The organism is Agromyces humi (assembly GCF_009720255.1).
Taxonomy (GTDB): domain Bacteria; phylum Actinomycetota; class Actinomycetes; order Actinomycetales; family Microbacteriaceae; genus Agromyces; species Agromyces humi.
In genome coordinates this window covers 1-53,818 of record NZ_WJSP02000002.1, presented here as the reverse complement: position 1 = coordinate 53,818, position 53,818 = coordinate 1, and the positions used below count along the sequence as shown (strand labels likewise).

At 67.0% G+C, this 53,818-nt stretch carries 61 protein-coding genes and 2 pseudogenes; 39 read left to right on the top strand and 24 right to left on the bottom strand.

Features of this window, described 5'->3' with window-relative positions; all coding sequences use genetic code 11:
• Nucleotides 1-314: hypothetical protein (locus GH736_RS00520; RefSeq protein WP_159599217.1), on the top strand; the 314-nt coding region annotated here is incomplete at its 5' end.
• A 250-nt stretch (nucleotides 315-564) separates the two neighbouring features.
• On the opposite strand, the gene GH736_RS00515 is transcribed toward GH736_RS00520, so the two are convergent.
• From GH736_RS00515 to GH736_RS00505, 3 genes are read right to left on the bottom strand one after another with little or no spacing between them, the layout of a single operon-like run.
• A complete protein-coding gene (locus GH736_RS00515; protein WP_159599215.1) occupies nucleotides 565-1,494 on the bottom strand; it encodes a Mom family adenine methylcarbamoylation protein in 930 nt (309 codons plus the stop codon).
• A gap of 29 nt (nucleotides 1,495-1,523) precedes the next feature.
• The gene (locus tag GH736_RS00510; protein ID WP_159599213.1) at nucleotides 1,524-3,038 is read right to left on the bottom strand and encodes an esterase/lipase family protein; all 1,515 of its coding nucleotides are present in this window, start codon (nucleotides 3,036-3,038) and stop codon (nucleotides 1,524-1,526) included.
• The gene (locus tag GH736_RS00505) at nucleotides 3,035-3,493 is read right to left on the bottom strand and encodes a hypothetical protein (RefSeq protein ID WP_159599211.1); all 459 of its coding nucleotides are present in this window, start codon (nucleotides 3,491-3,493) and stop codon (nucleotides 3,035-3,037) included. Before GH736_RS00505 ends, GH736_RS00510 begins: the two co-directional genes overlap by 4 nt.
• 128 nt (nucleotides 3,494-3,621) lie before the next feature.
• Here GH736_RS00505 and GH736_RS00500 point away from each other — a divergent pair, with 128 nt between their 5' ends.
• Nucleotides 3,622-4,044, top strand: coding sequence for a hypothetical protein (locus GH736_RS00500; protein WP_159599209.1), 423 nt, complete (start codon nucleotides 3,622-3,624; stop codon nucleotides 4,042-4,044).
• Between the two features lie 28 nt (nucleotides 4,045-4,072).
• Here GH736_RS00500 and GH736_RS00495 read toward each other — a convergent pair whose 3' ends face one another.
• Nucleotides 4,073-4,684, bottom strand: a complete 612-nt coding sequence (locus GH736_RS00495) for a hypothetical protein (RefSeq protein WP_159599207.1) — start codon at nucleotides 4,682-4,684, stop codon at nucleotides 4,073-4,075.
• A gap of 190 nt (nucleotides 4,685-4,874) precedes the next feature.
• Between GH736_RS00495 and GH736_RS00490 the strand changes: the two genes are divergently transcribed.
• From GH736_RS00490 to GH736_RS00480, 3 genes are all read left to right on the top strand, one after another.
• Entirely contained in the window at nucleotides 4,875-5,504 is a 630-nt protein-coding gene (locus tag GH736_RS00490) for a hypothetical protein (RefSeq protein ID WP_159599205.1), read from the top strand.
• Between the two features lie 1,489 nt (nucleotides 5,505-6,993).
• Nucleotides 6,994-9,408, top strand: coding sequence for a type IV secretory system conjugative DNA transfer family protein (locus GH736_RS00485; protein WP_159599203.1), 2,415 nt, complete (start codon nucleotides 6,994-6,996; stop codon nucleotides 9,406-9,408).
• On the top strand, nucleotides 9,405-10,895 hold the full coding sequence (locus GH736_RS00480; RefSeq protein ID WP_159599201.1) for a hypothetical protein: 1,491 nt from the start codon (nucleotides 9,405-9,407) through the stop codon (nucleotides 10,893-10,895). The genes GH736_RS00485 and GH736_RS00480 overlap by 4 nt, the downstream gene beginning before the upstream one ends.
• A 25-nt stretch (nucleotides 10,896-10,920) precedes the next feature.
• On the opposite strand, the gene GH736_RS00475 is transcribed toward GH736_RS00480, so the two are convergent.
• Nucleotides 10,921-11,565 carry a tetratricopeptide repeat protein gene (locus tag GH736_RS00475; RefSeq protein WP_159599199.1) on the bottom strand — a complete coding sequence of 215 codons (645 nt, stop codon included), beginning with the start codon at nucleotides 11,563-11,565 and terminating at the stop codon, nucleotides 10,921-10,923.
• Between the two features lie 106 nt (nucleotides 11,566-11,671).
• On the opposite strand from GH736_RS00475, the gene GH736_RS00470 reads away from it, so the two are divergent.
• From GH736_RS00470 to GH736_RS00455, 4 genes are read left to right on the top strand one after another with little or no spacing between them, the layout of a single operon-like run.
• Nucleotides 11,672-12,310, top strand: a complete 639-nt coding sequence (locus tag GH736_RS00470) for a hypothetical protein (RefSeq protein ID WP_159599197.1) — start codon at nucleotides 11,672-11,674, stop codon at nucleotides 12,308-12,310.
• Nucleotides 12,307-12,627 (top strand): cyclic-phosphate processing receiver domain-containing protein, encoded by a 321-nt coding sequence (locus GH736_RS00465; protein ID WP_159599195.1) that lies wholly within the window; start codon nucleotides 12,307-12,309, stop codon nucleotides 12,625-12,627. Before GH736_RS00470 ends, GH736_RS00465 begins: the two co-directional genes overlap by 4 nt.
• Nucleotides 12,628-12,677: 50 nt before the next feature.
• Nucleotides 12,678-13,145 carry a DUF2510 domain-containing protein gene (locus GH736_RS24810; protein ID WP_235933777.1) on the top strand — a complete coding sequence of 156 codons (468 nt, stop codon included), beginning with the start codon at nucleotides 12,678-12,680 and terminating at the stop codon, nucleotides 13,143-13,145.
• A gap of 26 nt (nucleotides 13,146-13,171) precedes the next feature.
• Nucleotides 13,172-13,948 (top strand): LEM-3-like GIY-YIG domain-containing protein, encoded by a 777-nt coding sequence (locus GH736_RS00455; protein WP_159599193.1) that lies wholly within the window; start codon nucleotides 13,172-13,174, stop codon nucleotides 13,946-13,948.
• Nucleotides 13,949-13,972: 24 nt separating this feature from the next.
• Here the strand turns inward: GH736_RS00455 and GH736_RS00450 are convergent, their stop codons facing one another.
• Nucleotides 13,973-14,368 carry a hypothetical protein gene (locus GH736_RS00450; protein ID WP_159599191.1) on the bottom strand — a complete coding sequence of 132 codons (396 nt, stop codon included), beginning with the start codon at nucleotides 14,366-14,368 and terminating at the stop codon, nucleotides 13,973-13,975.
• 327 nt (nucleotides 14,369-14,695) lie between these two features.
• The gene (locus GH736_RS00445; protein ID WP_159599189.1) at nucleotides 14,696-14,833 is read right to left on the bottom strand and encodes a hypothetical protein; all 138 of its coding nucleotides are present in this window, start codon (nucleotides 14,831-14,833) and stop codon (nucleotides 14,696-14,698) included.
• An 81-nt stretch (nucleotides 14,834-14,914) separates the two neighbouring features.
• Between GH736_RS00445 and GH736_RS00440 the strand changes: the two genes are divergently transcribed.
• The 3 genes from GH736_RS00440 (at nucleotide 14,915) to GH736_RS00430 (ending at nucleotide 17,096) form a co-directional block, all read left to right on the top strand.
• Nucleotides 14,915-16,024: a hypothetical protein gene (locus GH736_RS00440; protein ID WP_159599187.1), complete on the top strand. Its 1,110-nt coding sequence runs from the start codon at nucleotides 14,915-14,917 to the stop codon at nucleotides 16,022-16,024.
• Nucleotides 16,025-16,049: 25 nt separating this feature from the next.
• The gene (locus GH736_RS00435; protein WP_159599185.1) at nucleotides 16,050-16,787 is read left to right on the top strand and encodes a P-loop NTPase family protein; all 738 of its coding nucleotides are present in this window, start codon (nucleotides 16,050-16,052) and stop codon (nucleotides 16,785-16,787) included.
• A gap of 99 nt (nucleotides 16,788-16,886) precedes the next feature.
• On the top strand, nucleotides 16,887-17,096 hold the full coding sequence (locus tag GH736_RS00430) for a hypothetical protein (protein ID WP_159599183.1): 210 nt from the start codon (nucleotides 16,887-16,889) through the stop codon (nucleotides 17,094-17,096).
• A 22-nt stretch (nucleotides 17,097-17,118) separates the two neighbouring features.
• Here GH736_RS00430 and GH736_RS00425 read toward each other — a convergent pair whose 3' ends face one another.
• Together GH736_RS00425 and GH736_RS00420 are read right to left on the bottom strand one after the other, a co-directional pair.
• Nucleotides 17,119-17,493, bottom strand: a complete 375-nt coding sequence (locus GH736_RS00425) for a hypothetical protein (protein WP_159599181.1) — start codon at nucleotides 17,491-17,493, stop codon at nucleotides 17,119-17,121.
• Between the two features lie 44 nt (nucleotides 17,494-17,537).
• Nucleotides 17,538-18,272, bottom strand: a complete 735-nt coding sequence (locus GH736_RS00420) for a hypothetical protein (protein ID WP_159599179.1) — start codon at nucleotides 18,270-18,272, stop codon at nucleotides 17,538-17,540.
• Between the two features lie 94 nt (nucleotides 18,273-18,366).
• Here GH736_RS00420 and GH736_RS00415 point away from each other — a divergent pair, with 94 nt between their 5' ends.
• The gene (locus GH736_RS00415; protein ID WP_159599177.1) at nucleotides 18,367-19,005 is read left to right on the top strand and encodes a hypothetical protein; all 639 of its coding nucleotides are present in this window, start codon (nucleotides 18,367-18,369) and stop codon (nucleotides 19,003-19,005) included.
• Between the two features lie 114 nt (nucleotides 19,006-19,119).
• Here GH736_RS00415 and GH736_RS00410 read toward each other — a convergent pair whose 3' ends face one another.
• Nucleotides 19,120-19,740 (bottom strand): hypothetical protein, encoded by a 621-nt coding sequence (locus GH736_RS00410; protein ID WP_159599175.1) that lies wholly within the window; start codon nucleotides 19,738-19,740, stop codon nucleotides 19,120-19,122.
• A gap of 74 nt (nucleotides 19,741-19,814) precedes the next feature.
• Between GH736_RS00410 and GH736_RS00405 the strand changes: the two genes are divergently transcribed.
• Genes GH736_RS00405 through cobB form a run of 6 tightly spaced genes read left to right on the top strand, consistent with a single transcriptional unit; the run spans nucleotide 19,815 to nucleotide 23,302 of the window.
• Entirely contained in the window at nucleotides 19,815-20,324 is a 510-nt protein-coding gene (locus tag GH736_RS00405) for a hypothetical protein (protein WP_159599173.1), read from the top strand.
• A gap of 36 nt (nucleotides 20,325-20,360) precedes the next feature.
• The gene (locus tag GH736_RS00400) at nucleotides 20,361-21,251 is read left to right on the top strand and encodes a metallophosphoesterase (RefSeq protein ID WP_159599171.1); all 891 of its coding nucleotides are present in this window, start codon (nucleotides 20,361-20,363) and stop codon (nucleotides 21,249-21,251) included.
• Entirely contained in the window at nucleotides 21,199-21,834 is a 636-nt protein-coding gene (locus GH736_RS00395) for a hypothetical protein (protein WP_159599169.1), read from the top strand. Before GH736_RS00400 ends, GH736_RS00395 begins: the two co-directional genes overlap by 53 nt.
• A gap of 36 nt (nucleotides 21,835-21,870) precedes the next feature.
• Complete coding sequence (locus GH736_RS00390; protein WP_159599167.1) at nucleotides 21,871-22,020, top strand: hypothetical protein; 150 nt, start codon at nucleotides 21,871-21,873, stop codon at nucleotides 22,018-22,020.
• A complete protein-coding gene (locus GH736_RS00385; RefSeq protein ID WP_159599165.1) occupies nucleotides 22,017-22,610 on the top strand; it encodes a nuclease-related domain-containing protein in 594 nt (197 codons plus the stop codon). The genes GH736_RS00390 and GH736_RS00385 overlap by 4 nt, the downstream gene beginning before the upstream one ends.
• Nucleotides 22,607-23,302, top strand: coding sequence for a Sir2 family NAD+-dependent deacetylase (cobB, locus tag GH736_RS00380; protein ID WP_159599163.1), 696 nt, complete (start codon nucleotides 22,607-22,609; stop codon nucleotides 23,300-23,302). Before GH736_RS00385 ends, cobB begins: the two co-directional genes overlap by 4 nt.
• A gap of 824 nt (nucleotides 23,303-24,126) precedes the next feature.
• On the opposite strand, the gene GH736_RS00375 is transcribed toward cobB, so the two are convergent.
• Nucleotides 24,127-24,549, bottom strand: a complete 423-nt coding sequence (locus tag GH736_RS00375) for a hypothetical protein (protein WP_159599161.1) — start codon at nucleotides 24,547-24,549, stop codon at nucleotides 24,127-24,129.
• A gap of 144 nt (nucleotides 24,550-24,693) precedes the next feature.
• Between GH736_RS00375 and GH736_RS00370 the strand changes: the two genes are divergently transcribed.
• A complete protein-coding gene (locus GH736_RS00370; protein ID WP_159599159.1) occupies nucleotides 24,694-29,547 on the top strand; it encodes an FtsK/SpoIIIE domain-containing protein in 4,854 nt (1,617 codons plus the stop codon).
• A 15-nt stretch (nucleotides 29,548-29,562) separates the two neighbouring features.
• On the opposite strand, the gene GH736_RS00365 is transcribed toward GH736_RS00370, so the two are convergent.
• From GH736_RS00365 to GH736_RS00355, 3 genes are all read right to left on the bottom strand, one after another.
• The gene (locus GH736_RS00365; protein ID WP_159599157.1) at nucleotides 29,563-30,111 is read right to left on the bottom strand and encodes an SHOCT domain-containing protein; all 549 of its coding nucleotides are present in this window, start codon (nucleotides 30,109-30,111) and stop codon (nucleotides 29,563-29,565) included.
• 75 nt (nucleotides 30,112-30,186) lie between these two features.
• Nucleotides 30,187-30,765, bottom strand: coding sequence for a hypothetical protein (locus GH736_RS00360; RefSeq protein ID WP_159599155.1), 579 nt, complete (start codon nucleotides 30,763-30,765; stop codon nucleotides 30,187-30,189).
• 62 nt (nucleotides 30,766-30,827) lie between these two features.
• Nucleotides 30,828-32,546 carry a RecB family exonuclease gene (locus GH736_RS00355; RefSeq protein WP_159599153.1) on the bottom strand — a complete coding sequence of 573 codons (1,719 nt, stop codon included), beginning with the start codon at nucleotides 32,544-32,546 and terminating at the stop codon, nucleotides 30,828-30,830.
• A gap of 124 nt (nucleotides 32,547-32,670) precedes the next feature.
• Between GH736_RS00355 and GH736_RS00350 the strand changes: the two genes are divergently transcribed.
• Nucleotides 32,671-33,567 carry a hypothetical protein gene (locus GH736_RS00350; RefSeq protein ID WP_159599151.1) on the top strand — a complete coding sequence of 299 codons (897 nt, stop codon included), beginning with the start codon at nucleotides 32,671-32,673 and terminating at the stop codon, nucleotides 33,565-33,567.
• Between the two features lie 53 nt (nucleotides 33,568-33,620).
• Nucleotides 33,621-34,205: a hypothetical protein gene (locus tag GH736_RS00345; protein WP_159599149.1), complete on the top strand. Its 585-nt coding sequence runs from the start codon at nucleotides 33,621-33,623 to the stop codon at nucleotides 34,203-34,205.
• A 4-nt stretch (nucleotides 34,206-34,209) separates the two neighbouring features.
• On the opposite strand, the gene GH736_RS00340 is transcribed toward GH736_RS00345, so the two are convergent.
• A complete protein-coding gene (locus tag GH736_RS00340) occupies nucleotides 34,210-34,827 on the bottom strand; it encodes a hypothetical protein (protein WP_159599147.1) in 618 nt (205 codons plus the stop codon).
• A 103-nt stretch (nucleotides 34,828-34,930) separates the two neighbouring features.
• On the opposite strand from GH736_RS00340, the gene GH736_RS00335 reads away from it, so the two are divergent.
• Both GH736_RS00335 and GH736_RS00330 read left to right on the top strand, forming a co-directional pair.
• Nucleotides 34,931-36,622, top strand: coding sequence for an FtsK/SpoIIIE domain-containing protein (locus tag GH736_RS00335; protein WP_159599145.1), 1,692 nt, complete (start codon nucleotides 34,931-34,933; stop codon nucleotides 36,620-36,622).
• Nucleotides 36,619-37,521: a phosphodiesterase gene (locus GH736_RS00330; protein ID WP_159599143.1), complete on the top strand. Its 903-nt coding sequence runs from the start codon at nucleotides 36,619-36,621 to the stop codon at nucleotides 37,519-37,521. The genes GH736_RS00335 and GH736_RS00330 overlap by 4 nt, the downstream gene beginning before the upstream one ends.
• On the opposite strand, the gene GH736_RS00325 is transcribed toward GH736_RS00330, so the two are convergent.
• The 3 genes from GH736_RS00325 to GH736_RS00315 are packed head-to-tail and all read right to left on the bottom strand — an operon-like array spanning nucleotide 37,518 to nucleotide 38,363.
• Nucleotides 37,518-37,727, bottom strand: a complete 210-nt coding sequence (locus GH736_RS00325) for a hypothetical protein (RefSeq protein WP_159599141.1) — start codon at nucleotides 37,725-37,727, stop codon at nucleotides 37,518-37,520. The genes GH736_RS00330 and GH736_RS00325 overlap by 4 nt on opposite strands.
• Nucleotides 37,724-38,149: a hypothetical protein gene (locus tag GH736_RS00320; RefSeq protein WP_159599139.1), complete on the bottom strand. Its 426-nt coding sequence runs from the start codon at nucleotides 38,147-38,149 to the stop codon at nucleotides 37,724-37,726. Before GH736_RS00320 ends, GH736_RS00325 begins: the two co-directional genes overlap by 4 nt.
• A 22-nt stretch (nucleotides 38,150-38,171) precedes the next feature.
• Complete coding sequence (locus GH736_RS00315) at nucleotides 38,172-38,363, bottom strand: hypothetical protein (protein WP_159599137.1); 192 nt, start codon at nucleotides 38,361-38,363, stop codon at nucleotides 38,172-38,174.
• Nucleotides 38,364-38,475: 112 nt separating this feature from the next.
• Here GH736_RS00315 and GH736_RS00310 point away from each other — a divergent pair, with 112 nt between their 5' ends.
• Together GH736_RS00310 and GH736_RS00305 are read left to right on the top strand one after the other, a co-directional pair.
• Nucleotides 38,476-38,985: a hypothetical protein gene (locus GH736_RS00310; RefSeq protein WP_159599135.1), complete on the top strand. Its 510-nt coding sequence runs from the start codon at nucleotides 38,476-38,478 to the stop codon at nucleotides 38,983-38,985.
• A gap of 7 nt (nucleotides 38,986-38,992) precedes the next feature.
• Nucleotides 38,993-39,238, top strand: a complete 246-nt coding sequence (locus GH736_RS00305) for a hypothetical protein (RefSeq protein WP_159599133.1) — start codon at nucleotides 38,993-38,995, stop codon at nucleotides 39,236-39,238.
• Between the two features lie 24 nt (nucleotides 39,239-39,262).
• On the opposite strand, the gene GH736_RS00300 is transcribed toward GH736_RS00305, so the two are convergent.
• Nucleotides 39,263-39,586 carry a hypothetical protein gene (locus tag GH736_RS00300; protein WP_159599131.1) on the bottom strand — a complete coding sequence of 108 codons (324 nt, stop codon included), beginning with the start codon at nucleotides 39,584-39,586 and terminating at the stop codon, nucleotides 39,263-39,265.
• A gap of 41 nt (nucleotides 39,587-39,627) precedes the next feature.
• Between GH736_RS00300 and GH736_RS00295 the strand changes: the two genes are divergently transcribed.
• Both GH736_RS00295 and GH736_RS00290 read left to right on the top strand, forming a co-directional pair.
• On the top strand, nucleotides 39,628-40,104 hold the full coding sequence (locus GH736_RS00295) for a hypothetical protein (RefSeq protein ID WP_159599129.1): 477 nt from the start codon (nucleotides 39,628-39,630) through the stop codon (nucleotides 40,102-40,104).
• Between the two features lie 58 nt (nucleotides 40,105-40,162).
• Nucleotides 40,163-40,882 (top strand): amidase domain-containing protein, encoded by a 720-nt coding sequence (locus GH736_RS00290; RefSeq protein ID WP_159599127.1) that lies wholly within the window; start codon nucleotides 40,163-40,165, stop codon nucleotides 40,880-40,882.
• A 25-nt stretch (nucleotides 40,883-40,907) separates the two neighbouring features.
• Here GH736_RS00290 and GH736_RS00285 read toward each other — a convergent pair whose 3' ends face one another.
• From GH736_RS00285 to GH736_RS25700, 5 genes and pseudogenes are all read right to left on the bottom strand, one after another.
• Nucleotides 40,908-41,135, bottom strand: a complete 228-nt coding sequence (locus GH736_RS00285) for a hypothetical protein (protein WP_159599125.1) — start codon at nucleotides 41,133-41,135, stop codon at nucleotides 40,908-40,910.
• A gap of 47 nt (nucleotides 41,136-41,182) precedes the next feature.
• On the bottom strand, nucleotides 41,183-41,446 hold the full coding sequence (locus GH736_RS00280) for a hypothetical protein (RefSeq protein WP_235933778.1): 264 nt from the start codon (nucleotides 41,444-41,446) through the stop codon (nucleotides 41,183-41,185).
• Between the two features lie 39 nt (nucleotides 41,447-41,485).
• Nucleotides 41,486-41,587, bottom strand: a pseudogene (locus tag GH736_RS24805) (DUF2510 domain-containing protein); the annotation flags it as partial.
• A gap of 3 nt (nucleotides 41,588-41,590) precedes the next feature.
• The gene (locus GH736_RS00275) at nucleotides 41,591-41,959 is read right to left on the bottom strand and encodes a hypothetical protein (RefSeq protein WP_235933776.1); all 369 of its coding nucleotides are present in this window, start codon (nucleotides 41,957-41,959) and stop codon (nucleotides 41,591-41,593) included.
• 6 nt (nucleotides 41,960-41,965) lie between these two features.
• A pseudogene (locus tag GH736_RS25700) lies at nucleotides 41,966-42,070 on the bottom strand (DUF2510 domain-containing protein); the annotation flags it as partial.
• 64 nt (nucleotides 42,071-42,134) lie between these two features.
• Here GH736_RS25700 and GH736_RS00270 point away from each other — a divergent pair.
• The 11 genes from GH736_RS00270 to GH736_RS00220 all read left to right on the top strand — a co-directional run.
• On the top strand, nucleotides 42,135-43,058 hold the full coding sequence (locus tag GH736_RS00270) for a hypothetical protein (RefSeq protein ID WP_159599119.1): 924 nt from the start codon (nucleotides 42,135-42,137) through the stop codon (nucleotides 43,056-43,058).
• Between the two features lie 244 nt (nucleotides 43,059-43,302).
• The gene (locus GH736_RS00265; protein ID WP_159599117.1) at nucleotides 43,303-43,809 is read left to right on the top strand and encodes a hypothetical protein; all 507 of its coding nucleotides are present in this window, start codon (nucleotides 43,303-43,305) and stop codon (nucleotides 43,807-43,809) included.
• A gap of 436 nt (nucleotides 43,810-44,245) precedes the next feature.
• Nucleotides 44,246-44,494 (top strand): glutaredoxin-like protein NrdH, encoded by a 249-nt coding sequence (nrdH, locus tag GH736_RS00260; RefSeq protein ID WP_159599115.1) that lies wholly within the window; start codon nucleotides 44,246-44,248, stop codon nucleotides 44,492-44,494.
• A gap of 157 nt (nucleotides 44,495-44,651) precedes the next feature.
• A complete protein-coding gene (locus GH736_RS00255) occupies nucleotides 44,652-45,716 on the top strand; it encodes a hypothetical protein (RefSeq protein WP_159599113.1) in 1,065 nt (354 codons plus the stop codon).
• A gap of 26 nt (nucleotides 45,717-45,742) precedes the next feature.
• Complete coding sequence (locus GH736_RS00250; protein WP_159599111.1) at nucleotides 45,743-46,645, top strand: KTSC domain-containing protein; 903 nt, start codon at nucleotides 45,743-45,745, stop codon at nucleotides 46,643-46,645.
• Nucleotides 46,646-46,844: 199 nt separating this feature from the next.
• Complete coding sequence (locus GH736_RS00245) at nucleotides 46,845-47,801, top strand: hypothetical protein (protein WP_159599109.1); 957 nt, start codon at nucleotides 46,845-46,847, stop codon at nucleotides 47,799-47,801.
• Nucleotides 47,802-47,868: 67 nt separating this feature from the next.
• Complete coding sequence (locus GH736_RS00240) at nucleotides 47,869-48,948, top strand: hypothetical protein (protein WP_159599107.1); 1,080 nt, start codon at nucleotides 47,869-47,871, stop codon at nucleotides 48,946-48,948.
• A 211-nt stretch (nucleotides 48,949-49,159) separates the two neighbouring features.
• A complete protein-coding gene (locus GH736_RS00235) occupies nucleotides 49,160-49,882 on the top strand; it encodes a hypothetical protein (RefSeq protein ID WP_159599105.1) in 723 nt (240 codons plus the stop codon).
• Between the two features lie 147 nt (nucleotides 49,883-50,029).
• The gene (locus GH736_RS24395; protein ID WP_203230605.1) at nucleotides 50,030-51,967 is read left to right on the top strand and encodes a GspE/PulE family protein; all 1,938 of its coding nucleotides are present in this window, start codon (nucleotides 50,030-50,032) and stop codon (nucleotides 51,965-51,967) included.
• Nucleotides 51,960-53,066 carry a type IV pilus twitching motility protein PilT gene (locus GH736_RS00225; protein ID WP_159599103.1) on the top strand — a complete coding sequence of 369 codons (1,107 nt, stop codon included), beginning with the start codon at nucleotides 51,960-51,962 and terminating at the stop codon, nucleotides 53,064-53,066. Before GH736_RS24395 ends, GH736_RS00225 begins: the two co-directional genes overlap by 8 nt.
• The coding region (locus tag GH736_RS00220) for a type II secretion system F family protein (RefSeq protein ID WP_159599101.1) at nucleotides 53,063-53,818 on the top strand (756 nt) is incomplete at its 3' end. The genes GH736_RS00225 and GH736_RS00220, both read left to right, overlap by 4 nt.

The window sequence follows — 53,818 nt, the reverse complement described above, 5'->3', positions numbered from 1 at the left end:
TGCTCGAGGTGGCCGGGCAGGAAGCGTCCCTCTCGTACCTGCTCGAACCGGGCACCCCTACCGTCTGGCATCACCGTCCCCTCGGCGAGTACCTGCTGGTCGGCGAGGCGGTCGTCGTCCACGAGCGCTACAACGTCGTTCGCGCCGGCGGAACCGTCCTCTCGGTCGAGATCGCCGACGGGCTCGGGCCGGTTCCCGAACCGAAAGACGAGCTGCTCAGGGTGCCGGATGCACCGGTGGTTGCCAACCTACGGTCAGGGATCGGCACCGCCGTTGGCGGATCGACGCGACGGTGGCGAGCCGTCCCCGACTGATGACTCGCCGGTGGGCCAGAGAAGCGGGGCGCTCGGCCCGCTGGTGGAAGCAGGGGCGAAGTACCCGACCGGGGGTTGTGAACCGGGGTCTATCCACCCGATCACCCGGTTCATGTCCGGTCGAATCCACGGCTCTGGTTCGAGGGCTGCCATGAGTTGCTCCGTCCGAAGTGTGCTCCTGGAGTGGCGAACCCGCAAGGCGGATCACGTTCGTGTTCGCACGCACGCCGCGAACCCCTAACGGCTCCGCTTACGCCACCGTCAGGAGATCTCTGGGCTTCGGGTACGCCGTCTGCTCGAGCCCGAACCGGGTGTGTCGCCGCTGAGCTGGCGTGCCGAGCGCCCATGCGTATCGGTGGTTGCCGGGGTGCCGGAGTTTCGTCGCGCCGATGTCGTGAAGCGCCCGCGCGAGCCAGGTCTTCGGGTTCTCACCGGCGAGACGTGCTCGGGCGCCGAGGGCGATGAGCTGCTTCTCTCCGGCTTCGGCGCCGCGGTCTCCAGTGCGGACCTTCGAGAGTGTCCGCTCGGACAGGACCTTGCCGACCCGAGGGACGTAGTTCAGGGTCCGCGGCGTGGACCGGCCGAGCGCCCGGCCGTTGCTGGCCTGATAGATCAACCCCACATGTCCAGGCAGCACCTCTTCGACCTCTTCGCCGAGGTTGCCGTCCTCGTCGATGGTGAGGGTGGTCCGACGTCTCGGGATGGGGTCTGCGAACGCGACGACACCACGGATGCCGTCGTCCGCGGCCATCTGGAACAGATGCCCGAGAAACCACGATTCCGCGTTCGCTGGGGCGCTGTCGGTGAGGACGAACCGGCCGAGCTCGATCGTCTGCTGGATCGGCTCGAGGTCTGGGAACACGTTGCTCAGCGCGGCCGACGACATCGGCACGGACAAGACCGCGACTCCGACCAGATGCCGGCCATCGACGAGCGTCCCGTCGGTGCCGAGGCGCTCGTCGTCGGTGGTGAGGCCGTACGCGAACCGTGCCGCGGGAAATGAGCCGCTGTAGTGGTTCCTGACCGTGAACGCCTTCGCCACCGCCTCCGACAGTGGGACAGCTTCGAACCGGCGGGCGTCGAACCCGCCCTCCGACGGGTGCCGCCACGAGTGCTTCCGGTCGTTCCACCGCTGGCAGCTGTTGGAGACAGGGGTGATCTCGGTGAGGGTCTGCGTCATGAACAGGTCATGCGCGGCACGGGATGCGCCTACGAGCAGAGTTCGTAGGGGATGCCCTCCTGTCCGATCATGATGGCGTCAACGACGCCGCCCTCCGTGCCAAGGACCACTGGCCCGCCGTTGATCTCGACGACGTAATCCTGGTAGTCGGGAAACCTGGCAGACCTGCTGTACTGCTCGTTGGCCAGTCTCGCGTCTGGATAGGCGACGAATACCTCTTCCGCGGTTGAACCGATGGTGATCCCGGCCGCGGTTGCTGGCGCGCCGCTCGTACGGGCTGGTTCCCCTTCCCCGTTGTAACTGGATCCGATGAGGATGACGGACACCAGGTCGCTTCCCTCTCCCGCCGGAGCTTCAGCTGACCACCAGCCATCGCCGTTGACAGATCCGCACCACGGCGATCCAAGATCTTCGACCGTGACGGACGGCTCCGCCTTCGCCGCGTCAAGGGTGCCACCGATCTTCACCGGGCCGAACCCGGTGCCGTCGATCACCCAAGCTGCGGTGCGGGCCGGCATGCTGCGGAGGGAATCGGCGATCATGGTGATCGCCTGCGGGTTCTCCGTCATGCCTGTGTGTCCGCAGGCTGTCGTCTTGGCGATCGCGCCGAGCATCGCCACTGCTGTGCTGTTCGTGTTGAGGATGGGGTCGCCGGCGGCGACCTGCTTGGATCCCGTGATCCCGAACACGCTGAGCGGGTTGGCTAGGTTGAGTCGTGAACCTTGATGTGCTGCCAGCACAGCCAGGGCGGACTCGCAGTCGACCTGACGGGTGATGATCGCGTTCCCTGGGGCGGGCCCTTCAGATGATCCGTCGTATCCCGATTGCGAGTTGACCCATACGACACCGTCGCCGTTGGTGTCGAGACCGCTGAACCCGAACGCGAAGAAGTTGCGGGTGATCGTGACGTCCCCGACGATCTGGGCAACCGGGATGTCCGGCGACAAGTACGGCGCGTATCCGCAGCCTGTCGGCAGCGATCCTGGGTGGTGCGGTGCAAGGCACTTCGAGCCGTCCCCAAAGCCGCCGCCGTTCGCGAGCTGCAACATTGCGGCGATGTTGGTTGCCCCCATCGGGGAGCCGCGGTGTGGAGTGTCGAGCGTGACGACGCCTGCGACGATGTCGTCGATCGACGGGTCGTCGCTCGAGTTGGTGGCGAACCGGGCGAGAATACCGCCCATTGAGTGGGCGACCAGGTAGACGTTCGCGTCGGTCGAGCCCGTTCTCGTGTGCACGTCGCGGATCGCCTGCTGCAGACATTGGGCGGCTCCGGACTTGTCCGGCCATTGGGCGTTCAGGTCCGGGTAGGAGAACGTGCCGACCGCCCAGGCGTCGTCGAGCTCGTCTTGTAGGAGCTGCCGGGTGCGGACGAGCTCCGCGCCGTTCCACCCGTGAGCGAGGAGGGCGACATGCTTGCCGGCAAGGTCGACGTTGGATGGGAAGCCGGCATTGCAGCTCGCTGCGATCGCGGGTGGCGCCGCGAGTGTTGCGGCCGCCGTGAGCAGAATCGCAGCGGCCGCGAGCATGACCTTCCGGTGACTCATTCGGCGGCCCTCGTGTCGCCGAGGACGAGACCGTCTTCGGTGTCGATGATCGTCGCGATCCATTCGCTGGTGTCTCCGGCTTCCGTGGTGACGGTGACCGGCACGTCCCAAGCGTGTTCGTATTGAACTGCTGCAGCGGTGTCGAAGACCAGGTCCGAGGTGCCGAAACCGGAAGTCATCTCCGGTGTCAGCTGGGATTCGTCTAGGGCTAGAGCGACGGACAGCTGGGCCGGGTCGCCCGATTCCAGTTGCGCCTCGAGGGCCGCGACCTGTTCTGTTGGCAGGGCACCGGAAGGCGTGGATGTGGGCGCGGCGGCCGTTGAGGTGCCGCCTCCGAGCCCGAACCACCCGAAGGTGAACGCGGCGATGCAGCCGGCGACGACCACCGCAACGACGGCGGCGAGGGCGGCCGGGATGATCCACTTGGGGCGGCTGTTGGTCGATTGGGACGGCATGGCCTGCCTCTGCGGTCAGCGGTCTGGTGGGCAGAAGCTACCATCGGCGGTGGTGTGGCGATACTCCCCCGTTCGCGTCTGGCAGGGGTCACCTTCCATGTTGCGGGTGGGCGAGCCATCAGGTTCCCATGCTCGGCACCCCGTCGATACGATCAGGGGAACCGAAGGAGCTCCTGCTGACGGATCCGCAGACATCCCGCACCCGCCCTCGCTGGCTCCGGCTGGCGGTCGCCCTGGCCGCCGGGCTGGTGGTCGCTGTTGCCCTGTTCATGGCGGCGACGTCTGGGCAGCAGTCCCGGGAGCAGGCGTTCCTCGAGTCAGTGCGTTCCGACCCGACGGTCACCGGTATGGGTGATCTGCCTGACGAGCAGCTGCTCGTGTCGCTGGACGGGCAGTGCGAGAAGATCGCGGACGGGTGGACCGAGCAGGACGAAGCTTCGGCAGCGCGGACGAACTACGCAGGCGTGCCCGATGACACTGACGTCACGGAGGCGCAGTTCGTCGCGAACGCGGTCGCGCTGTACCGGGCGGCCGAGAAGGTCTGCGGGTAGTCGGCACTTCTCAGCAGGCCGGAGTTCGCTAGTCGAACTTCCGCGCGTCGATGTACCCGGCGATGAAGGACGCCTTGTCGGCGCTGTCGGGCTTGTTCTCCCAGCGCCGCCATGCACGTTCGGCGTAGAGGACGTCGTAGTCGGCTTGGGTGCGCGGCTTCCTGCCCGGCCAGGGGGTGCCGTCGGCGTTCGCGACCCAGTCCCGGTATCGGGTGAGGAACCGGAGGGCGTGGTCGAGCATGTCCGCGGCTTCGCTGTCGGTGGTGTCCCGCTGGACGGCCTCACGGAACACGTATGCGACAACGCTCGTGGAGTCGGTGTCCGGATACGCCGGGATGACGGTGGGGCCGGAGTACCAGCCGGGCAGCGGGCGGCCGTACCCGGCGTGGAGGAGCAGCGCGATGCCGTCCCGGTACCGGGTGATCTCCGCGACGTCTGGGATCGTCCTGCGGATCGTCATCGCGGCACGCAGCTGCGTGATCACCCGACTGGTCGGGTGGGTGACATCGGGGATGAACTCGTCGCGAGGGTAGTACTCCGCGTCTTCGGCATCCCAGTCGATCCGGTCACCGTACTTGTCGATGTACGGGGCGGGGTCCTGGTTCAGGCTTGCAGGGAGGCGGGACGTGAACGCGGGCATGAGGTCTCCTTCTGTCGAGAAGGTCATGCGCGGGGCAACCGAGCGGTGGTGAGGGCGGCGCGTCGCAGGCACTGAGCCATTGACCGTGCGCTCGGCCCGGGTCTACTCTCCGAGGGAACAGGGCGGACTGCGATGAAGCGTTCCGAGATGGCTGGGGCCTCGCGCCGACCGTGCAGGGGTGGTGCACGACATGCGATCAATCAAGCGAGCGTCGATGGTTTACGCCTGGGGTGCGGTTGCTGCCGTTGCCATGTGGCTGGTCGGGGCGGCCGCGCCGGCGACCGCTGCGCCGCCCCCGCACAGCAACGCCCCCGCCGCGACGGTAGTCGTCGACCAGATCGGAGGCGACACGGTGACCGTCGCGTATTCGGTGAACCGCGCTGCACACCAGGTCAGCCAATCTTCCTGCGCTCTGGACGGAACTGCGATCGCGTGCGGCGCACAGACGTCGACGGCGAAGAAGCTCACGTCGTACTCGCTCAACCTGACCGGGCTCGACGAAGGCGTTCACGTCCTGACGGTCATGTTCGCGTTGGCGGGCGGCGAGACTGTCGCCGCTTCAGCAGAGTTCACCATCGTGTTGCCGACGCTGGCAGAGGTCTGCGCCGACACCTTGGGTGGAGCCGTGATCGAAGACTGGCAGGGGTGGCGCTGGGCCTGCGTCGCTGACCCGTTCACTGGAACGGTTCCCGCGGATGAGGCAAACCAGTTCATGGCGGACGCATCCCACGCGATGCTCTCGTACTGCGACGGGTTCTTCGTCGCGCCGATCTACACGGTTGACACTCATCTACTGACCGCGGCGGTGGTCTGCGAGTGAATCAGCAATAACGTCCCCGCGAGAACGCGAGCTCCCGGCTGACGCATTGATCGGGCGCTAGCCCAACCACGTCCCGAGCCGCGGCCGCGGCGAGCCGGCGCTAGCCGCACGGGCCTCTGCTGGCGGGCGCCTCTACTAACGGGGAGGTGGCTCTCTTTACGAGGATCAGGCTCGGCCGACTTCGTCGTCCTCGCCTTCTGTTCGTTCGCCTTCTCGTGTGTCTGGTCGTTCGGCGTGGGGCGCGAGCGCGTGGGTGGCCGGGCGGGCGGTGCGCGTGTGTCGTGTGCCGCCCGCCTGGCTCGGCCACATTCGGTGGCCTCGCGCGTTTCGTTTGTCGGGGCGGTTGCCGTGCCGTTGATCCTCCTCGGCCTCCTTCGTCGGCCTCGCTCGTTGGGCTTCACGTTGGGCGGGGTGTTTACCGTTTCGTGTCGGGCTCCTTCGTCGCCCTCCTTCCGGTTCGTTTGTCGGGGCGGTTGGCGGTGTGTTGCTCGTGGTGTGGCGTGACGTATGGCGTGGTGTCTGTCGTTGCGTCTCGGTCGCTGCGCTCCCTCGGTCGGACCCTGGCGGGTCCTCCGGAACCGCACGGGGTGCGGTTGCCTGCCGGCGGCGGGCTGCGCCGTGGTCGGGTGTGGTGTTCGGCTGGCTGGTGTTTCGACGCGTTCGGCCCGGTGGTCGGGGCGTTGTCCGGTCTGTTCGTCGTCTTGGTGGTCCCGGTTCGTTTGGCGGGGTGTGCGTCGTGCCGTTCAACCCTTGCGCTGGTGATGCCTGCCGGCGGCGGCTTCGCATGACTGGGTTCTCGGGGGAAGTCCAACGACTCGTTGGACGGCCCGGACGGCGTACCGGGAACGGAGCGTTCGACGGGGCGGCGGACGTGCCGGTCAACGGTACGCGCACAGGACGTGAGCATCCCCGCGGAGCCTGGGCGGAGAGCCGCCGGCAGGCAAAGGTTTGTGACCCGACAACGGAGGGTCACCAGACGGAGACACGAAGTGGCTTCGGCTGCCTCGCAGGAAGCTGCACACGGCAGCGACCATGCGACGCGAACCTGCACACGGCAGGCGAGCAACCCCGCCCCCACAGGGGGTGAAGCGGACACGGTAGCAACGTGACCGCGGAACCGGGAGACTTCAGGACGCGCCAGCGTTCGGAAGACGGACGGCGCCGCACCGAAGGTGAGGACGGAAGACGCAGTCTGACGGGGGCACCGACGAAGCGTAAAGCGACATGTATGTCGGCGCGGGAGGTGGCGCGGCGCACGTCGCGGGGGTCGTTGTGGGCGTTACTCGTGCCCTCTGTGTGCGCCGGGTTGGCGGGGTGGAGGCGGCGAGTATCCGGACCGGTTTCGCGCATGATCGTTGCGCGGGCGGGTGGTCCGTTGCGTGCGACGGTCACTCTCCGACTGGTGCACCGGCGGGCGCCGCACCGGTGCGCGAGAACGACTGGACCGCTGGCCCGCCCCGGTGCACGGATCGCCGCATGTCCTAGGTGCATGACCAAGCACGATTCCCCGCTTCGTGTGTACAAGCTCAGCCGGTCCGGCAGCTTCGACCCGAACCCCATGACGTTCATCCAAACCGCAGGCGTTTTCGCGTCCACGGTCGTGCCAGGAACGACGCTGCTCACCACCCGTGATGAGAACGGTTTGGCGCACTTCCTGATCGTCCCCGCGACGCACTCGGCGGGGAAGTCGGCGATGCACCTGGCGGCCGCGGTCGCAGCGCGCGCAGAGGAGGTCGACGAGCTTCCCCCGCTGGCTGACGCAGCACAGGTTGCGTGGCTCACCACGGAGCGGACACCTTCGCTCGTTTCCCGCGACACCCAGCAGGGTGCAGACCCCGCCGCGGTGTCCCGTGCGCTGTCGATCGCGATGCGTCCCGGGCAGTGGGTTGCGGCGACGCTTCGGCGTCCCACCGCGAAGGAGCGGAAGTGGCAGCTGGCGTGGCTGTCCGCGCAGCTCGGGACGAACAACCCGCAGTACCACTCGAGGCGTTCTGACGCGCTCGTCGCGACGTTCTACGCGGGCGCGGAGACGACCGCGGAAGCGGGCACGCTGCTGCGCGAAGTGGGCGCCGCGATGCCCGGGTTCGACATCGGCACGGACGTGGCGACGTCGTCACGTTCCGGTGACGCGAAGCCGTGGATCAAGGGTGCGTTCGCGCTCGGCGCTGCAGGCGGTGTTCTCGCGTTCGGTGGTGCGGAACTCGCGCACCTTCCCGCCCTCACCCAGGTGACGTTGTTCGCCGCGGCCGCCGCGTCCGCGGTGATCTCAGGCGGGCTCCGGTCCGGGCACATCCCCGGCCGGCACAGCCGTTTCCGCGCTGCGCTCCACGACGGCCGGCTGCCGGCACCTGCAGGCCTGTCGGTCGCGCCGCAGAAAGCGCGGAAGGAGTCCGAGGACAAGGACGGGAACAAGATCCCCGCCCGCGACCCCGGGTACGGGTTCCCGCAGAACGCGTTCCTCGTCGGGCAGGAGATCCCCGTCTCGCTCGTCGCACCGCACGCCGGGTCGGCGTCCGGTGAGCAGTCCACCGCGGTGCGCGCCGCACCGCCGATGATGAACCAGATCATCGGTCCGCGGATCGGGGTGTCCCTTGCAAACTGGGTTGCCCTGTCCGCCAAGGATCTCTGGCAGGGCGTGATGTTCCTCGGCGTGCCCGGATCCGGCAAGTCCCAGGCACTCCGGTCCGTGTGGACGTGGATGTGCTTGGAGCGTGCGAAGCCGTCCGGGCGTGACGGGTTTCCCGGCGACAAGAACGTCCTCGTCGCGCTCGAGACGAAGGGGCAGGGTGCGGAGCAGTACCGCCGGCAAGCGGAAGCGGTCGGTGACGTCGTCGGCGTCTGCGACCTCTCCGACGGATCCACCCCGGCGATCGACATGTTCCCCCGGGTCGGGTCGCTCGAGCATCAGGCGCGCACCATCACGAACGCGATGAAGTACGTCTGGGGTGAGACCTCCATCGGGTCGCACTCGTTCAACATGCTCACCCGTGTGTTCTGCGGCGCCCTGATCGTCACCCCCGCGATCGTCGCGAACGCCGCCGGAGTCCGGTCCGGGGCGTCACCGTTCTACTACGCGAACATCCTCCTCGGCGGGTTCGGTGACGAGCTCGCCGTCGCCCTCGCCACCGCGATCAAGTCCGAAGCGGCGCGCACCAACGCCACCGAAGACGACGACCTCGGGTTCGCGTGGCTGCAGCTGTCCACCCTCTACGGGAACGGTGTCACCCCGGCGAACCGGAAGTCCGCCACCGAAGCGCCCCGGAACAAGGCTGCGGCGCTTCTCACCGCCGAGGGGTGGTGGTCGCGGACGTCGAAGGTCAGCTGGGACGACATCCTCGAGCACGGGTGGGCGGTGATCGTGAACGTCGGATCCTCCAAGGGCGGCGAGCTCGTCGACAAGCAACTCAAGGAGGACATGTCCGCGATGCTCATGTACTCCCTGTACGACGCCATCCAGCGCAACTGCATGGACTGGGACGAGCAGGGCCGGCACGTGTCGATCTTCTCCGACGAGCTCACCGAGATCGCCGGGAACAGCCCCGAGATCGTCGAGTGGATCAAGGACAAGGGACGCTCCTACGGCACCATCCCGGTGTTCGCCACCCAACGCGCCTCGCAACTGGTCCCGCAGGTGCGGGAGTCCGTCCTCGGCTTCGGGACCGTGCTCGCGTACACGCAGGACGTCGCGCAGGTCATGTCGCAGATCGTCGCGGACCTCTCCGCGGACGGGTCGCACTGGGAGATCGCCGACGTCGCGAATCTCCCCCGGTACGAAGCGATCGTCCGCACCCGGGTGAACGGCACCCGGCAGCCGGCGTTCACGATGAAGCTCGCCGACTTCGAATCCGACATGTCCGGGTACGAGCGAGTGCAGACCGTCGCCGACGCTGAGGTGCCCGCATGAGCCGCGCGGACCTCGGCGTCTGGGCGGACTTCCTCCCCGACGAGGAGATGGACGTCGACGCCGACGTATCCGACTTCCTCGCGCCGGTCGTCACCGACGACATCGAACTGCCAGGCGACACCCCACCCGTCAATGTCGACGGGGCCCGGCGCCGGGTCGGAGGTGGCGGCTGCCACCCCGACGTCACCGCCGACCTCCGGTTCGACCCGTACCACCGTGAGCTCTGGACGTCCGGGTCCCAGGCAACGTGGGTGTCCGCGAAAGCCGCCCGCGACCAGCAGGCGATCGGTACGTCGCGCATCCCGAAGCACCTGGACGCCGACGTGAAGGACGCCGCCTCACGGATCCTCGCCGGCGGCCGGCTGCACGCGTACCTCGACGTGCTCGCAGCGCTCGACCAGTGGCGGGTCGCGACCGGTGAGCAGCTCGCGGCGATCACCGGGATCCCACACCTCGCGTCCGGGAAGTCGTCGATGATGCGAGACCTGTTCACAGTCGGCGCCGTCGACGTCGGCGTGTTCCGCAACGCCCTCACCCCAACCAGGATGACCCCGCGCGCCACCCTGTACCGGCCGGGGACGTCCACGTTCGTGGAGAAAACCCTCGCCCCTGAGCTCACCTACGCGGAATGGCTTTCCCTGACCGGCGGGCACACCCAGAAGATGGGCGGTCAAGGCCACGACCGCCACGGTGTCCTCACCACCGAACTCGCCGTCCGGGTCGCAGAGCACACCACCGCGGCCGCCGTCGTCGGGGAACGGTTCTCGCAAGCGAACATGCTCGGCTACACCGGGCTCGGGCTCCCATCCCAGGACACCGCCCGGTACACGAAGTCCGGCGACATGACCGTCATCCGCCAAGACGGCGCCCGCATCGTCGTCGAGCTCACCGCCACCGTCGGCCGGGCGCTCGAACGGAAGATCGAAACATGGGTGCGGCTCCTCGAGGACCGACGCATGGACGCCTCCGGGCTCGCCGTCATCTTCCTCACCGCGGAGAAACTCGACGGTGACACCTCCGGGAACGTCCGCTCCACCGTGCACCGGATGGTGAAAGACGCTGTCCGTCTCTCCCCCGGCGTCACCTACGACCGCACCGGTTCAAGGATCGGTGTCGCCGACTGGCGTGAATGGTTCCCGACCGAGCACGTGTCCACCGACCGGTTCGAGAACCTCACCGTGAACCGGCCCGTCGACGGGGTGTGGCAGGAAGCGTCGTTCCTTGACCCAGCCGACCTGCCGTTCGCACCGGCCGGGACGTGGGCGACCGACGCCATCGACCAGCTGACGTTCCTCCGTGGGATCCCCAGGTGGCTTCGGGACGGCCGGCGGCCGCTTGACCTCTCCGATGTGCTCCTCCGCACCGCCGGGTACCAGGACGTCCCAGTCCCCGCCATGCAACGGCCAAGTGACCGGGACCCGCGCCCGTTCGGCGGGGCGCACGGCGCGACCGGGGAGGCGCTGCCCCCGAAACGGATGCGTGGCTGAGCTCTCGGCGGGTCGGTCGGATCCGCTAGGCACGGCCGGCCAGCACCCGCTGAGCGTCGGCGTTGCCGGCCGCGGCCGAGTTGGAGAACCAGCCGCTAGCTGTGTCGTGATCGCCGAGACGGTCCAAGATCAGGGCAAGCCGGAACATCGCCTTGTCGTGCCCTCCCTGGCTGGCGCGGGAGTAGAACAGGATCGCGTGCCCGAGGTTCTGCTGATGACCCTCCCACCAGACTCCCATCAGGTAGAACGAATCGACGTCGCCGCCGTTCGCTGCGAAAGCCAGGTTGCTCTGCGCCTGATCCCAGTTCCCCTGTTCGATGTGCGCGAGTGCAAGGGTTTTCGCCATCGCGGTCGCAGCCCTCGCAGAATCGGAGACGACATCGGGCGGGTTCACCAAGCTCTCCAGAAGTTGCGGTGCGTTCGGCTCGCCAGCCTCGACCGCTCTCCTGGTCCACTCGACGGCCTGCTCGTGGTCGCCCATCACTTTGAACAGCCAACCGAGGTACGCGTACGCCCTGACGTTTCCGGCGTCGGCCGAGCGGATGAACCACTCGAACGCCTCGTCCAGGTGGCCTCGCATGTTGTATGCGATGCCGACGTTCATCAGGGCGTCGGGATCACCGCTCGATGCGATCGCGATGAGCTGCTCGAGCTGGGGGTCGTTCGTCATGGTCGAAAGGTACCGCTCCGTGCCATATCTGTGGCGAATCTCAGCCGGACCATGATCGGGCATGGACGGTTCCGCGCATGACTCCACAGAAGAGGAAGGAACCGCGTTGAGCCTGCCCACACTGCGCGCCGCATTCGGCGAGCACCAGACCCTGCAACTCCCCGAACCGCACACCCTGCCCGAACCGCACCGCCAGTTCTGGCTCGGAGTGCCGAAGAAGATCGTCACCGAGCAACGACTCGTGAACGAAGCCATCGACCGCGGCGAGATCTACGTCGTCCGCCGCACCGCTTCCAGCACCGTCCCCACCATCCACCGCCACCAGTGCGCCTCCGCGGTGAAGCTCATCGACCGCGGTGAAACCTGGGAGCAGCTCTGGACGGACTACATCAACCATCGGGTGACGATCCACCCCGGCATCACCCTCGAGATGCCGGTCATGATGGACCGCACCACCGTCGAGAACCTCCCCGCGTACACCGCATGCAACCGCTGCACACCGGCGCTCAGCCAAACCCGGAAACGCCGCCAGCACGACACCACCCCGACGAAGCTGTCCTCCATCGCGCACAAGCACATCGGCCGGACCTTCGTCACGCTCGACGGGACGGAGCTCGGTGAGCTGATCTCCTTCACCGTCACCGCCGACGGCATCACCCTGCATTTCCCAGACCGGCAACACTACGCAGGCCTCGACGAGCAGATCATCGTCCTCCCCGCATCGGCGCTTACAGTGGCCGCATGACTCGGCTCTGGATCGACGACGAACGCCCCGCACCTGCAGGCGACGACTGGGTGGTCGCACGCACGTCAGCGGAAGCGATCGCGCTGCTCGAGCAGGCATCGCAGAACGGCCCCCGCTTCGACGAGATCTCCTTCGACCACGACCTCGGAATGGTCGGCGGCCGCACCGACGACACCCGCCCGGTGATGCTCTGGCTCTGCGAGCACGGTACTTGGCCGGGGAAGGTCGTCGTACACACCGGGAACCCGATCGGCCGGACCTGGCTGGTCGGGATGGCCAGAAGGTACGGCGCCGAAGGGATGGTCGTGATCGGCTGAACCGTGCCGGGTTCGATAGGCTCAGGCGACCGTTCCGAAGGAGGCCGGGCATGACGAGCACGACACCGCCTGCCGGCTGGTACCCCGATCCCAGCGCTCCAGGGCAGACGAGGTGGTGGGACGGTACAGCATGGGCGCCAGCTCAGTCCGCCCAACTGGTTCCGGCGGCGGCAGGCAACCCGATCGCGAACCGTGCCCGGATCATCGGATGGTGGGCGATCGGCGTCGGAGCGACCTTCTGGTTCATCCCCATCGCACTCACGCTCATCCCAGTCGCTGAAGTGCAGACCTTCGCCATTCTCACATCCTGGGTTGGCTTCCTCCCGGTTCTCACCCTCACCGTCCTCGCCATCGTGTTCGGGTCCATCGGCCTCCGCCGCGCCCAAGCTCAGGACGGGCTCGGCAGACGCGCCGCCCGCTTCGGGCTTTGGGCGGGAATCGGCACGCTGGCATCACCTGTCGTGGTGGTCTTGATCGTCTTGATCGCCGTCGTCATCACAGCCGCAATCTCCGGCTGACGCCCCCGCTGGCTACGCTGAGCGTCATGCCGACCGACACCCGCATCCCCAACGAAGTCGCCGAGGTGCTCCGCTACTACGTGTACGCGCTCCGCGACCCAAGAGACGGGCGGGTGTTCTACGTCGGCAAAGGCGTCGGCGACCGGATCAACGCCCACGTTCGCGAAGCCGGCGCCGACCTCGAATCAGAACGGGCGAAGCTCCGCACGATCAACGACATCGAAGCGTCCGGGCTCGAGGTCGAGCTGCTCTTCCTCCGCTCCCACATCGACGACGAGACCACCGCGTTCACGGTCGAGCAGGCCGTCATCGACGCATTCGCCGCCGACGGGCACACGCTCACCAACCTGGTCCGCGGCCATCACTCAGGCGCCCACGGCCTCGCCACCCTCCCCGTGGTCGTCGCCCGGCACCGCGCCACCCCATGCCCACCGATCGACCTGCCGCTCATCATGGTGAAGATCCAGCGAGGGTGGCGTCCCGACATGAGCGAGCAGGAGATCTACGACAAGACCCGCGGGCACTGGAAGATCTCACCCTGGGTGCGGGACCGCGCCAAATACTGCCTCGGCGTCGCGCACGGCGTCATCCGCGGCGCCTACCGGATCGACACCTGGTTCCCGTCCGAAGAGCCATGGGATGCCGGCCGGAACCGGTGGGGGTTCACCGGCGAACGCGCCCGCGAACTCGACCACGTCGTCGGCACCCACGTCCGCGACGTCTTCGGGCAACGGGTCATGTACCGGCGGTACCTCGACGGGTACGAAGGGGCGCCCGACACGGGAGACGAGCAGATCGCCTGATCGGGGCCCGTGCCCGGCCGCCTGTCAGGCGACGGTCAGATCACGCTCACGTATCAGGATGCCCCGCTCGAGGAACTCCGGCAGGGCGCTCGCCCGGATCATCGCGAGGTACTGCTCGGCGGGGCGCCCAGGCGTTGCCGGCAGCCAGTCCTCCGGCAGCGACGGCTTCTCCGTCCAAACAGGAGGCGTGATCCCGCGACGCTCCGCCGCCCAGGCGAAAACGGTCGCCAGCAACGTGTCCCATCGGACATCGCCGGTAGAGGACGGCGCCTCCAAAAAGCCCTCGAGCTCCACGGAGGTGCCGGCGAGCCGGAAGTGCTCGAGCGCTTGGACGAGGAGCCGGAGGGCGGAGTTCTCGTCGCCGTCTCGCAGCTCCTCACGGATGTGGTCGGCAGCAGCGCGCGCCGTGAGCTTCGACATGGCGACCTCCTCTGTGCCTCACAAGATGCAGCGACACGAGGGCTGTGAAGATTCCACCGTCACTGCCCCGCGCATGCCACACCCGGAAGACAGGCTCAATCGACCAGGAACTGGAGATGACCGCCGTGAGGTTCTACGACCGCGCCGGCCGCCAGGTCACCCAGCAGGAGGGCAGATCTGTTCGGCGCTGACCGCGTCGTCGCGCACGACGTCTGCGTCGTCGGTGAGATCTCCACCGTGCACCTGGTCCTCGACCACAACCACTCCGGGGTCGGCCGTCCGTTGATCTTCGAGGTGAAGACTTGCGCTCCGCGGTGCGGATGGCGGTCACCGAGTCCTGACGGTGATCAGGCTCCAACCTTCCGGGACCTTCGAACGAAGCTCCGCAACACCCGCCTCATAGGAGTCCGCGTCCACTTCGATCCGCTCCGTCTCATCACGGCGGATCGTGCCGATCACCTTCATGGCCGCAGCTTACGTCGCCCTCCTGACACGGGCCTCGCCGCATTCCTCACCTTCGACGGATCCGTCAACGAAGGAGTGGCCATGCTCGCGTCCCACCTGCAGAAGAACGTCGCCGACAGGTCCGGGCTCGAGGTGTCGATCCCGAACATCATCGTCGCGATCGCCATCTCCGTGGCCGTGCTCCTCGCAGCCGTGTTCGGCGCCGTCACCGTCATCCCCTACACGCAGGATGCCACCACGCAGAGCACCCTCGACGCGTTCGCGGACGCTGAGCAGATCAGCATCTCGAAAGACGGGGTGTTCCAGGACCACCAAGGCCTCATCAACGCCGGCTACCTGCAACACAGCGGAAACCGAATCGCCGCCACCTTCGACAATGACGAGTTCTGCGCCGCCATGGCATCACCGAGCGGCGCGATCTTCTGGACGAAGGACGATCAGCCCGTCCCGTTCCTCAGCGCAACGCAACCTGAAGCGAACTGCCCAACGACAGCGGACGTCTCCGCCGCCACCGTTCCAGGGCCCGCAGCGGCCGGCCCTGCCGCGCCGGCGAACCACTCCTCCGTCGTCGAGGTGAAGACCTCCCCGCTTCCTGGGAGCACCGACACACCGATCCCACTCGCGACCCCGCTCGTGCCGAGCGACGTCGTGGTCGTCGTCTTCCACACCGTCTACATTCAAGCCGGCACCGTCACCGCACCCGGCCTCACCTTCCAGCACCCGGTCACCACCCAGGCCACCTACCGGACGAACAGCTACCGGCACCGGGTGTCCTGGACAACCGGAGCGACCGGCCCGACCACGATCACCGTCAACCCCGGCGGCTCCCCCACCAACGCGGTCGTGTACGTCCTCCGCGGGCTCAACTCCCCTACCCTCGCCTCGGTGTCGTCATCGACGTACGGGTCGACGTTCGCGACGACCAAGACCACCCCCGCAGCCACGGCTGGGCGCGACCAGATCGCCATCTTCACCGCGATGTCCGAAGGCGGTGCCGGATGGGTGTTCCCCGCAGCACCGGCCCCGGCGTCCGGATGGCAGGTCGACCAGACCGCCACAACGGGATATGCGATGTTCGCCGCCTCAAACGACGAAATCACCACCACCGGCCCCATCTCCGCCACCCTTCAAGGGACGATGAACACGTACATGGGCGTCACCATGCTCGTGTTCGGAACCCCGTCACCATGACCGGGTCGCCGCATGTCCTCTTGGCATGAGCCGACAGCAACCCCGTCGCCGGCCGACCCTCATCGGCCCTCTCAACGACGATGAGATCCGTGCCGCCGCGCCAGCCCTGCCGTTCGGGGAGTCACCTCGAGCGGCACGTGAGCTCAGGTGGGATCCGACGTCCCGCTCCAACCTGTTGCTCGCCGGAAGCCACGGCACCGGGAAGTCGAACGCCGGTGATGTCCTCGCCGCCGCCGCACGCGTCCAAGGTTCGGCGGTGCTTGGAATCCGCGCGCAAGGCGCACCCGACCCACGGTTCACCGCGTTCGCGAACGGGATGGAAGACGCCGAGCAGCTGTTGGTCGAACTCACCCAGGAGATGCGCCGGCGTATGACCGCGGTCCGCGCTTCCGGGGAACGGTCAGTGGAGGCCCTCCCAGAGAAGCAGCGGCCGCCGCACCTGTTCCTGTTCGTCGACGGGCTCGCCCGCCTCCCGTTGCAGACCAAGCTGCCACCAGAGGAGCTCCGCGCCGCACGCACCGAGTTCTACGACTACCTCCGCCGCTCCATCGACCTACTCTCCCGTGCAGGCGCGCTCCTCCGCATCCATGTCGTCGTCGTCACCGACCGAGACGTCCCCAAGCCCCCGTGGAACACCGGGGTGATCCGCCTCCGAAACCCCGGCCGCGGCACCTACGACACCGGGACGAAGACCCCGCAGCCGGCGGCGGTGTACCCGGCACCGTCAGCCGCTCAGGTCGGCAAGGCACTCACCGGCATCTGAGCCGAATGTCGGCGGGACGACCTAGCGTGATGTGCATGCGACACCTTCCGCTCCCACCCTGCCCACCGGGGCGGGGAACAGCACCGGAAGGAACCACCCATGGACGACCACCCCTGGCCGCTGAAGAACAAGCTGCCTGACGGCCACGAGCACTTCACCCGCGCCATGCTCATCGAGTTCCTCGACGCCGCCGGCGTCGAAGACGACAGCCCCATCTGGATCGACAACTACCGGCAGATCCGCCACATGATCGCGCAGCGTCCCATGGAGGTTCTCGCCGTCCACTCGGACGGCGTGCACCTCGGCTGACCCGTGCCAGCGGAGGGCATGCTCAGTCGGGCATGTCCTCCGAGGCGAGGTACCCCTGCCTGGCGATCGCGTTCTGCGCGAGCTCGAGCTCGGCGGCGAGTCGTTTGGCGAGCTCCGCGGCCGCGAGCAGATGATCGGTGGCTTCCGCCGCACGCTCCCCCGGGTCTGCACCGTCGGACTCGTACACGTCGAACTCATCTAAGGATCGACCGAGGCCCTGCGCGAGCTGCACCAACGCCTGCTGCAGGTGGCCGACACCCTTCAGGTTGCCGAGGATGTCGTACACGAGCGGCGCCGGGAGCTGCGCACCCAACGTGAACCGGGCGATCTGCCTCGACGCGTCGTTGACCACATCGGCCTGCCGGACGGTGGGATGCGACGTGAGTTCCTGCGTCATTCACGAATTCTCGCCGAGCAGCCTACGGATCTCCTAGTGAACGGCTAGTGAACGCCTTTGTAGTCGATGCAGTTCGCGGACACCTGGTTCGGGCCGGTGTTGTCGATGACGACCCGATCCCCGACCGTCACCTTGCAGCCGGCGTCGTTCGCGCCGTTCCAGGAGACAGCACCGTAGTAGAAGCCGATGCCGGTTGGCACCTCGATCGTGTAGGGCCCCGCGACACGGCCGAGGTCGACCACGGCCGGGGTGTCGTCGTAGGTTGACCCGAGGATCTGGATGTCGCTGCCGTAGAAGGTGATCACCGCGACCGCAGGTGCCGGGGCGGGCGCCGGAGTCTCCTCGAGCGTCACCTCTTCACCCTTGACGTATCCCTTCTCGGCGAGCTCGATGACGCTGGTCGGGATGGCGACATCATCGCCGGTGAGCCAGTGCTTCCACGACGACGGGTACACCTCCTCCCACTCGATGCACGCCCCGGTGGCCGTCCCGAAGTTCGTGTTCCCGCCGACCTCTTCGATGAGGTAGCCGACGCAGGAGTCGGCATCCCGTGCGGCGTCCGCTGCGGCGATCTCAGCAGGGTCCGGTGCGTTCCCCGCCTGGGAGCCGAACGTGATCGATGCGAGGACCGCGACCGCGGCGACCGTCGCGCCGGCGGCGATCAGGAACGGCGGCTTCGCGAACCACGGCCGTGTCTTCGGTGTGGTCTTCTCAGCGACCGGCAACCCGAGCGGTTCGTAGGTGACGTGTTCGTCCGGCGGTGGGGTCTGGTCGGTCATCGGGTCCTCTGGTTGGTGTGGGCTCGCCCACCATAGCGGCGGGCGCAGACCTTCGGGCAAACCGCTCATGCGCGGCGCCGCACACCCATCAGGCATGACCGACGTCACGTTCCGCAGCCGCCACCTCGACGGGAAGTTCGCCGCCGAACCAGCTCGGCCGGGGCCGGTGCTCGCACCGAACCTCGCCGTCGAACCGGCCACCGGGAAGGTGACAGTGGGGACGACGTTGATGAAGGTGGGGGTCACCCCAGGCGTCCTCGACGACGATGCGGACTTCGCGTTCAAGAACGGGCAATGCGTCGCGTTCGCCCAGGCGGTCGTCCGGCACCTCGACCTTGAAGGGGTGACCGTCTACTACCGCACTGACGAGCAGACAATCATCCACGCGTTCGCAACCGACGGGTCCAGGTACTTCGACGTCACCGGCGAAGTCGACATCGACGAATGGGAGCAGGACTGCTTCCCCGACGCCGGCCTCGAGGACGACGCCGACGACGACCTCTTCGACGACGGCATCGGGTGGGACCGGTACGAGCTCGACAGCGACGAGACCCTCGACATCAACCACGGCGAATGGTCGAACGGGCTCGCCACCCAGAACTTCGACCTCGCCGCCACCATGATGAACGCCTACGAGGAGCGGCTGGAAGCCCAGCGGCTCGCGAAAGACCAGGCCGACCGGGAGACCTGGTCGTACCTCACCGACCTGCGGCTCGGCCAACCCGTGCGCTGACCACTCGGAATTCGGAGGTAGGGTGGCAACCCGGAGCTTCCGTTCCATCCCCGACACCGGGTCCGAGGAGTCGACGAAGACGTCGGTGGCCACGTCGACCCGGTGTCGGGACTCTCAGTCGCCGTCCGAGATCGTGACCCCGCTGATGTCGTCCATATCGTCGGCCTGGATGATCTCCGAGCAGTAGGCGGTGAACACGGTGCGGTCGGCGAGCTGGTCCCAGTTCACGCGCTTCTCGCTCGAGCACTCCACCGTCGTGGCGTCGTCCATGGTCAAGGTGAGATCGAAAGACGGAGCGCTTGACCCTGCCTCGAGCGCAACCTCGACCGTTGTGGTCGGCCACGATGTCGTCTCGACGGTGACGACCCCGTCCTTCAGCGCCCACGCCCCTACGTATTCCGCTTCTCCGGACGTCGGGCCAGAGACCTGGAACGCCTGCGATCCAGCCATCGCATCGTGAAGGTATCCGGGGATGAACGACACGACCCCGGCGAGGATGGCCGTCACCGCGGCCACGCCGAGCAGAATCCCGGTGCGGGTCGGCTTCGCGGGCGCCTCTTCGCCAGCGTTCTTCCAACGAGCCCGGAACCACAGGATCAAGGTGAGGCCGGCAAGCACAACGGTGATGACGCCGCCAGGTGCAACCCCGCCAGCTTCACCGGTTGTCCCCAGGGCTGACGCCCACATCGCGGCACTGAGCAGCGTCAAGATCCCGCAGATCCACACTCCGGCCATCAAGCTCCTCACTCGTGCCATCACCGTAGCGGCAGCCAAGGACCGCACGGCGCCTCGCCGCATGTCCAACCGGCATGCCTCCGGTTCGTGCTGACCTGTCCTCGCTCGTGTTCGACCCGGAACTGCTCAGCATCCTCCTCGACACACCCGGCCCTGACACCGCATGCCTGGTCGCGGCGAACCCTGCGATCGACGACGCGATCGTCCGCCGGCTCGTCTACTACTCGTACCCGGTGCGGGTGGAGCTTGCCCGGAACCCCGCGGTCAGCCGCGAGATGCTCGATGCCCTCTCGAAGGACGCGGCGCTCCGCGCCTACCTGGCGCAGAACACCGGCCACCCTGACCTCCTCCGCACCGTGTACCTCCTCGGCCGTGACGACGAGGTGCTGTTCTGGCTTGCCAGCAACCCGGCAACCCCGTTCGAGGTGCTGGAGTGGATCGCCGAGGACACGAAGGTGCACCGTCGCGTCATGCTCGCCCACCAGGTCCGCGGCCCGCACCGGTCATCAGTCCTCGACATCCTCCGACGGGACCGGCACCCGAAGGTCCGCGCGGAAACGAGACGCGCCGCCGCTGCAGTGTGAACGAATCGGGCGGAGTCCGCCGCATGGCTCCTTGGTGTGACCCCGCACAGCGATGACCTGACCCTCCCGGGCGAGACCCGCGCCGCGGTCGCCGGCGACTGGCACGGCAACCACATGTGGATCCAGCAGAAGATCCCCGCCCTCGCCCGCGCCCACCCGGACGTGCAGACGATCCTCCACCTCGGCGACTTCGGCATCTGGCCTGGCCCGACCGGGAAGAAGTTCCTCACCTCCGTCGACTACTGGGTCGGGAAGGCACGTGAGGCAGGGTCGAATCTCTCGCGGATCCTTGTAACCGTCGGGAACCATGAAGACCACGACCGGCTCGAGAAACGCTTCGCGTCCCGGCCCGGTGAGCCGATCCAACTCTCCGAGACGGTGTGGGCGCTCCCCCGCCCGTACCGGTTCACGCTGAACGGTGTTCGGTTCCTCTCACTCGGCGGCGGCGCATCCGTCGACTTCCCCTGGCGGGCGGAAGGCCGCACATGGTGGCCGGCAGAACGGATCACTGACGAGCAGGTCGACGCTGCCATCGCTGGAGGCGCTGCCGACATCATGCTCACCCATGAGACCGTCAACGGCGGCACCCGTGCGATCGAGACGATCCTCGCATCCAACCCGCACGGGTTTCTTCTGCACGCCCTCGCCTACTCCGCCGAATCACGGATGCAGGTCACCCGAGTGTGGAACGCTGTCCGCCCACGCGTCCTCTTCCACGGGCACATGCACGCGAAGGACATGATCACCCTCCCCGACGGCCGCTCCGTCCGTTCCCTCGGCTGTGACCAGCAGGCCGGGAATATCGGTGTGCTCGAGCTCGACGGGACCGACCGGTTCACGTTCATCCCCCGAGCGGACCGCGCATGGTGGCCACGTGAAGCGAGAAGACCAGACCTTCGACCCTGGCGACCGGGTCGCCGTCCTTGATGTCTACGCCCTGCAGGTGATCGGCGGAACGGTGAGCCTGTCCGACCTTCGCCCGGGCATCACCGCCGTGATGGTCGACCTCGACGGCCGCCCGCGACGCCCCATCCCGGCGTACGCGGTCGAAGCCGGCGAGTCCACGGACCGGGAACTCCCGATCGCGCTGATCGCGATGGACGCCGCTCAGCAGCTCGCTTGGGCGGCCGACGACATCTACCGACGCTCCGCGGTCTCCGCCATCCAGCGGCTGATCCTTCACGAGCAGGCGGACGCAAGGTCTGCCGTGATCCGCACTGATGCGGCCGAGTCGGAGCTCGTGTCGATCGGAACCGCACCCGGCCGGTCAACGCTGCAGCGGAGAACTCGCGAACGCGTCGAAAGCCTCATCAACGTGAACGACAACCCGTTCGACCGGACCGGGCGGGGCAACAGCCGAAAGGACGTCATCGACCTGACGGCCGACCCGTTCGACGAGTTCGACATCGCGAGCCTTCCTCTCGGCGGGCTTCCCGACAAGGTCCTGAGCCAGCTTGCCGCCGCAGTCGGCGCCGAGCTCGCACGTCGCACCGAACCCACCACCGAGTAGCCCTCGACGTCGCGGTCCGCCGCATGTCTTCCGGGCATGAGCGATCAGCGAGAGAAGCGGAACCACGAACGTGACCAGGTGGACGCGTTCCTGCATTCGGCCACCGGGTTCTGGGTCATCGTCGGGATCATCGCCGCCATCGTGGTCGCCGGTGTGTGGACCGAGGTGGCAAGGCTCCTCGGTTGACCGGCCGCGTCTACGGCCGCGCCGGCGGATCGCTCGAGCACGGCACGTTCGCCGCGAACGCTGACGTCGCCAAGCGCGGCGCTGACGGTGAACGCCGCACCGCGAAGATCCTCGACGTCCTCACCCGTTCCGGCGTCGCCGTCTTCCACGACCTCAACATGCCCGGCACGAAGTACGCAGCGAACGTCGACCATGTGATCGTCTCCGGCAACCACGTCACCATCGTCGACTCGAAGGTGTGGCAGGGCGCGTTCTACTGGACGCTCGGCGGCGCCACGTTCCGAGGGCTCCGCCGTTTCTCCGCTCGAACCCGGGACGGGAAGGTCAGCTACCCCGCGGAGAAACGCACCCTGCCGATGGCCCGTGACCTGCTCGCCGAGCACCTCGGGATCAGCCCGTCGAAGATCCGGCTCGCCCTGATCATCTGGCCGACCGGCCCGAAGCCGCTTTCAACGGTGTTCTTCCGCCCGCCGGGCAGCCCGAAGGTGATCAACGGGCAGACCCTCTCCGCCGTCGAAGCGGGAGTCCGGTTCGGCCGGAAACCCGCCGACCCACACCTCGTGTCGAAGCTCGCCACGCTGCTCCGATGAGGGCGGTCGTCCTCACCGGCGCCGGCATCTCCGCAGAGTCCGGGATCCGAACGTTCCGGGATGCCGGCGGCACCTGGGAGAACCACCGCATCGAAGATGTCGCCACACCGGACGGCTACGCGCGGAACCCGGAGCTCGTGCACCGGTTCTACAACGAGCGGCGCCGGCAACTGGCCGACGTCGAACCGAACGCCGCGCACCTGGCGCTCGTCCGCCTCGAGCAGCACCTCGGCGACGACCTCCTCGTGGTCACCCAGAACGTCGACAACCTCCACGAACGCGCAGGGACCCGAAACCTCATCCACATGCACGGCGAGCTGAACTCGGCGCTGTGCACCGTCTGCCGGGAACGAACTCCGTGGACGGCTGATCTCGGCCTCGATGACGAATGCTCCGTCTGCGGGATGCCCACACTCCGGCCGGACGTCGTCTGGTTCGGTGAGTTCCCACGGATGATGGACCGCATCGCCGCAGCGATCGCCTCCTGCGACGTCTTCGTCTCCATCGGCACCAGCGGCACGGTCTACCCGGCCGCAGGGTTCGTCCGTGACGCCAGGGCCGCCGGCGCCGCCACGCTCGAGCTGAACCTCGAACCGAGCACCGGGGCTACCCTCTTCGCCGAGCGCCGGCAAGGCGCCGCCACGGAGCTCGTTCCCGACTGGGTGGAAGCCGAGCTGAACTACGAGTTCTGACCGTCGAGAACCGCCCACAACGGCAGGTTCGCCGCATGTCTGAACTGTGCAGGAGTCCGGGGTGGCCCGGCTGAAGACCCCGCGCATGTGACGTGGGCAGCTCCATCCAGCCTCTGCACCGGAGACCACCCATGCCAGCAGCCCGCGCACCCGAACCCACGATGAACATCGCGCCGCACGTCGCGGTCATCGGAGCGATCGGAGGTGCGGTCGCCCAGTACTTCGGGATGCCCGGGTTCGCGATCGCGTTCATCGCATTCATCGCCGCCGCCCACCTGTCCTCTCCTCCGCAGCTGACCGGCGGCCGCACCAAGAACGACCCGCCGACGCCGGGCTCCCCCACCGAGCAGCTCGAACTGAACCGGTACCGGATGTGGGCGAGCCTCAAGTGGTCGATGATCATCCCGTCCGAGACGTGGATGCCGTTCTGGCCTGGCCGCCGTCAGCAGCCGATCGCCTGGCTCGCCAACTCGAATTTCCCGACCCTGCAGAAGCTCGCCGGGTACACCATCTCTCAAGTCGAGCACCAGTTCCTCTTCTACGTCGCGCTCGGCCTGGCCGTCATCGCCGCCGCGTTCCCCGCCACGGGCCTCGAAGAGCTCGCAGGCCTCACCGGTTACGAAACCCTCGCGCGTACCGCCAACGCCGTCTGCGCATACATCCTCGTCATGCAGGTGTCCGCCGCCGTCCGCACCTACGCAGCCCAAGACGACGTCGCACCCGCCACCGGCTACGACGCCCTCCTCGCAGCGCTCGGCACCCCCACCGGCCGCGGCCGCGGGATCGGCGCGCTCATCGGCGCCGGCGCCGCAGCGTTCGCCGGGTCACTCGCATTCAGCATCATCGCGACCCGGTTCACCTGGTGGATGGACATCTACCCGATCCAGCTGTGGCAAGTGAACCTCGCGGTCATCGTCGCCGCGGCCGGCACCGTCCTTCACCTCGCGTTCCGGAACCAGGTGCTGCAGGAATGGCGTGACCGCGTCCAAGCCCGCCTCGAATGGGATCCACGCTGGAAGGCGTCCGAGCTGAAGCTGGAAACCCCACCGCGGCTCGTCGCGCACAAGGCGATCGGCGACACCGTCACCGTCGACACCTTCGAAGCCGCAGCGACCGGCGGCGCCGCAGCCGGGATCATGCAGCTCACCGCGCAGCTGACCCTCCTCATCGGCTCCGGGAAGAAGATCGCGATCCTCGAAGAGCCGGACGTAGACGCGAACGGGCAGCCGATCCCCGGCAGCATGCACCCGCTCCGGTTCCGGATCGCCACCTGGCTCACCGGGGAACTGCCAGACCTGTCCACCTCCGACGTCGACCAGGAGCTCGTCGAGCTCGCGTTCGCATCCGCGCTCACCTGGGCGGTCACGAACGACCAGCGGATGGGCCGGTGCGTGCTGCTTGAGGCGCAGTCCATCGCCGCCGGGCCCGACCGGGACGGGCAGTACCCGCTCTGGGAAGGTTCCGACAGCGCCGACGGTGAGGATGACAGCCTCGACGACCTCGACGACCTTGAAGGCGTCGAGCCGGACGAGGCACCCGCCTCCGGGGAGCCGGAAGGCCCCACCCCCGGCGCTTGGCAGACCGCATGGGCGTTCCCCGACGGTGCGTCCCTCGGATTCGTTGAGATGTCCGCCGGTGTGATCGGCGCGTACCTCGGCACCGAAGTCATCGTCGACGCTGCAGCGAACACCATGTACATCGGTACGCTCACCAACGGCGCACCCGAGTTCACCGTCCCCGCCCTCGCCGAACGTTTCGTCGAACTGGCCGTCCTCGCCCGGTGGGACCAGCGGTGGAACGACATCCTGAAGATGGGCGCACGGAAGCCCGTCCCGCAGTACAACGTCTACGGCGAAGCGAAGCTGCCGATCGCTCCGTCCGGGCGGCTCGTCACCGTCAAGAACCAGCCGATGGTGATCCCCCAGGGTGTGTCCATCCTCGAGTACATCCAGCCACCCAAGCCGTACGAACCGCAGCTGTCCACGACACTCTCCGCAGCACCGTTCACCTCCATCACCGGCGTCTCCGGCTGGGGTGGCATCCGCCCCGGGAACCGTCACCAGCAGGCGATCAACGTGTTCTGGTCGGACGAGCAACTCCCCACCACACCTGACCAGGTGATGCCGGCCGAGATGGACAACAAAGCCGCCGGATGGGTGCTCGCAGGACTCATCAACCGGGCGTTCGACTCCTGCCGGCTCGCGCGGCCAGAGATCATCTCCGCCACACCGATGACCGACCGCCGCTCCCGCGGGCACATGTGGAAGGTGCAGCTGAAGCTGTACGGCGGTGTCACCATCGCTGAAGTCCGCACGAACGCGCAGAAGATCCGCCAGGCCCTCCAGTCCCAGTGGCTCCGGGTCGCGGAAGCCGGCGATGGTGTCATCACCATCGTCACCGGCGCGAACCCGACCAACACCGGATTCAAGTACGCCGAGGTCCGCGGCCGCGGCAGCAAGATGAGCCACGAAGACTACGTCATCAGCCTTGACTGGGAACAGGCGTTCCTTGTCGCCAAGGTCATCGGCGACGGCGGTGTCGTCCCCAAGCTCATCGGCACCGACGTCCTCCCGAAGAACCAAGACGTGCAGGTGCTCGACTTCGAAATGCCGCCCGGCGTCACCCGCGGCCAGATCAAGGCGGCCGCGCAGACGCTCATGACGGCGACTGACAACCAGTACGTCGACGTCAGGCACCACCCAGAAGGCGCCAAGAACGTGCGGATGCTCGTCTCCAAGCAGCACCCGCTTCCCGAGTACGCCGCAGTGGACTGGGACGTCATGGACACCGCCGACGGGGTACTTCCGTTCGCAACCGGAGTGGAAGGCGAGCCGGTGGTGTTCTCGCCGAAGCAGTCACCGCACGTGCTCGTCGCGGGTGCATCCGGAGCCGGCAAGTCGGTGAACCTGCAGGTTCTGCTCTACGGCGCAGCCCTCCAGGGCAACGAGATCTACGTCGTCGACCCAACCAAGGGCGGCGCCGACTTCGGATTCGTCGAGCCCTACTCCAAGGCGTTCGCATCGACCGTCGAAGAAGCAGCCGCGCTGATGAAGCACGTCTACGGCGAGGTCATGCGACGCAAAGAGCTGAACATGACCCACAAGGTCGGCAGCTACCGCGACCTGCCGGCAGATGTCCGACCCAAGCACATCTACCTCATGATGGACGAGTTCACGAGCCTCATGCAGCCCGATCCGGTCTCCAAGACCGCCTCGGACGACCCGGTCGTTGAAGCAGAGCGTCAGACCCAACTCCGCAGCAACCAGGCCAAGGCGTACATCGGCACGATGACCGGGAAGATCGCTCGCGAAGCCCGATCGGCCGGCGTCACCCTCATCCTCGCCACTCAGAAGCTGACGGCCAAGATGCTGGACGGGATCCCGGGCGCAGGTGACCTCAAGCTTCTGACCATGGACACACGGGTACCCGTGCCAGTTTCCGAGCGGTTCCCCGACGGTTGGGCGACCAACTCGGAGCTCATCGTCGGCGACCGCGTCTACACCCCATATGGCAACACCACTCCGATCCTCGGCTTCACCGACATCGTCACCAATCGCCCGGTTCACAGAGTCAAGTTCGACGACGGGCAGACTGTTGACGTCGACGCTGGACACCTGTGGCAGGCCGCCGACATGCGCTCTCGCAAGCAGCACGGCCGCACAGACCGCGGCGAAAATGGGCCGTGGAAGAAGGTCATTCGGGCACAGCGGTTGCTCGGCACGGTCGCGCCCGGTACGTGGATGTCTCCGTCCGAACTCGCCCAGGAACTCGGATACCTCACCACCGAGCGGATCCTCGCTCTCGCGACGAAGTTCGGCACAAGACGAGGCATGTACGACCGGCTGACTGGCAGGGTGCGTAATTACGACCGTGACGAGCGTCGTGGGACTGCACCCAAGCTTTTCCACGCTCCCACTGCTGCGGCGATCATTGGCCTCAGTGGCAGCAAGCTCGCCGGCGCGGTGCGCGAACTCACGCTCGACGACAATCTGTGGCTCACCGCTCGCGAGCTGACCGAAATCGCATCACGAGGACCGGTGTCCGCCAGCGCCGCTGGAAACGTCGGCACCACCCTCCTGAAATTCGAATGCCCCTCGATCGAGCAGGAGCACGCCCCGTTCGTCTATGACGCACACCACTTCATCAGCAACCTCGTCCCCGAGCTGACGAACATGGTCGCAGTGGACAGCAACGGTGCACCGTTGCCCCTTGAGCGGATCGTCACCACTCAAGAGATGCTGGAGACGCTGGTGGCCCGTGGCAGTCACTCGAACTGGGCCATCCGACTCCCGGAGGCTTTCGATGGCCCTGACGTTGACCTTCCGATCGACCCGTACGTCCTCGGAGCGTGGCTGGGCGACGGATCAACTGAAGCCGGATCGTTCACATCCGCGGCAACGGAGAGCTGCACCGACGAGGTCGGTCTGACCGATCAAGCTCACCTCATCGGCCAGATCCGCTCAGCAGGCTTCGTGGCGAACCCAGTCACCAACAGCGGCAAGACCGTCGGTGTCCACAACATGCTCCCCAGCCTGCGTGCGGCCGGCGTCCTCAACCACAAGCACATCCCAGCCGCCTATATGCGTGCATCCGCAGCGCAGCGCCTCGCTCTCCTGCAAGGTCTCATGGACACGGACGGCACTATTCACAAGCGGAGCGGTCAATGCCACATACTGCAGGTCCGCCGTGAACTCTCGGTGCAGATCATGGAGCTCGCCCGTTCGTTGGGGATCAAGGCAACCTGGAGTGAATGGGATGCCGGAAACGTCCCTGAGGGTTGGACTGAGAAGAAGATCACCAGCCGGGCATACTCGGTCCAGTTCCGCACGAACCTTCCAGTGTTCCGCCTCCCCCGGAAGCTGGCTCGCATGAAGAAGGTGTTCAAGGAATCAAGCCGAACTCAGTGGCGGTACGTGAAGTCAATCGAGGTGTTGGACGCACAGCCAATGCGCTGCATCGGCGTCGCCGACGAGAGCCATCTCTTCCTCGTCGAGGGGTTCATCCCTACCCACAACACGAACCTCTCCCGCATGCTGCTCGGCAACGCGACGAACGGCGACCGTGCGAGCGCGCTGAAGAACTTCACGGACGCGCCGACGCTCGGTGATCACATCCCGAAGGGCCGCGGCCTGTACGAGGGCGAGGGTCTGGCGGAGATCATCCAGTCGTGGTTCGAGCCGTCGCAGATGACGTATTCGGAGAAGCTCGCGGAGCGCCGGGCCCCGCTGCCGGAGTCGGAGCGTCTGGATCTGCAGGCGCTGATCCCGAAGCCGCAGGTGACTGGTGAGTTCGCTGTCGCCGGTGATGAGGATGCAGTCGTTGAGCCTCCTGCGCGCCCGTCCAAGCCTGCCGTGCTTGCCGCTCCGGTGGTGGAGGATCTCGGTTCGTTCGAGGTGGACTTCTCGTCGTTCCTCGATGAGCTCGACGACGAGTCCGACGATGATGTGGTGCCGGCGGCCGCCGACGCTGACCTTGAGGAAGCTGAGGAGCTGACTGTGCAGGAACCGACCGTCCCCACCCGTTCGAATGAGCACCCGTCGCAGGTGTGGTTCGTCGATGTCGACGGGGCGATCTCGCCGGCGTCCGCGCCGGCCGGTGACCCGGCATGGGGTGACTGGCGGACGGTGACGGTTCCCGGCATGGGTGAGGTGGGGGTGAGCGCCCGTATGCTCGAGCAGCTCGGTGGTGCGAACGCCCGCCTGGTATGGCTGACCGACTGGGAGGGGTACGCGAATGAGACGTTCGCGGCGGCGATCGGCCGCGGCGAACTGCCGACCCTCCGTCGCGGTGAGTCCCGGCACGGGTGGTGGAAGCTGGACGCGGTCGCCGCGTACCTGGACGCGCACCCGGAGGTTGAGCGTGCGGTGTGGTTGGACGACCAGTTGGGTTCGGAGTCTCCGCTCGGTCTGACGTGGGCGGAGATGTCGGAGGAGCTGTTCGAGCACGCCGGCGTCGAGGTGCTGCTCGCCGCGACCGACAAGGGCACCGGGTTGAAGGTGGAGGAGGCGGAGTTCATCCTCGGCTGGCTCGGCGGCGCAGATGAGGCCGTGGACGATGATGCGCCGACGTTCGACATGTCGGCGTTCGACGAGTTCGACGACGACGTTGACGAGCCGGAGGCCGAGGCGGAACCGGTGGTCGTTGCTGTGTCGGCGACGACGGCCACTAAGTCCTTCGCGGCAGATGAGTTCGGTTCGGCGCCGCAGAAGCGTGTGCTCGAGCGGGACGTCCCGTCCGACTTCTGAACCTGGTCGGGCCGGTCAGGCTTCGAGGACGCGCCGCTTCGCAGCCTCGTACTCGTCCTTCGAGATCGCGCCCTTCTCGAACAGCGCGAAGAGCTTGTCGACCTGATCGGCGACGTTGACCCCGGGCGGAAGCCCGGTGGTCGGGCGTGCAGCTGCCGCCGCCTGAGGGGCAGCCGCCGCCTTGCCGGGCGCCGGCGGCGACTTCCGTGCCGGAGGGGTATCGGCGGCCGCTCGCCGGATCTCCCGGTCGAGCTTCCCTTGTGCAAGGCCGAGGTCTCCGCGGGAAGCTGTCTTCGAGCCGATGATGCTCCACCCCTGCACGGCGCCGGCGAGGGTGACGAGAGCTCCGTTCTCGGTCTCCTCGACCGTGGCGGAGATGTTCCCGTCCCAGCGCTGGTAGTCGCTGGGTGCGCGCATGCTGATGAACCCTGCGCCGACATCCGCCTGCTGAACAGCGAAGCGGCACTTCGCGGCTGCCTTGATCACCGCACGGAACGCCGCGTCCCGTCCGACGCCAGGAAGGTCGATACGGCCGTTGTTGAGCAGGCTGTCGAAGAACCCCATGGTCGATTATCCACACGAGGGACGACGAACGCCCCGACCAGTCGGCCGGGGCGTTCTTCGTTGCGTGGGCGGGGGCTACGCGGCGCGGGGCACCTTGTAGCTGTCGACGACGCCGAGGTCCTTCAGGTGGCGGAGGACGCGGACCTTCTTCTGCGGGTCGCGGGTCGGCTCCATCACCTTGAAGATGAGGGCGCGGTGGCCCTGCAGCCCGGTCGCCTGGCGGGCGAGGTTCAGCCCGTCGAGGATGTCGGTGCGCTCGGTGCGGATGAGCTCGATGCCCTCGGGCAGGTCGGGAGTCTTCTGGCCCTTCGCCTTCGCCTCGACCTGCGCCTGGTGGGCGGCGACGACCTGCTCGAAGGTGTAGCGGGGGCGGAACTCGGCGACCGGGCCCTTCGCCTCCTCGAAGTAGACGAGGCCGCGCTTGGACGACTCCTCCTTCTTCACGAGGTAGATGATGCCGACGAACTTGCTGGCGGTCTCGATCTCGTCGGCCGCCTTGTGGAACTTCGAGGTGTCGTCGAGGAGGGTGGCGGTGATCTGGCGGACGTTCGCCAGGACCGCCGCCTCGTGCTCCTCAGCGTTGTCACCGGCAGGGCCGGCGGCCGAGAGGGCGGCGAGGACGATCTGGTCCTTGATGGACTTGTCCAGGGGCATGGGTGGTGTTCCTTTCAGGATGTGTTTGCCGCGGTCGCGGCGGTTTCTTCTCGAGGAAGTTGTCAGGCCGCCTTGGCGGCGACAGGCTTGGGCTTGGGCGCGACGGGCTTCGGCTTCGTGGCCTTCGCCGGCGTCGCAGCTGCCGTCTCCGCGGCCGGGGTGGAAGCCGGGAGGAACGCCTCGAACGAGCTCGAGGGGATGTTCTGCCCGAAGTTCCAGAGACGGATGGAACGGGAGATGAAGAACCCGGTCCGCTTGATCGCCGCGGCCTCCCAGTTCACCCAGTCGTTCTCGTCCGTGGTCCCCCACGGCATCGGGGTGATCTGGATGGTGGTGCGGAGCGCGCCACGGATGCGGGTGTTCAGCCCGTCAGCCCACTCGGCGCTGTCGCCGCGGAACTGCTTCTGGACGGTGATGATGATGTTCGCGAGCAGGTCGGTCATGCGGTCGATCGCTGCGGGGACGAGCGGCTGCTTCGCCTCGTGGAGGATCTCCGCAGCCATCTGCGGGACGGAGATGACGGCGATCGCCGCGTACGACGCGCCGTTCAGCTTGCCGTTGAGGATCGGTTCGCGGGGGTTGCCCTCCGCGAAGACAACGTCTGTGGACATGGTGGTCTCCTGGTGTCGGTCGGAAATGTCACCACTGTCATGCGCGGGGATCCAGTCCGGCACCGGCGGCGCCATGGCGTCGTCGACAGCCGGCGCGTACTGCTCAGCTGACGCCGTCGCGATACGGGAGATGACCTCGGCCGGGTCTTCCTTCGGGACCGGGTTCACCGGCGGGAGCTTCGAGCCGAGCGGCTTCATGCCGGGGCGCATCTGCGGGATGCCGAGCTCGACCGCTGACGCCGGCTGGGTCTCAAGCCTGTTGCTCGCCTTGATGCCGGCGTTCGCGGCCGCCGGGCAGGAGTTCACCGCAGGGCACCAACCGCACAGCGGGCCGGGCTTCGTGACGAACTCGCCGCGGGCCATGATCTCGTTGTGGGTCGCCCAGGAGTTCCGGAAGTCCTTCCGGGTGGCGTTCATCGCCGTCGGGGTGAGCGGAACCTCACGGGACTTCCCGAACTGGGTGTAGTGGATCGCACCCTGTGCGGCGGCCGCCCCTTGGGTGCCGAGTAGCGCGTCGGAGTACACGCGGATCTGGTCGCCGTGGTCGTCGCCGTACCGGTTCCGGTCCCAGGCGGTCTTCTCCTTGCCGGTCTTCAGGTCGACGACACGGAGCGCGTCCTTCCCGTTGACCTGGACGACCTCGACCCGGTCGATGAAGCCCATGGAGGGGACGCCGGCGATCTCGACGCCTTCGAAGCCCAGCTCGGTCTTGAAGACGACAACCTTCTTCGGGTCGACGATCTCGAACTCTCGGAGGCCGAGACGGTCGACCTCGGAGATCCAACGCTGCTTCGACTCGAGCCAGGCGGCCTCGGACGGCAGCGTGGGGTCGGCGAGACGCTTCTCCTCCGACCACTTGTGCTCCGCCTTGGCGAGCTTGATCGAGTGGAACGCCTCGAGCGTGCGCTCATCGGCGGGGAGTGTGTAGAGGTCCTCATGGACGGCGTGGGTGCTGGTGCCGAGCGCGGACGCGGTGAACGGATCCTCATCACGGGGAAGGAGCTTCTCGACGGCGAACCGCGCAAGGCAGCCCTTCATCGACTTCGCAGTCGACGCGGACAGCGCCTTGCGACGCAGGCGGTCGTCGACGACGTTCTCGTCGATCGCGACCAGCTTGTCGCCGGCCCACGCCACCCCCGTGATCAGTGGTGTGGTTGTTTCTGTAGTCATGCCCACCACATGCGCGGGCGCAGTTCTTTTCCCACCGGCACGGGTTCCGCGGAAGAATCTGCCGCATGTCCTACCAGTGCCGGACGAAACCCCTCGCCGGCTGAGCCACACAGGAAACGCACCCATGGAAATCCGCCGCCGCACGTACTTCCCGACAGCCGGGGAGGCGCTGCTCCTCCCGAGCGGGGCCATCACCAGCCCCGAGCGGTACGCCCTTTTCGCGCAGCACTCGCAGATGCCACGGGACCTGATCAAGGGCTCCCCGCTGGCGGCGACGCCGATTCCTGCACGACCTGAGGGTGGCCGCTGGCCGGCGGAGACGAACCCGGCGATGTTCTGGCATCCGCTGCTGTGGCTGCCAGAGTCGCTGGCCCGCCCGGCGGTCGGCGAGGAACTTGACCTGTGGGCGGTGCGGGTGTCGATGGAGATCACCGCGGCGACGGTGTTCGATGCGGCGACCGGGACGTGGCTCGATGCGCTTTCCACGGTCGGGCTCGACTCCGACGACCCGGCCGTGCAGGCGAGGGTGACCGCGTGGCTGGAAGGGGCGTCCGACCCTGACCTTGATCGGGTCGACCTGTCCGACCTGTTCCTTGACGGTGGAGGCAGCGACGAGATCGCCGAGCAGGCCGCCGAGCTGTACGAGATCCTCCTCCCGGCGCTGTGGGCGGTCCGCGCGAACGACCTGATCGCGATGGTGAACGAGCACACCTCCTACATCGAGGAGGACATCCCCACCCTGATCGCAGACATCCGCACCGTGGTGTGGCTCGCGCAGGGCGTGATGGGTGACGACATCCCCGGCGTCGAAGGTGAAGAGCCGCCGGCGCAGCTGTGGGCTCGGGTGCTCGAGGACATGCAGTACTGGCCGCAGCGCACCTACCAGGAGATCCTCGACGGCCCGGTCACCTCGCTGGTGCAGTCGTTCTATGCGATCCGCCAGGATTACTGGGTGTTCGTGCAGGCGCTGAACTCCGACACCGACGAGGTCGAGATCGACGAGGTCGCAGAGGCGGTGTAACGCCTTCCGGACAGTGTCGTCCGGTGCCGCCTCTTCAGGAGACAATTGGACATGTGCAACACCGCTTCATCGGCGCGGCCGCGGCCGCCGTCGTGCTCCTTCCCCTCCTGACCTCCTGCTCCTCACCCGTACCCGCCGACACCGTCGGACCGGTCATCACCGCAGCACCCGCTGACCTGTCTCACGGAAACCAAGCGGCGCCGCCGGCGATCTACCCGGTCGACCCGGCCGCATACACCGCGCACGAACTCGGTGTCGGCGTGACGTTCGTTTCACCCGACCGCAACCTGCGATGCGGGATCACCGTCACCGGCGACAGCGCACCCCTGTACGGCTGCGCGATCGGCCGTGAACCCGCGTGGAAGTTCCCCCGCGAGAAGCCCGGCGATTACTGCTACGCCGCGGACGTCCCATGCGGGTACGGGATAGAAGCATCAGGCGCTGAGACACCCCACCCGAGGAAGCGCGACGGCGCGGCGTTCGACAGCGAGTACCGCACTGACATCGGCGTGCTCGAAGCGAACACCTCCATCAGCTACGCCGACGTGGTCTGCACCAACGACAGCGAGAAGATCTCCTGCCTGCACACGTCAGGGCACGGGTTCGCGATCTCACACGTCGACAACGACATCTGGTGATCGCCTAGTCCCGCCCGCCAAGCACCTGCTGGGCGACGAAGTCACCGACCGCGAGCGGGTCCGCGCCTTCAAGGTGCGCTTTCGCCATGAACGGCCGCTGCCTGGCGACGATCAGGTACGCGTTCTCGACACCGAGCTCTTCCGCGACCAACGCTGCTTCCGCGTCGTACTCCGCCTCGTGCATCTCATCGAGGGTTGGTTCCACCGCTGCGATGTCTTCCAGGACCCAGGTGCGGGCGATCGCACGTGCGGTGCGGCGCAGCTCACGCTCGAACGTTTCCGCGCCGGGGAACTCCTGGTCGTCCTGGTACTCCTCCGCGATGTACCGGGCGGTGACATCCGCGGCCGTGCCGGCGAGCATCTGCATCGTCACGAACACTCGGCAGTCGCCGATGAAAGCGATGGCGTTCGGGACGCCGTGGGTTGCCGCGGCGATCGCTGCGACGACGGAGGTGAAGAGGATCTCGTCGTCGTAGTCGATGTCCAGCGGGGTGCCGGCGCCTTGCGCGACCCACTCGTGGCGGATCTGGTCGAAGACCGCTTCGTCATTCGCGGCGCCGACGATCGCGACCGCGGTGTCCGGGTTCATGGCGCCGTGCAACTGCGCCTGCTCGAGTGTCATCGCCGTCGGTTCCTTTCACTGGTCGGTTCCACGGACGCTACTCCGGCGATGGCCGCCATGGGAGATTTTCGGCACTTCGACTCCCGCCGCATGTCTCCCGTGCATGACCTCGAAGATCGAACAGGCGACCCTGAAACTGCCCGCCAACTTCGACAAAGACAAGCACGCGAAGGCGCTCGACAAGTGGGTTCTCTCCGAGCTTGGGGAGGGCTGGTCCGTCGACCACGCGAACATCGTCGACGGCACCGTCACCGCCACCCGGCAGGTGCAGATCACCGAGATCGAGCATGGCACCGGGAAGCAGGCTCACTCCAAGGAGGTCACCCTCGCCCGCGGGACGAAACCCACCGACGGGGACCGGGTCGCAGCCCGGCTCGAATCCCAGTACGACGGGTACCGGCTGACGAAGTTCGAACCGTACCTCGGCTGGGCGCGCCTCACGAAGATGACCGACGACGCTGTCCGCGCGCGCGGCGCGCTCGCCCAGGTGCTCGGGGTCAAGCCGTGGGAGGTGCAGGTCGCTGACCGGGTCGGCGGCGGCTTCAACGTCGAACTGCCGTCCTCGAAGTACTCCTCCGCGAAGCACGACGAGAAGCTCCAAGCGACCGTCGAGTCCGACATCGGCCGTGAAGGCTGGTACATCAAGACGAACCCGCAGAAACTCACCGCCGAGATCATCCCGTCCGACCCGCCGACGTTCCCGGCGATGATCCCGTACCCGATCGCGGGGCTCTCTAAGCTCGACCGTGACTTCACCCCGTTCGGCGTGAAGCTTCCCGGGCCGGGCGAAGAAGCCGGCGAGCTTGCCGGCATCGACTGGGTCAGTCAGGCGTTCGGGATCGTGGCCGGCACGCCGGGCGCCGGCAAGTCGGTGACCCTCAATGGACTGATCGCCGGAGCGCTCGCTTCAGGATCGCTCCTCGCGCTGGTGGACCTGCCCGAGAAATCCGTCGATTTCCACCACTACCGCGACATGTGCGCCCCGAACTTCTGGGGTTGCGAGAGCCTCGCGGCCGCGGTCACGACTATGTCGCTGATCTACGAGGAGGGCAAGAGGCGTGCCGACATCCTCGCCCAGGAGGGCGTCGTGAACTGGCTCGAGCTCCCGAAAGCCAAGCAGTTCGAGCCGATCCTCACGGTCGTCGACGAAGTGTCGGGCCTGCTCGTCACGGACAAGATTCCTGCCGGGATTCCGAAGGATCATCCGCTTGCGGTGGAGGTGGCGGAGGAGAACCTGCTGAAGGTGGCTCTCGCGTCACTGATCTCCAAAATCATCTCGCAGCAACGCTTCGTTGGCATGCGCATGATCCTGTCGACGCAGGTTCAGAACAACAACACCGGCATCGGCCCGTCGCTCAAGGCGAAGGTCGGGCACAAGATCCTTCAGGGCTCGAACCCGTCGAAGCAGGCCCGATCGCAGGCGTACAACGACGAGACGGCGGTGCCGCAGATCCCGGCGAATATCCGCGCCGACGCCCGAGTCGCGAAGGGTGTCGGGGCCGCCGAGCTCGAAGGGTCTGAGCCGTTCGTGTACAAGTCGTTCTACGCATCCGCGAGCGACTACCGGCAGGCGCTGCTGGCACTCGGTGTCCCGACCACTGAGAACTGGGCCCCGACGGCGGCGCAGATCGACCAGTTCGCCCCTCGCCTGGAGTCCGAATCGGACGGGCCGCGGCCCAAGTCCCGTCTTGTCACCGAAGGCGGCTTCGGTCACGAACCGGACCGCGGTGAGCCGCGCCTCCGCGGCGCCGCGGCCGCCGCACACGCACTGAAGATGGCCGAGGCTGCGCAGTGATCCGATCCGAGTACCCGCGCCCGGATCATTTTCTGCTCCACGTCAGCGACACGCATCTTCTCGCCGGCGGCGGCCGCTTGTACGACCGGGTCGCGTCGGAGGCGCACCTGCAGCAGCTGTTCGACGAGTTCGAAGCGTCCGGTGGCCGGCCGGAAGCGATCGTGTTCACCGGGGACATCGCCGACAAGGGCGAACCGGATGCGTACGACCGGGTGCGGCGGATCGTCGATCCTGTCGCTGAGCGTCTCGGCGCGCAGGTGATCTGGGTGATGGGCAACCATGACGACCGGGCGGCGTTCCGGCGCCGTCTGCTCGGCGAGTTCGTGGACTCGTACCGGCCGGTGGACCGTGTCGACGATGTGAACGGGCTCCGGGTCATCACGTTGGACTCCACGGTCCCCGGCAAGCATCACGGTCTGGTGACCGCTGAGCAGCTGGACTGGTTGGCTGAGGAGCTGGCGATCCCGGCGCCGCACGGCACCATCCTCGCGATGCACCACCCGCCGATCCCCTCTGTGCTCGACCTCGCCGTGGCGGTGGAACTCCGCGACCAGGTCGGCCTTCGCGAGGTCGTCGAGGGCAGCGACATCCGGTCGATCATCGCCGGGCACCTGCACTACTCCTCGGCGGCGACGTTCGCCGGCGTCCCAGTGTCCGTCGCGTCAGCGTCCTGCTACACCCAGGATCTCAACGTCCCGGTCGGCGGCACCCGTGGAAGGGACGGCGCACGGGCGTTCAACCTCGTGCACGTCTACCCGACCACGGTGCTGCACTCGGTCGTGCCGGTCGGTGCGTATCCGACGCTCGACTGGATCGACGCGGCCGAGAGCGCACGGCGGCTCGAGGGTGACGGCATCACGATCACCGCAGCCCGCGCAGGGTTCGCGGCCGCGGCCTAGCCGAGCGTGATGCCGAGCGCCTTCGCGTAGTACTCGAGGTAGAACTCGGCGTCGTCTCGGGACCACCGGGCGAGGATCTGCTTGGTCTCCTCCATCGCGGCGACCTCGGCATCGTTCGCCGGATCGCGCCACGTTGCGGCGGCCGTCTCGACGCGCGCTTCGACGGCTCCGTCGATCAGTTCTTGGCGGGTCCGAGGCGCGGTCATCGGACCGCTCCGACATGCTGGGACCACACCGACTCCTCTTCGACGTCGTCGCCGACGTAGAAGGTGACCTCGCCGTCCTGGACTTCGACTCGGAAGCACGTCCCGCCGATCCAGATGCCTGCGGAGGTGTCGTCGGCGAATGTCCGGATGGCGGGGGTGAGGTTCCGGGAGAGGCGAGGGATGAGGAGGTGACTGTCGTTCCGCTCGAGCATCGGGTGGATCCACGCGCCGCCCTCCCAGTCGATCTGGGTGGTCTCGCCGTTCATCCCTGCGAGGGTGATCCGCTTCACAGTGCGGACGCCGTAGTGCGAGGAGACAGCGACGTCGCCCGGTTGCAGCTGGTCGCGGCGGACCATCTCGTAGTCGCGGCCTTCGGGGATGAGCTGCTGCCAGAACTCCTCGGCGGTGGCGGTGGCGGTCATTGGTCTCCTTCTGTCGGAGACGTCATGCGCGGCGGGGTTCCTCCTGCTCGTTGAAGTGCCGGTAGTTCCGGTGGAAACCAGGAATCGTGAGCCAATGGAGCAAGCGAGTGTCGACGCTCTGGATCTGGATCTCGCCCGACCGAATCTGGTGAACGATGAAGGTTCGTCCTGTCGGGACGTTCCGGTATTTCTCGCCTGGCTTGGGCGCAGCCATCGACGTGCCTCCCCTCGGGTATGGGTGACGGAATCTCATCTTGCGCGTGGACAGGTTCCCGGGCAAGAGGTGCTTCGCCCCCTTGACTCGCCCGCGCATGTACGGTCACGAGATGAAGGAGACCCTCATGCCCCGCAACGACGACCCGGCGATCGACACCGACCACGTGAACGCCGACCAGTTCTACCTGGTGCAGCGACTCACCAAACCGGTGCGCGCCGCCCGCGAAGGCGCCGTTGGCATCGACAAGTACTTCCGTCTCGACTACATGGGTTCCGCCGAGTCCGAGGTTGGCCGCCAGAAGGAGTCGCTCACCCGCATCCGTGCCGCCGGCAACCCAACCATCGAGGGTCAGTCATTCACCCGCGACGGGCAGATCCTCGAGGTGTTAGTCGTGACGGCGGCCGCGTTCCAGGATGCCGCGTGGACGGCGTTGAACGACTGGATCGTCGATGAGATGCGGACCAAGGAGCAGCACGGCTTCGGAGACGTACTCCTCACCGGACGTGTCCCGTCGCACCACCCCGACCTCGTCGCATGGTGGGCGCTGGGCGCCGACGTCATGTGGACGATCGACCGTGACGTCGCCGAGAACCTCCTCGCCGGCCTCGAGAAGCGTTAGGAGCACCATGCCAACCACCATCGAGATCCCCGACTTCTGGGTGCTGTTCGACGAGAACGGAGTCGCCAAGGGAAGCATGTACGGCCTGTCCAGCTTCTCCGTGTACCCCACCGCGGAGTCGGCGTGGAAGGACATGGCCGGTGACACGAAACGTGAACGCGACAAGCGCGAGCGTGCCGGCTGGTACGTCGCCCCGGTCGACCAGGACGAGTGGGCGGGATATTACCTCGAGGGGCGGAAGCACGTCCGCTGAAGTGGCGGAAGGAACGGCTCGGCGTCAGAGCCAGCCGTTCCGCTCCCACACCGCTCGTTCGCCGCCGACCGCGTCGAGGAGCCCGTTTCGGGTGGTGTTGGTCATACGCCCGTTGTCCCAGAGGACGAACGTCAGGCCGTGCTCCCGGTGCTGGGCGACCGGACGGAAACCTGTCGACCAAGCAACATCCTTCACCGACACCTTCACACCGAGGTGCTTCCGAGCGCACTGCAAGCCCACCTTGGCGCCGTCATCGAACGTCGCCAGCCACCGGATCCCCTCGCGGCCGCAGTGCCCGCAGACCCCGTCGCCGTCGGCGTCCTCGACCATCGTCAGCGTCTTCTCCATGCCACCGCCATGCGCGGCATCCGCCGCACACGAATACGCGTATGACCATCCGCGACGCGAACGACAACCTCCACTCCCCCGCCGACGGCCGCTTCACCGAGAAACCGCAGTCCCCCGCCGAAACCGGCCTCGGGTTGGACGAGCATGTCCGCCTCGTCTGGGCGGAGATCGACGTCGCGAAGCGCGCCTACCGGAAAGCGGAACGGCAGCTGAACGAGTCGGTCGCCCGCGGCGTCGCACGGACCGTCCGGCACTACTTCCCAGACGCCAGCGACGCAATCGTCGACCACGACGACCTGGACGGCGCCACCCCGATCGTCTACGAGATCGTCGACGCCGACTTCAACGTCCTCTACGACTACAACGAGGACAGCGTCGGTGACGGCGCTGCACTCACCATCGAGCTGCGGAAGATCCTCGACGAACTCGGCTCACTCGCCTCAGCCGACGAGGACGTCTACGAAGCCGGCGCCCGCCGAGGAGTCATCCACCTCGACCGTTGGACCGCCACCGACTGAAATCCCGCGCATGGTGAGTGCGACTGTCCGCCCCTCCAGAGGAAGCCTCACCGCGCACATGCAGAACCCCGTCCGAACCACACGCACCTCCACCCGCCAGCTCATCGGCATCTACTTCGGGGTCGGGATCGGCCTGGGCGCTGCGCTCGGCCTCAGCATCGGACTCACGATCGCATCGCCGGCCGCGCCGGCGAAGGCTGAGACCCCGGCCGCGGCGGCGAAGACCGAGGCGCCCAAGCCGAAGACCGGCCCGGAAGCCGGGCCCGGCAACCTCGACGGGAAGCCGCTCACCGCACCGGTGCAGGGGCAGGTCGACTACCTCCTCTCCAACTGGCAGTCGACGCAGAACTCGGAGTTCGGGTACCTCGCCGACAGCGACTGCGTGAACTTCGCCTCCCAGGGCCTCCTCGCGCGCGGCTGGCAGATGGATGACCAGTGGTGGTACTCGAAGGACGAGGAAGGCTACATCGACCACGCGAAGGCGTGGGTGTCGTCCACCCTGTTCCGCGACTACCTCGCCGCGCATCCCGACCGTGCCACCCAGCTCACCGATGCGCAGCGATCACAGGTGAAGGTCGGCGACATCGTCCAGTTCGACTGGGACAACTCCGGCGACAGGGACCACACCGGCACCGTCACCCGTGTCGAGCAGGGCAAGGATGGCGGGATCACCATCTACTTCGCCGGGCACACCGACCCCACTGACTTCCGCTCCGTCGACGAATCGATCGGCGAGATGCACCCAGGCGCGTCGGTGTACTACTGGTCGATCGTCTAGGACGGGCGCGCAAGCGCAAGCCTGCTCAGAGCCACCGCTCGACGTGATCGGCGTCGTAGGCGATCTCGCCGTTCATCATGTCGATTGCGGCGCCGGCGTTGATGTTCGACTCGGTGTCCGGGATGGCGCAGTTCGCGCAGACTTCCCCGGCGTACTCCTCGTCGTAGTCGACGTCTCCGTCGAACTCGTCGTTGAACTCTTCGCGGGAGTCGTCGACGTCGAACTCTTTTCCGCAGCGGACGCATTTGGCCATTGCCGAACTCTAGCCGCGGCCCGATCCCCGCCCTTGCTCTTCCTGCTCTAGCTCATTGCCTGGAACAGCTGGTACGCCGACCATGCTGTGGCGAGGGCCCCTACGGACATCGCGCCGATCGCCTGGGCGCGCCCGTACCCTGCAGATCCGGCCATCCCCACTCCGACCGCGCCGAGGATGATCGCGACGATCCCGAAGATGAGGAACGGGTTGATGAACAGGGAGATGATCGCCACGAGCGCCGCGGCGATCGCCCATCCGTTCCGGCTATCCCACCATTGACGGGCGGGCCGTTCCGGTTCTGCCGGCACCGCAGCCCCAGGCAGCGTCGGATAGACAGGAACCTGCGGGGCCAACGGGGCGACATGCTCCGTCCATCGCATGCCGTCCCACCAACGCGTCGTCCTCGAGTCAGTCGGGTCCTGATACCAGCCAGGTGAAGGGTTCGACATGCCCTAGTACGCCAGACCCTCGATCGACTGGTTGAGGCCCGTCAGGAAGTTCCCATAGGTGATGAAACCGCCGAACGCGCCGAGCGCGATCCCAATCCACCCGGTCACCTTCCCGGAGATCCCGCCGCGACGCCGGTCGATGATGATCGCGATGATCCCAGCTGCGATCGCGAGCAGCGCGACAACCCCGACCGGCCACAGCAGGATCGAGAGAAGCCCGAGGACGATCGACGCGGGGCCTACGACCTTCTGCTCACCGGTCCGCGTGTCCTGAATGACTCCCGTCGACGACGTCGACGAGATGTGCGTGGCGGCGGATACTGCTGCGGCAGGCAGCCCCGGCGGGCCCGAGTTCGGCGGCGGTGCTGCCATCGGCGGGTTCGGAACACGGATGTGCTCTGTCCAGGAGGCACCGTCCCACCATCTGAGGTTCGGCGCGCCTGACGGGTCGCTGTACCAACCCGGCGCCGGTGTGTTCGACATGGCCGAAGCGTACGACACTGCGAAGCGGGTTGGCGAGAGTGCCGCCGCCGCACACGTACGAAAGATGCCTCAGACCACACAGGATGCCCGCGGGAACCTTCACAGCGTCATCAGCGGCGAGTTCGCCCAGAAGCACCAGACCGCAGGGGCGGTCACGCTCGACAGGATCGGGCAGGAACGCGCCGCGTGGCTCGTCGACGACCAACTCGCCGCCCTTCCGGCGTACGGGATCGAGCTGGACATCTGGAAGGACGACGACGCGCTCACCCCCGCGGAGACGAATCAGCTCCTCGCCGGGCAGCCGTGGAAGGCCCACCGGTCCGCGATGGCTCGCCTCGAGGACCGCCGCCGAGACGCTGCGGAGCAGTTCGCCCGAAACCTCGCCGCCGACGCCGGTGTCGACTTCGACCAGCTGCACTCCGAGAGCCGTGAGCTCATCGTCGACAAGATCGAGAAGCGAAACCTCGTCGACCCGATCCCTGAGATGAACCGCATCACCCCCGACCGGACGCTCCGCGCACCGCTCGGCGATTCCCTCCTCCTCGAAGCCGAAGGTATCGACGACATCGAATGGAACCTCAACGGTCGCCGCGACGTCATCCTCGGGATCCTCGCCCGTCACGGCGTCGACCGGAACGACCCGGCCGCGATCGCGGCCGCAACTGAGCTCGCCGCGTCCGGGATCCCCTGGCACGGCAACACCCGACTGGACATCGTCTGGGACGGCGCCGTCGACGACGCGAAGCTGCTGCCGAGCACGCAGAAGCGCCGCGTCAGCTTCGAAGGTGTGCACCTGTCGATCCTCGACGCGAACACCGCCCAGACCAGCATCGCGAAGTTCGACGGGCGCCTCGACGTCACCTTCGACGACGAGTTCCCCGCCGAGGTCGACCGTGGCAGCTGGACGGCATCCAAGTGGGAGAAGCCGGAAAGCCTCCGGCCGGCCGTCGTCGACGCGGAACCGACCGTCCCACCGGTGTTCCGGTAGTTGCCGCATGTCTTCCTCGCACACGCTTTGCACCCCCGCGAGGAGACGATCAACATGATGTTCGGCGAGGATTTCGAACTCGACTATTTCCCGAGCCGTGAGCAGCTCGAGGACGACCTGACCTTCTGGGCCGACCCGGTCGCCGCCTGACCCGGAAACGGCACGTCCCAGCTCGCGATGATTACCCGCGCATGGTGCTGGTAGCCGGCGTGCCCCGACGCCGCAGACCCGGAAGGAGCCGCCTATGGCTTCCCTCGTGACCGAGGAGATCGACCACGTCCTGAAGGACGACGGCACCCCGTGGCCGTTCGCCCTGAACACCGGCGACCGAACCGTGTACGCCGACACCCTCACCGACCTCGCCGCCGAGCTGATCCCCGGCTACGCCGAGCTCCCCGACTCCTACGACGGTGACGTCGACGCGTTCATCGCACGCGTGCACGCCGCCTCCATGATCGCCAACCGATCCCAGGCGCAGCTCATCGCAGCGACCGAATGGTTCGACCTCGCCGCCGCGAACGAAGAGGTCGCCACCGCACTCCTCGCACCGCGCGGGCAGGCGACCAACCAGTACGCCGGCAACTGGGACGGCCCCGTCCCGCTGGTCCTCGTCAGCACCGACTACGCCCCCTACACCGACGTGCCCCTGCCCACCGGGGACGTCTCGTTCATCGACCCGACCGACGAGCAGACGTTCATCCACTCCCTCGCCGACCTGTACGGCTACGATCTCATGGTCCATCCCGGCTGAACGTGGGGGTTTCTCCGCCACCGCGGAGGTGATCCGTTGCCCGCGCCTTAGGGTCCCAGACAGTTCTCCGCCCTAGCGGAGGTGATCCAGAGCCCACCAAAGCACTCGACCCGTTTCTCCGCACACCGCGGAGGTGATCCAGAGCCCACTCGAGGCATCGACGTCCTTCTCCGCCACTCCGCGGAGGTGATCCATACAACGGCGGCTCAGCATTCGCTCCTTCTCCGCCCTCGCGGAGGTGATCCAGAGGCTCACTCCTCGCACCCAGGTCAAAATCTCCGCCGCGGCAGAGGTCGCGGGACGCCTCCCCGCGCATGTGATCTGTGAAGAGGAAACATCCCCGCGGCACACGATTCCGCCGCACACAGATACACCACGACCACCAAGCGTCCTCCTTCGCAGAGGGCGCTTTTCTCACCCGAAAGGCATCACCGATATGACCGTCACCGTCTACACCAAGCCCTCCTGCGTCCAGTGCAACGCCACCTATCGCGCGCTCGACGGCAAGGGCATCCAGTACGACGTCATCGACGTCTCGGTCGACGAGCAGGCCCTCGCCCACATCAAGTCGCTCGGCTACCTGCAGGCGCCCGTCGTCATCACCGACGACGACCACTGGTCCGGGTTCAACCCGATCAAGATCGGCGAGCTGGCCGCCAAGCACCGCGAGCTCGTCGCCGCGTAAGCGGGACCGAACCAGCAGAGGGCCCCACCTTCCGGTGGGGCCCTTCTTGTCGGGGTGGTCGCCGTGCCGGCACACCGCTATCCTTGCCGCATCCGAGCCGGCCGTCGAGGGCTCTCAATGCGGCGACCAGCGCAAGCAGAGCGTTGGGGGACGCATCGTGGCTGCCAAGCAGGACTACCGGATCGCCGTGCTCAAGTACATGTTCGACGATCCGTTCGGCGACAACTACAGGCCGAGTGTGATCTGGCATGCGGACATGGTCAGGGATATCTTCACTACCAGCAACGGGTACAGCGTCCGCGACTACTGGATGCGGTCCACCCTCAACATGCTGAGGCCTTCGTTCGAGTTTCCGAACCACGCATGGCTGAGGCTGGGGCGAAGCCATGCTGAGCTCCGCAACGACCGGGCGAAGATCGCCGCGGCGGTGCGGGAAAGAGCCGCCAACGACGGGTTCAACCTGAATGGTTTCGACGGAGTGATCGCCTTCATGAACCCTCCAGAACTCAACGCCGGAACCCAGGGAAACGACACCACCGTCCTTGCCCAGGATGCGCTCATGCCCTACTACCTTCACGAGGTCGGTCACCTGCTGGGGTTCCAGGATGCCTTCGGCGTCATCATGGCGGACGACGACAAGACGGGCCACATGTACAACGACAAGTGGGACGTCATGGGCGACCAATGGCCGAAGATGGAGGTCGTCCAACCGTTCGCGGGGTGGGAACACGCAGAACTTATCAAGGGGCCGGACTTCTGGAGCAACACGGTCCCGCCCTGCGCCGCCCACGTGTGGCGTCGCTTCTGGAACACTCAAGTCTTCGAATCTCAGGGGCGTGTGGCGAGGATCCGCCGCGGTGAGCGGCGATGGATCAGATCTTGGACGACCGCCCATGGGTCAGTCCTACAGGACCCGCTGCTCGTCGTCGCCCAGGACGGCGACGACGGCCCAACGGTGACGGTCGAGCTCCGCCTCCCCTTCTGGGCGGACCGGCCCGGATGGACTGCCGCGTCGACCCGTGGGGTCGCACTGATCCACTCGTTCAGGTACCGGCGACTCGAGCCGCATCAGACGCAGACGTACCCCAGTTGGCACGAAGGCACGCTTCTCATGGAAACAGGAGCTTCGTTCTCCACTCAAGACGGTGACCGGTGGAAGATCACCGTCACGGGGGTGGACCTACGTGACGGAGACACAAGAGCGGAGATCCTCGTGGAGTAAAGCTCGCCCCGCACACGTAGAGCGGCATGACAGCCGCTCAGCCTCGCATCCCGAAGCTCGCCGCCGGAGGCGCCGGCGGCCAGTACACGTTCAAGACGCAGACACCGCACGGCATCACCCTGTCCGCCGACGGGGTCACCGAGGCGCAGTTCGCGCAGCGTCAGGCCGCCCTCGCGGCGGCCGGGTACGTGCCGGCGAAGCAGCCGAACACGTTCGCGCTCGCCTCGCCAGTGCCGGACGCCGGCTACCCGCAGCTGCCGGTCGTCGACGGCGGCCGCCGCACGCACCGTGCCACGTACCGCGGGCAGGACATCTCAGTGCAGATGCCGTCCGCAGCCGCGGTGAAGCGGTATTCGTACAACCACGGCGGAACGTTCGAGTTCCCCGTCGCCGGTTCGTTCCCCGGCGGGCAGATCACCGGTACGGTCCGCGTCACGCAGAACGGCGCAAACGAATGGTCTGTGCAGGGCCTCGGGTTCCCGCCAGGCTCAGCCGAGCTCATCGCTGAAGCGGTCGGCGCGGTCCTTGAGGCACGCCGGCCGCGCCTCGCGATCGAGGACGCCCGGCAGCTCGCACAGCGCCGCGCCGAACGGTTCGCCGCTGCCGGCGGGAAGGTCGAGGAACCCCGCGAGGAGTCTTCGTTCATCACCGCCGCCGGGTACGACCGCGGCCGCGGGGTGCTCGCCATCCGGATCCGGGAGAAGCTGTACGGCTACCGGGTCACGGAGCAGCAGGCTCGAGCGTTCTTCTCCGCATCATCTGTCGGGTCGGCGTACAACCGGCTCGTCCGCGGCGGACACCGCGTCGACGTCCGGGAATGCCCGGCCTGCCACCGGTTCAACGTCGGTGAGAGCGTGCACCGGTGCCCGTCACGGCACCTGCCGCCGCCTGCCACGACGCGGCTCCGGGACCGTCTGGCGACTGTCTGACCGCCAACTTTCAGCACCTCAGATTTTCGCCGCATGTCCTTTTCCCGAGGCCAGCAACACCGGCCTCCGGCTGGGCCAGCCGGACCTCCCCTCCTCAAGGGGCGCTGTCAGGCGCGGGGTCTATAGACAGCGTCTCGAGGGTTGATGGGAAAGCTGGCCCAGCACTGATTCGAAACCCGCACCACGAATCGAGCTTGGAATGCCGACCGACCCCACACCTCCGCACAACCGCGACGAGTTCAGCTTCGACACGCTGATCCAGCTGTCGAACGACTCGCAGGAGGAGCTGTTCCCGGAGCAGCCGAAGGTGAAGCGCCGGATGCCGAAGGCGGCGAAGACGGTCGTCACCGTGGTCGTCGTCGCAGCGGTCGGTGCGGGTGTTTCCATCCCCGCGCTGTCTGCCATCTTCGACGCAGTGAACGTCGCGAGTTCCGACTCGGGGAACGCGACCGCGATCAAGAACACCCACGCGGACGCCGCGGTCGGCCGTGCGAAGGAGGACATCCGCTGGTTGGTGCAGGTGTCGAAGTCCGCCGCGGATGACCTGAAGTTGGCGGTGCCGGCGCAGCAGCTGACCGCGTACAAGCAGTCGTACGCTGCCGCCGCGGAAGCTGCGGAGAAGTCGAACGACCTGGTCGACCTGCAGGTCCGCTACCTCGACCTGTACCGCCAGTTCGAAGGTCTGATCGACACGGTGCTCGGCCGCACCGAAGCGGACTTGGGCTCTCGGTTCGATGTGAACCCGGCGATGGTGGAGACGCTCCGCGACTCCTACGACCATCTGAAGGGCGCGAAGCCCGAGGACGAGCTGGCGATCTTCTGGCTGCGGGAGACCGCGAAGGACCGCCAGGAGATCCTCGCGGAGCAGTACAAGATCACAAAGCAGAAGGTCGACGACAACCGCAAGGCCGCTGAGGAGAAGAAGGCCAAGGAGAAGGCCGATCTCGAGGCGAAGGAGAAGGAGCGGGTCGACAAGCTCGTCGCCGAAGCCGTCGACAAGGCGGTCGCGGAGGAACGCGCTCGCGCGGGCACCGAGAAGGACGACGACAAGGAGCCTGAGAAGCCGGCACCTGCGAAGCCGACTCCGACGCCGACCCCGTCGCCATCGCCGACCCCCACTCCGGAACCTCCCGTCGAAGGGGCCACGGGGCACTGACCGGCGCCGCGGCTCCTGTTCCGCCGCATGGCTCCTTGATGTCGGCCGACAGAAGGAGCCCCCGCCCATGAACGACGTCGCAGAAGACGCCACCGCCATCGACGAGAAGCACGTTTGGTGGAAACGCCGCCCGGTATGGCAGGCCGCGATGGCTGTGACCGCCACCGTCGGCGTGATCGTCGGCGTTGGCGTGATCGACGCCTCACGAAGCATCGCGCTTGACAGCGCCGTGACCGCGTTCGACGACGCGTCGACGAAGTTCAACCTTGACCGCCTGCGTTCGTTCGGCGCGATCGCCACCGCCGACGCGTACCTGGCCTCCGCGGCGAAGACCCTTGAGGTGTCAGCCGGCAAGGTCCTCTCCGAGGACGCACGCGCGGCACTGCAGGTCAGGATCGACGAGAGCTCGAAGGCGGTGAAGGCCGCGAAGAAGCAGCTCGCCAAGGACTCGAAGGTGCACCGCACTGCGAAGCCGACCGACGCGGACTACTGGGACCGGCCGGACGAGTACAAGGCCGCCGCCGCAAAGCTCGCGAAGCTCGACGGGCAGGTCGGCAAGGAGGTCACCGGGATCCCAGCCGGCATCCGTGAAGCGCAGGCGGCCGTCGATGCTGCCGTGAAGGCCTGGAACGACGAGCAGGCGCGCCTCGAAGCTGAACGCAAGGCGGCGGAGGAAGCGGCCGCCGCAGCGGCCGCTGCAGCCGCGGCCGCTGCGGCGGCCGAAGAGGCGTCCTGGTCCGACTACGACGACTCGGACGATGACTGGTCCCCTGCCCCGTCAAGCGGCGGCGGAGGCGGCGGAGGCGGCGGAGTCGACCACGACGAGTACGTATGGACCACGGGGTTCCAGTCCGAGATCGACGCGTGCAACGGGTCGGTCAACGTCTCGCCGAACTACGGCATCAACGGCATCGCTGAGCACTGGTCGTGCGGCGGCTGGGACTTCCCGCTCTGGGCCGGCGCGACGGTCCGCGTCCACGGTGCCGGCTTCGACGGTCTGTATCGCGTCGAGGGGATCGCCGCCCGCCTCAACCAGGCGGTCGCGACCACCGCTGACCTTCCCCGCGGGTTCGACCTCGTCTACCAGACTTGCCTCAACGGGTCGTCGGCGGACATGGCGATCGTCGGCCTGACGCGGATCGGCTGACCCGCTCAAAGCTGGCCGATGGGCCCACGACAAGCCTCACCCGAACGGTGAGGCTTTGTCGTTTGTTCACCCAATCTGTTACAACATGACAACCGCGGCGTGTACGATGCCTCGACACAATTCGGAGCGAGACCCGAACTCATCCAAGCCGGCGGCCCCACCCGTCGAATGTCACGCGACAACCCGATCGCTCCAATAGAAGGAACCCGATATGGGACCAACTCAGGACCCCGCCGCACCCAATGACGAATGGCCAGGTATCCCCGGCGTTCAAGCCCGACGAGACCCGGTGCGTGTCACCAGGGCCCTTCCCATCGCCCTGGTCCTCCACTCGATCGACATCTCCCCTGACTCACTCCCCCGACTACCTGACATCGGCCAACCGGCCATCACCTTCGAGTTCAGATCCGGCCTGCGGACATACCTGCAGTTCGGCTTGGACACCGTCATGTTCTGGCGCCCAGGCACACGCGACGACACACCCACACGGTCAACACTCGACTTCGACGACAACGACGAAGGGTTCGAGCACCTCACGCAAGAGGAACGTGAAGCGATCATCGCCTGGGGGAAGATCGTCCACGATCGCGCTCGCTCCATCCTCATCAACGCATTGAACCAGTCGCTCAGCGACCCGATTATGGGCGGCAAGTTTGCGGCGCTGGTGCAGGGGAAGCTGTACGACACCATCACGGCTGAAAGCGACAACGCGACCGTCGCCGGAGCCGGAAGGGCAGTCCGTGGACTGAGCGCCTGGACCGGTGAAGAGTTTCCCGTCGAGCCGCTCGACGCCACCAAGGCAGAGGTGGAGAACACGGTCGGTGTACTCGCCGACATCCGGCATTGGTGCGACTCCAGAGGAGTCAGCTTCGACGACCTCGTCAAACAGTCTGAGGACATCTGGCGCGGCGAAGTGAACAGCCCACTGCTCTGAATCAATTGCCCGCGAAGCTCAGTCGTGTAATAGCCCTTCGCCGCATGTCATTGGGGTATGAGTGGCCCCCGTTCCAACAACCCTGTCCTCGACCTTCTGCACGCGACCAGGCCGAAGCTCCCTGACGCCATCCTGCCGGCGAGCCAGGTGTCTGTTACGACGGAGCCAGCGCGCGAACCGGCTCCGGAGGAGATCCCAGACCCGACCGTCCCCGCCTACGAGAACGCGGGGGTCACGTTCAACGCGATCGGCGAGGTGATCAACATCTCGCCGGACCTCAGCCCGGTCGCTTCCTCCGACGAGGAGGCGCCGGATGAGGTGGTGCCGGAGCTCGAAGTGCTCCCGCCGGCGACCGTCGTCGACGAGGGCGCACCCGGTGAGATCGCGGCACCCGCCTGGGATTGGAACCCAACGACATTCGGGGTCGGCGCCGATGCCGGCGCAGAACCGGTCGCCGCCGACGATGACGGTAACGGCCTCGATGAGGAACTGCCGGCGCCACCACCTTGGTCGTCCGGGACACCGATCACCTGGTTCACCGAGCAGGCCGGCGAAGCGAGCTTCGACGCGTCGCTCTTCCAGGACGAGGAACCCACCTTCGACGGGTCGATCTTCGAAGAAGATGACGATGAAGAGCTCGCGGCAGAGCCGGAACCCGAACCGGAGCCGGAGCCGGAGCCGGAACCCGAGCCGGAGCCGGAACCCGAGCCGGAGCCCGAGCCCGAGCCCGAGCCCGAGCCCGTTCGCCCGGATCGGCCCACCCTCGCGAACTCCGTCGGCACCTACGCCACCTCGGGAACCAACGCCCGGGATGCGTACCTCGCAAACGTCCTCCGAGACCTCGTCCGTGCGGGTGCATCCGACGTCCACCTGAACCTGACCGGCGGGCTGCCGGCTGAACGGACCCTCAACGTCCTCGCCCGACGTGACGGCGAACTCGAACTGGTCGCCAGCGTCACCGGACGCGACGCGTCGACAGCGCTCAACCAGCTGAAGACCGCCGCCGAGCTGCCCACCAGCTCCAGCCAGGTCCCCGCCGACGGGAAGTATCCGCTGGAGATCGACGATCGCGAGTACCGCGTTCGAGCGGTCCTCCTCCCGACGTTCAACGATGGGGAGAAGATCGTCCTCCGTCTTCCCTCAATCGGGAAGCTGAAGCACCTCGAAGAGCTCGGCTTCACCGACGACAACCTCACCGCCAGCCGCGAGCTGTTCGCCCGCCCCGGTGGGATGACCCTGATCGCCGGGCCGATGGGTGAAGGCAAGACCACTACCGCGCACGCCGCCATCTACGAAGTCGGTGGTGACGGTTTCGCCACCATCACCGTCGAAGACCCCGTCGAGCGTGTCCTCCCCGGCGCCGAGCAGATCGAGGTGAACGAGGAGGTCGGTGCCGGCTTCGGTCACATCATGCGGTACCTCGTCCGCGCGGACTTCGACACCCTCTTCATCGGCGAGATCCGCGACGCCGCGACCGCCGGCGCCGCGGTCCGCATGGCGAAGGCCGGTCGTCGTGTCATCTCCACCATCCACGCCACCGACAACGTCACCGCGGTGCTGCGTCTCATCGAACTGTCCGAAGACTCAGCCCTGTCGGTGCTTGACGCGCTCCAGGGCGTCATCTCGCAGCGCCTCGTCCGGAAGGTCGACGGGTTCGGCGGCTACTTCGGACGCGCACCGATCCACGAGGTGCTCCGCGTCACCGATGAGTTCGCCGACCAGGTGATTGCGAACACCAGTCTCGGACGGATCCGCGAGGCGGCCAAGGCGAACTCGACGACGTTCGAGCAGAGCATCCGCGAACTCATCCTTGAAGGCACCACCGACCAGGCGGAAGCGCACCGGGTGCTGGGACACGAGATCGTGCTCGAGGAGCCCAAGCCCGAGGTGGAGACCGAGGTGGAGACCGAGCCCGAGGTGGAGACCGACATCCTCGTCGACCAGGTGGAGCACACCGACGACACACCCCTCGAGCCCGAGATCACGTCCGAGGTCGAGACGTCGCTGCCGGCAGCGTTCCGCGAACTCACCCTCGAAGAGGCGTACGCGCTCGAAGCCAGCGGTGAACGGGGCGCCCATGTCTGACCTCGACGCGCGAGCCATCATCGGTCGGTTCCTCGACTACTTCGGCGACAACGGCTGCTCCGACATCCACATGTCCGCCGGCCGCGGCCTCTGGTACGTGAAGGACAAAGCCACCCTCCACATGGCTGACAGCCCCGTACCGATCACCGCCGAGCTCGTCACTGCGATCGTCGCTGCGTTCCTCCCCGGCGGGCTCGAACGGTTCGAACGTGACCTCCAAGGCGACGCATCCATCGACGTCGGCTCGAAATACCGCGGGCGCCTCGCCGTCCGGCATGACATTGAAGGCGCCAGCCTCACGATCCGAATCATCTCCCGCGACGTCCCCACCATCGAACGGGTTGGCCTCACACCGTCGCTGGTCAACTCGATCCGCCAGCCGTCAGGGCTGCTGCTGTTCACCGGGCAGACCGGCTCCGGGAAGAGCTCCTCGATCGCGGCGCTCCTGAACCTCGTCAACCTGACCGAGTCCTCCTCCATCTACACGCTCGAGTCCCCGGTCGAGTTCGTCTACCCGCACGCGAAATCCCTCGTCGTCCAACGCGAGGTCGGCTCCCAGGTCGCAAGCTTCGCCGTCGGCGTCGAGAACGCGAAACGGTCCCACCCGAAGATCATCCTCGTCGGCGAGATCCTGAACGCCGAGACCGCCCGCGCAGCCCTGTCCGCAGCCGCCTCCGGCCACCTCGTCGTCTCCACCATGCACGCCGGCTCGACCGCCGAAACGGTCGACGGGCTGATCGCCATGTTCCCACCCGCCGAGCAAGCGCTCATCCGCACCCAGCTCGCGCAAGTCCTCATCGGCATCGTCGTGCAGCAGCTCATCCCGAGAACCGGCGGAGGCCTCGCCCTCGCACAAGAGGTCGCGTTCAACACACGAGAGTTCTCAGAGCTCATCCTCGGAGGCGACATGAAGCTCGCCCAGCAGATGCTTCTCGGTCAGGGCCAAGCCGCCGGAATGGTGTCGATGGAAGCCTCACTCGACCGCCTCGTCGGCGAAGGCCACATCACCCCAGAGCTCGCGGCGAAGACCGCACGCGACCGCAAGACGATGAACGACTTCCTGACCCGCCGAGGCATCAACGTGAAGGACCTCTCATGAGCCAGTTCGAATTCCCCGCCGGGCCGCTCCCGGCCGTCGCACCACAGCAGGCGGATATCGCGCCGGTCTTCGGCGTCGCCCCGCCTGAAACCCGCGGTCACCGGAAGCAGAAGCCGGCGAAGGAGCCGAAGTACGCGCCGCCCACACCGGTCGGCGAGAAGAAGAAGCTCATCACCGTCGTCGGCAAGAAGGCACGCCTCGACGACGTCGCCGAAACACTCGAAGACCTCGCCTCCATGCTCGAGGCTGGCGAGTCCGAAGAGCGCGCCCTCACCGAGCTCGGCAAGCAGTACTCGAAGTTCAACATCGGTGGCGCGTACACACGCGCTGCCGCCCGAATGCGAGACCAGGGCGCCACATTCATCGACGCGATGTGCGCCGAGGAAGACGCGGTCCCTCGGGTAGCGCGTGAGCTCATCCGTGCGTCAGCGACCCCGCGTGACCTGCAGGCGAACCTCCGGAACGCCGCCATGATCGTCGTCGAAGCCACCGACATCAAGGCGCTGATCCGCTCCTCGCTGTTCAAGCCGATCCTGCTCCTCGCGATGGTGCTGGCGTTCCTCATTGTCGCCGGTGAGTTCCTCCTCCCCCAGGTCGGTTCCATGTTCGAGAACATCGGCGCGGACACCCCCGAAGCAACGACGATCATGATCGGCGTCGGATCCTCGATGAAGTGGGTGATCCTCGGCCTGGTCGCCGTCATCCTCCTCTGGACCATCTACTGGTTCGCGTTCGGACGCCGCGTACCTAGG

Excerpts from the sequence above, each read along its gene's own strand:
- GH736_RS00465 (WP_159599195.1), top strand. The coding sequence starts at position 12,307 with ATGACTCGGCTCTGGATCGACGACGAACGCCCCGCACCTGCAGGCGAC.
- cobB (WP_159599163.1), top strand. The coding sequence starts at position 22,607 with ATGAGGGCGGTCGTCCTCACCGGCGCCGGCATCTCCGCAGAGTCCGGG.
- GH736_RS00310 (WP_159599135.1), top strand. The coding sequence starts at position 38,476 with ATGAAGGAGACCCTCATGCCCCGCAACGACGACCCGGCGATCGACACC.
- GH736_RS00450 (WP_159599191.1), bottom strand. The coding sequence starts at position 14,368 with ATGTCGAAGCTCACGGCGCGCGCTGCTGCCGACCACATCCGTGAGGAG.
- GH736_RS00420 (WP_159599179.1), bottom strand. The coding sequence starts at position 18,272 with ATGACCGACCAGACCCCACCGCCGGACGAACACGTCACCTACGAACCG.
- GH736_RS00485 (WP_159599203.1), top strand. The coding sequence starts at position 6,994 with ATGACCAAGCACGATTCCCCGCTTCGTGTGTACAAGCTCAGCCGGTCC.
- GH736_RS00225 (WP_159599103.1), top strand. The coding sequence starts at position 51,960 with ATGTCTGACCTCGACGCGCGAGCCATCATCGGTCGGTTCCTCGACTAC.
- GH736_RS00350 (WP_159599151.1), top strand. The coding sequence starts at position 32,671 with ATGGAAATCCGCCGCCGCACGTACTTCCCGACAGCCGGGGAGGCGCTG.
- GH736_RS00265 (WP_159599117.1), top strand. The coding sequence starts at position 43,303 with ATGGCTTCCCTCGTGACCGAGGAGATCGACCACGTCCTGAAGGACGAC.
- GH736_RS00335 (WP_159599145.1), top strand. The coding sequence starts at position 34,931 with ATGACCTCGAAGATCGAACAGGCGACCCTGAAACTGCCCGCCAACTTC.
- GH736_RS00495 (WP_159599207.1), bottom strand. The coding sequence starts at position 4,684 with ATGCCCGCGTTCACGTCCCGCCTCCCTGCAAGCCTGAACCAGGACCCC.
- GH736_RS00435 (WP_159599185.1), top strand. The coding sequence starts at position 16,050 with ATGAGCCGACAGCAACCCCGTCGCCGGCCGACCCTCATCGGCCCTCTC.
- GH736_RS00415 (WP_159599177.1), top strand. The coding sequence starts at position 18,367 with ATGACCGACGTCACGTTCCGCAGCCGCCACCTCGACGGGAAGTTCGCC.
- GH736_RS00250 (WP_159599111.1), top strand. The coding sequence starts at position 45,743 with ATGACAGCCGCTCAGCCTCGCATCCCGAAGCTCGCCGCCGGAGGCGCC.
- GH736_RS00500 (WP_159599209.1), top strand. The coding sequence starts at position 3,622 with ATGCTCGGCACCCCGTCGATACGATCAGGGGAACCGAAGGAGCTCCTG.
- nrdH (WP_159599115.1), top strand. The coding sequence starts at position 44,246 with ATGACCGTCACCGTCTACACCAAGCCCTCCTGCGTCCAGTGCAACGCC.
- GH736_RS00355 (WP_159599153.1), bottom strand. The coding sequence starts at position 32,546 with ATGACTACAGAAACAACCACACCACTGATCACGGGGGTGGCGTGGGCC.
- GH736_RS00325 (WP_159599141.1), bottom strand. The coding sequence starts at position 37,727 with ATGACCGCGCCTCGGACCCGCCAAGAACTGATCGACGGAGCCGTCGAA.
- GH736_RS00270 (WP_159599119.1), top strand. The coding sequence starts at position 42,135 with ATGCCTCAGACCACACAGGATGCCCGCGGGAACCTTCACAGCGTCATC.
- GH736_RS00505 (WP_159599211.1), bottom strand. The coding sequence starts at position 3,493 with ATGCCGTCCCAATCGACCAACAGCCGCCCCAAGTGGATCATCCCGGCC.
- GH736_RS00510 (WP_159599213.1), bottom strand. The coding sequence starts at position 3,038 with ATGAGTCACCGGAAGGTCATGCTCGCGGCCGCTGCGATTCTGCTCACG.
- GH736_RS00315 (WP_159599137.1), bottom strand. The coding sequence starts at position 38,363 with ATGGCTGCGCCCAAGCCAGGCGAGAAATACCGGAACGTCCCGACAGGA.
- GH736_RS00240 (WP_159599107.1), top strand. The coding sequence starts at position 47,869 with ATGAACGACGTCGCAGAAGACGCCACCGCCATCGACGAGAAGCACGTT.
- GH736_RS00245 (WP_159599109.1), top strand. The coding sequence starts at position 46,845 with ATGCCGACCGACCCCACACCTCCGCACAACCGCGACGAGTTCAGCTTC.
- GH736_RS00235 (WP_159599105.1), top strand. The coding sequence starts at position 49,160 with ATGGGACCAACTCAGGACCCCGCCGCACCCAATGACGAATGGCCAGGT.
- GH736_RS00340 (WP_159599147.1), bottom strand. The coding sequence starts at position 34,827 with ATGACACTCGAGCAGGCGCAGTTGCACGGCGCCATGAACCCGGACACC.
- GH736_RS00410 (WP_159599175.1), bottom strand. The coding sequence starts at position 19,740 with ATGGCCGGAGTGTGGATCTGCGGGATCTTGACGCTGCTCAGTGCCGCG.
- GH736_RS00295 (WP_159599129.1), top strand. The coding sequence starts at position 39,628 with ATGACCATCCGCGACGCGAACGACAACCTCCACTCCCCCGCCGACGGC.
- GH736_RS00405 (WP_159599173.1), top strand. The coding sequence starts at position 19,815 with ATGCCTCCGGTTCGTGCTGACCTGTCCTCGCTCGTGTTCGACCCGGAA.
- GH736_RS00285 (WP_159599125.1), bottom strand. The coding sequence starts at position 41,135 with ATGGCCAAATGCGTCCGCTGCGGAAAAGAGTTCGACGTCGACGACTCC.
- GH736_RS00290 (WP_159599127.1), top strand. The coding sequence starts at position 40,163 with ATGCAGAACCCCGTCCGAACCACACGCACCTCCACCCGCCAGCTCATC.
- GH736_RS00360 (WP_159599155.1), bottom strand. The coding sequence starts at position 30,765 with ATGCCCCTGGACAAGTCCATCAAGGACCAGATCGTCCTCGCCGCCCTC.
- GH736_RS00445 (WP_159599189.1), bottom strand. The coding sequence starts at position 14,833 with ATGAAGGTGATCGGCACGATCCGCCGTGATGAGACGGAGCGGATCGAA.
- GH736_RS00300 (WP_159599131.1), bottom strand. The coding sequence starts at position 39,586 with ATGGAGAAGACGCTGACGATGGTCGAGGACGCCGACGGCGACGGGGTC.
- GH736_RS00390 (WP_159599167.1), top strand. The coding sequence starts at position 21,871 with ATGAGCGATCAGCGAGAGAAGCGGAACCACGAACGTGACCAGGTGGAC.
- GH736_RS00430 (WP_159599183.1), top strand. The coding sequence starts at position 16,887 with ATGGACGACCACCCCTGGCCGCTGAAGAACAAGCTGCCTGACGGCCAC.
- GH736_RS00475 (WP_159599199.1), bottom strand. The coding sequence starts at position 11,565 with ATGACGAACGACCCCCAGCTCGAGCAGCTCATCGCGATCGCATCGAGC.
- GH736_RS00365 (WP_159599157.1), bottom strand. The coding sequence starts at position 30,111 with ATGGGGTTCTTCGACAGCCTGCTCAACAACGGCCGTATCGACCTTCCT.
- GH736_RS00275 (WP_235933776.1), bottom strand. The coding sequence starts at position 41,959 with ATGGCAGCACCGCCGCCGAACTCGGGCCCGCCGGGGCTGCCTGCCGCA.
- GH736_RS00515 (WP_159599215.1), bottom strand. The coding sequence starts at position 1,494 with ATGACGCAGACCCTCACCGAGATCACCCCTGTCTCCAACAGCTGCCAG.
- GH736_RS00490 (WP_159599205.1), top strand. The coding sequence starts at position 4,875 with ATGCGATCAATCAAGCGAGCGTCGATGGTTTACGCCTGGGGTGCGGTT.
- GH736_RS00440 (WP_159599187.1), top strand. The coding sequence starts at position 14,915 with ATGCTCGCGTCCCACCTGCAGAAGAACGTCGCCGACAGGTCCGGGCTC.
- GH736_RS00320 (WP_159599139.1), bottom strand. The coding sequence starts at position 38,149 with ATGACCGCCACCGCCACCGCCGAGGAGTTCTGGCAGCAGCTCATCCCC.
- GH736_RS24810 (WP_235933777.1), top strand. The coding sequence starts at position 12,678 with ATGACGAGCACGACACCGCCTGCCGGCTGGTACCCCGATCCCAGCGCT.
- GH736_RS00305 (WP_159599133.1), top strand. The coding sequence starts at position 38,993 with ATGCCAACCACCATCGAGATCCCCGACTTCTGGGTGCTGTTCGACGAG.
- GH736_RS00455 (WP_159599193.1), top strand. The coding sequence starts at position 13,172 with ATGCCGACCGACACCCGCATCCCCAACGAAGTCGCCGAGGTGCTCCGC.
- GH736_RS00480 (WP_159599201.1), top strand. The coding sequence starts at position 9,405 with ATGAGCCGCGCGGACCTCGGCGTCTGGGCGGACTTCCTCCCCGACGAG.
- GH736_RS00425 (WP_159599181.1), bottom strand. The coding sequence starts at position 17,493 with ATGACGCAGGAACTCACGTCGCATCCCACCGTCCGGCAGGCCGATGTG.